The following is a 57,671-nucleotide window of genomic DNA, read 5'->3' as shown; positions in this document are numbered from 1 at the left end:
GTGCACCCGGCGCTGTGATAGGTCTCTCTGTAGCTACATCGCCCGGTTCCGTAAATTACTTTAAGCCACTGACATTGAAATTGCTGGTCAACGGTTGTGGCACGGCGAGCGTGTTCGCGGCCAGCGTCCGGTCTGTTGCCGTTGTGTTCACACTCTGTGCGAAGAAGATCGCATAATGGATCGAATGGAAGCGGCCGTGTGCCGGTGAACAGCAAAATCACCGATTGGCAAAGACGTAGTTATTCCCGGCGCGCGGTTTCCGGCTCGATTCCTTTCAACTGCAAAGCAGATCGGCTGCCACTATCACCGAGTTCGTCGGTTCATCGGACGAAGTAGCGCTTCGCTCTGCAACACCAGTAGCGCTGACGCTCACGTAAGACGGCGGCTGCGACTGCTTCAACGTGCGAACTGGAGTAAGCGTCCGGTGAGGGTCGCCTTGCGAGGTTGATGCGAACATCGGAAGTCCTAGTGCAAACACTAGGAGCAGTCCTATGACCAAGCATCCAATTGAAGTCATCACGTCTGTGGAGCGCCGGCGGCGCTGGTCTCGAGAGGACAAGGAGCGGCTTGTGGCAGCATGCCTTGAGCCAGATGCTGTTCTCTCGGAGATCGCGCGGTCGGCCGGTATTCATGTGAGCCAGCTCTTTCGGTGGCGCAAGGAGCTTTGCAAATTTGAGGAACCGAGGACCGAGGCGGCGAACACATTGGTGCCCGTGATCGTGTCGGAGGCCGTCCCAACAGCCCAGCCCGCTGCTTCGGAAGCGGCGGCATCATCGCATCCTCGCCGGAAGCGCAGTGATGTGATGATTGAGCTGGGCCGTGGTCGTCGCATCCGGGTGGACAGTGATATCGACACGGACGCGCTCGGCCGCATTCTCGATTGTGTCCTGGGACGGCGATGATCCCTGTTCCTGCTGGTGTGAAGGTCTGGCTGGCGACCGGCCATACGGACATGCGCAAAGGCTTTCCCGGCCTGTCTCTGATGGTGCAAGAGACACTGAAGCGCGATCCGATGTGTGGACATCTATTCGTATTCCGCGGGCGTGGTGGCGGTCTGATCAAGGTCATCTGGCATGATGGCCAGGGAGCTTGCCTGTTTACGAAGAAGCTGGAACGAGGACGCTTCATATGGCCGTCAGCGGCCGATGGTACCGTTATTATCACGCCTGCGCAGCTCGGTTATTTGCTGGAAGGTATCGACTGGCGGATGCCGCAAAAGACCTGGCGACCAACCTCGGCCGGATGAGCAAAAACACTGGAATGGCGGGAGCGAATATGATTCCATCTCGCCATGAACAACCCCGCCGAACAGCTACCGGACGACCTTGCGAGTGCGCTGACGCTGCTGGCCGAAGAGCGTGCGCGGCGTGTTGCTGCCGAGGTGGAAGCGGCGACGGCCAAGGCGGAAGCTGCCAGCGCAAAGGCGCTCGTGTCACATTCCGAGGCGCTGATTGCACGGTTGAAGCTGGAGATCGAGAAGGTCCGTCGGGAGCTTTACGGCAGCCGCTCTGAGCGCAAGGCGCGGCTTCTCGAACAGATGGAACTGCAACTCGAAGAACTCGAAGCTGACGCAGGCGAAGACGAGCTTGCGGCGGAGATGATTGCCAAAGGCTCGACCGTCAGGGCCTTTGAGCGCAAGCGTCCATCATGCAAGCCCTTTCCTGAACACCTGGCGCGCGACCGTGTCGTTATTGCGCCCCAGCCAGTTGCCCCTGCTGTGGATCGGCCAAGCTGTCGAAGCTCGGCGAGGATGTCACCGAGACCCTGGAGGCCATCCCGCGTCAGTGGAAGGTCATTCAGACCGTTCGGGAGAAGTTCTCCTGCCGTGAGTGCGAGAAGATCACGCAGCCGCCGGCACCCTTCCATGTGACACCCCGCGGCTTTGCCGGTCCGAACCTTCTGGCGATGATCCTGTTCGAGAAGTTCGCCCAGCATCAGCCGCTCAATCGCCAAAGCGAACGCTATGCCCGAGAGGGTATCGACCTTAGCTTGTCGACGCTGGCCGACCAGGTCGGCTCGTGTGCTGCAGCCCTCAAGCCAATTCATTCGCTGATCGAGGCCTATGTCCTGGCGGCTGAGCGACTGCATGGCGATGACACGACCGTGCCGATCCTGGCGAAGGGAAAGACCGATACCGGCCGCATCTGGACTTACGTTCGGGACGATCGGCCGTTCGGCGGACAGTCACCGCCCGCCGCTCTCTACTATGCCTCGCGAGACCGGCGTCAGGAGCATCCCGAGCGCCATCTGAAGACCTTTGCCGGCATTCTGCAGGCGGATGCCTATGGCGGCTACAATCCGCTGTTCAAAGTTGATCGCGATCCCGCGCCTCTGACGCAGGCACTGTGCTGGGCACATTCGCGCCGCAAGTTCTTCGTGCTGGCCGATATCGCCACGAACGCCAAACGTGGAAGCAAAGCCGCGCCGATCTCACCGATGGCATTGGAGGCCGTCAAACGGATCGATGCCTTGTTCGACATCGAACGTGAAATCAACGGACTTGCGGCCGACCAGCGTTTGGAGCACCGCCGAAGGGACAGCCAGCCACTCGTCGGAGAACTGCGTGATTGGCTCCAAAGCGAGCGGGCGAAGCTGTCGCGCAGTTCTCCCGTCGCCGAGGCAATCGACTACATGCTGAAGCGCTGGGATGGCTTCACGTCGTTCCTCGATGACGGCAGGATTTGCCTGACGAACAATGCTGCCGAGCGCGCACTGAGAGGCTTTGCTCTCGGAAGGAAGTCATGGCTCTTCGCCGGCTCGGATCGCGGTGCTGATCGTGCCGCCTTCATGGCGACGCTCATCATGACCGCCTTATGCCGCGCGCGGCATAAGGCAGTTTATGCCGACCGTCGAACTATGCCGAACGAGCAGGTTTATGCCAACGTTTTTCGTGACAAAGCAGTAGCCGGATCGGCATAGCTTAGGCTCTCTCCGTCGCAGTTGACGCAAAGGAGAGTCCTATGAACGCAAGTGACTATTTGAAGCGCAGCACGCTGTATCGGAAGCTGATCCACGGGCCGCATGGCAAGTTTGCCCAAGTTTACGCCGCCAGGTTGTCGAACGAAGGCTTGGGTCGGCAATGTACCTGGCGATCGCTGAGCCTGTTTCGAGAGCTGATGGACTGGCATGTTGGCAGCGGACATGAGCCCCGGGATTTAAGCGAAGGTCACGTTAGTCGGTTTTTCGAGCACCGTTTCAAACACTGGAGACCTGACGCGGGCGACCGATCAGCTCTCCGCCGCTTACTCTCTACATTGCGGCAAGAAGGTTTGATATCAGCCGCCGTTCCGATTGAGCGCACGGAGCACGAGCAGATTGTCGATATGTTCGCAGCTTATCTCTCGAATGAGAGAGGGCTCGCAGCCTCAACGGTGGAAAGTCACAAGCTGCTGTCGCATCGATTTCTGATGGAGATCTGTCCGGCCGGCGCAGACGAGTTTGCAGCGCTCACCCCGGAGATCGTCATCGGCTATGTCGAACGACATGCGCTTGACGGTTCCGCCGACAGTGGCAAAGCCATGTGCGGAGTTGTGCGTGCGTTCTTGCGCTATTTGCATCTGAAGGGTTTCATCTCGACGCCGCTCGCTGACTGTGTGCCGTCCATCCGCCGCTGGCGACTTGCCGGCCTTCCAACATTCCTGCCGCCCGAGAAGGTCCAGAAGGTTCTCGATGCCTGCGATCGGACGACGGCAATGGGCCATCGGGACTATGCGGTTCTGATGATCCTCGCCAAGCTCGGCTTGCGCGCCAGCGAAGTTGCGACCCTCAATCTTGACGATATCGACTGGCAGTCGGGCACGATTCTCGTACACGGAAAGGGGCGGCAACAAGCAACGATGCCGCTGCGTCACGACGTCGGAACAGCGATCGTGGCTTATATCCGGCATGGGCGCCCCGCTTCGGCGTGTCGGCGAGTTTTCTTGCGAACTCTTGCGCCGCATGTGGGTTTTGCCTCCGGCTGCGCCATCACGATGATCGCAAAGCAGGCACTCGAACGGGCGGGCATTGACGGCTATGCGCATCACGGCGCCCATCTTTTCCGCCACAGCCTTGCAACCGACCTTTTGCGGTCGGGCGCCAGCTTTGCCGAGATCGGTCAACTGCTCCGCCATCGAAGCATCGACAGTACAAGGATCTATGCCAAGCTCGATGTTGAGAAGTTGCGCGAACTGAGCCTCCCCTGGCCGGGAGGTGTCCAATGAGCCGGCTTCGCACCGCGTTTGAGCGCTACATCGGCATGCGCCAAGGGCTGGGATACAAATATGACGGTCCGGCAAAACGATTGTCGGGGTTCGTCGCTTTCATGGAGGCCCGCGGCGCCGAGACCATTACGGCGGACCTGGCAATGGAGTGGGTCACCTCGATGGGCCGGCAGCCGAGTTGGTCAATCCGACTGGCTGATGTGCGCTGCTTTGCCCAGCACCTCAGTCATTTCGATCCTCTGACGGAAGTGCCACCGAGCGACGCAGTGCCGCCGGCACGGCGCACAAAGCCCTACATCTATAGTGAAGTCGAGATTCAGGCGCTTCTGGCGGCAGCACTGTCGTTGCCGCCGGCCAACGCCCTGCGGCGCTGGACATATCACTGCCTGTTCGGGCTGATAGCGGTCGCCGGACTGCGCCATTCCGAAGCGCTCGGCCTACGCCGGGCCGACGTCGATCTCGACCAGGGCGTCCTCACCATTCGCGAGACAAAGTTCGGCAAGACAAGGCTGGTGCCGCTGCATGCCACGACAGTCGCTGTATTGTTGGACTATGCCGCCCGACGCGATGCACACCTTCGTACGCCTCGTAGTCCCTATTTCTTCGTCGCCGAACAGGGCGGCAGATTATTGCATCAATACGTGCACCGCGTGTTCTGGCGACTATCCCGGCAAATCGGATTACGGCAGGAGGGGAAACGAGATGGTCCACGGATTCATGATCTTCGCCACCGTTTCGCCGTCCAGACCCTGATCAACTGGCATCGGGCTGGCGAAGATGTGGAACGCGAGCTGCCGGTTCTCTCAACCTTCCTCGGCCATGCCAATGTTCGCGACACCTACTGGTATCTGTCCGCCGCGCCGGAACTGATGAACCATGCCGTCCGGCGATTGGATAAGCGCTGGGAGGCTCGGTCATGAGACGCACGAACGACCTGGCCGTGCTGATCGAGCGGTGGTTCACAGATCGGCTCATGAAGCATCGAGGTGTCAGTCCCAACACCATCGCCTCCTACCGCGACACCTTCAGGCTCCTGTTTGCGTTCGCACAGACGCGCCTTGGGAGGTCCCCATCTCAGTTGACACTACGGGATATAGACGCTCCTTTCATCGGCGCATTCCTGGAGAACCTTGAGACAAAGAGATCCGCCTCGGTGAGGACCCGGAATCTCCGCCTTACAGCCATCCGATCCTTCTTCCAATATGCAGCGTTCGAGGAGCCGGCACATAGCGCCCATATTCAGCGTGTGCTCGCGATCCCCAGCAAGCGATGTGATAAGCGGCAACTTCAGTTTCTAACCAGGCCCGAGATTGAAGCGATCCTGGACTGCACTGATCGAAGCACGTGGCTGGGACGCCGCGACTACACTCTGCTATTACTGGCCGCCCAAACCGGGCTTCGGGTCTCGGAGATCATCGACCTTGACCGAGATTCGGTAATGCTCGGCCGCGGTGCGCATGTGCAATGCATCGGCAAGGGCCGCAAAGAGCGAAGTACGCCGCTCACAAAGGTTGCCCAGCAAGCCCTCCGGTATTGGCTCAAGGAACCAGGGAAGCGAGGCGCAACGACTCTCTTTCCAAACATGCACGGTGGCCGGCTCAGCGCCGACGGCGTGCAGGCACTGCTGAACAAATATGTCGCCAAAGCGCGCGAGCACTGCCAGTCCCTTCGCTCAAAGCGGGTGTCGCCGCATGTCTTACGGCACTCCGCTGCCATGGAGTTACTGCAGGCGGGCGTCGACTGCTCGGTCATTGCCCTGTGGTTGGGCCACGAAGCGATGGAAACGACGTTGACCTATCTTCATGCACATCTCGAACTGAAGGAATCTGCACTCGCAAAGCTGAAGCCGTACGAACGCGCCAAGGCCGAGCGGTTTCGACCAAGCGACCGGCTTTTGGAATTCCTGAACGCCCTCTGAGCATGAGAACTATGCCGAGTGTCAACCAACGGCGACCCGCCGAACCGGCCGGGAACGCACGGTGTAGCGTCCTCATCAAAAGAGGCGTTCGGCATAGTTCGACGGTCGGCATAAACCGCCTTATGCCGCGCGCGGCATAAGGCAGTCTCGATGAGCGAGGCGATGGTCGCCCATCGAAAGCTGCTCGACAGACCCAGTCAGCAAGCGTGGAACGGTCGAGATCGATACCCTGTCGGCTCATGATCTGGGCCTGCCGATAGAGTGGTAAGTGGTCGGCGTATTTGAACCAGCACATGAGCGATGGTCGTCTCTGTCGGCAACCCGGCCTGGATCAATCGTGCTGGCGCTGGGGCCTGAGCGACGCTGTCGGTGCAAGCACGGCACGCATATTTGGGACGACGAGTGACGATGACGCGGAACTGTGCCGGGATGACATCCAGTCGCTCGGACACGTCCTCGCCGATGCAATGAAGGCATCCACCGCAAGCACAGGTCAGGCTTTCCGGCTCGATGACCTCCTCGATACGAGGAAGGTGCGCGGGAAGACAACCGCGATTGGCGGCGCGTGGCTTGGGGTGCGGTTTACGGGAAGGGCTATCGGCCTCGTCCTCGGCATGGGCGGCCGCGATGGCCGTCTCAAGGTCCTCCAGCGCGAGATCGAATTGCTCGGGATCAGTCTTCTCGGATTTGCGGCCGAAGGCAGCCTGTTTGAAAGCGGCGACCAGCTTCTCCAGCCGTTCGATCCGATCATCCTTGCGGACTTCACGCGCTTGGGCCGCGATCAGCATCGCCTTCAGGGAAGCAATATCGTCGGGAGATCGGCGGCGTCCAGCATGGGAAAAGTCTATCAAAACCAGCATCGCTTCGCCGTTGGAATTTACCGCCCGAGTCATCGTGCCGCATCTATTCGATGGCGTCCGGCGCTCTCGCCTCCACGGAACGGACCCGACGCCAGTCGAGGCCTGCAAAGAGTGCCTCGAACGATGATGTCAGGTGGAAAACAGATGCACCCGGCCCTGCCAGAACCGGGCAACGGTCAGCCTACCGCTGCGAAAGGCGCGCGTATCGAGATTGAGCCGCCTCGGGCGAATGTCGGGCTCGTCGCTGGGCGTGTGGCCGTGGACGACGAGTTTCGGCAAGGGAACCCTGCTTTCAAGAAAGCGGTGGCGGATGAGGACCAGGTCCTCATCCGTCTGTGCGGAGAGCGGCAGCATCGGGTCGATGCCGGCGTGCACGAACACCACGCTCGGTGTGTCCAGCATGATGGGCAGCGCTCGCATGAAATCGAGGTGCGTATGCGGCAGAGACTGCCGCAGAAAGGCGTCGAGCTGCACGCCGGAGGGAAAGACGAGCGGCAGATGCTCCGGATCGAGGCCATAGGATTTCAGCGATTCCGCTGACCCCATCCGCATCCAGTCGTCATAAGGGAGCCAGCCGTCGACATAGTCGAGCATGGCGATCTCGTGATTGCCGGCAAGGCAGATGCGGTCGAAACCATCAGGCGGCGGCTCCATGAGGTGAGCGATGACCTGCGCCGATTCCAGACCCCGGTCGATATAGTCACCCAGTGTCACGATCAGCTTTTGCCCGGGCAATCGCGCGCCATCTTGCAGGATCGCCTCCTCAGCTTTTAAAAGCAGATCGTAGCGGCCGTGAATGTCGCCGATCGCATAAGTTGGAATCTCGGCGATATCCAGCGTCAGACGCGGTCTCGGCTGGCGCCCCATTTTCCAAACCTCGCTATGGCGAGCAAGTGCTTCACCCATCATGTTCCTCAATTGGATAGCCCCGGTTAACCATAAGTAGAGTGGAGGGCGAGGCGATCAAGTTGGTGAGAAAATTCGAAGCGTCCGGTTTTTCTGGAAAAACCGTTCTTATCATTCGAAGGAAAATCCCTCAATCCTGTCATCCTTCGAGGAAAGAGTGAGCGATGGGAACGTTATCGCAGTTTCAAGACCGTCTGAGGCCGCCGGCCCGCCGCATCGAAAACGAAGAGGAGGCCGTATCCACGGCTCGCAACCTCGCCGACACATTCCGTCATCAGGCAAACGAGCGCGATATCAACCGCATCCTGCCTTTTGCCGAGCTCGACGCGCTGTCGATATCGGGACTGACGGCAATCTCTGTTCCGCCCGAACATGAAGGGCTCGACGTGTCGAACGCCCTGCTTGCCGAAATCATCGCGATCATTGCCGAGGCCGACGCCTCGATTGGCGAGACACTGGAAAATCACTTTTCCGTACTGGAAACCCTCCGTACCCAGGCGGCCGAGGATCTGAAAGCATCGCTGTTTGCCCGTGTGCTGCTCGGCGACCGCTTCGCCGGCGCAACCGTCGCCGACGGCAGCGAGCTGTCGATCGACGGACCGGGGTACCGTTTGAGCGGGCGGATGCGGCCGGCGCCCGGTATTCTCTATGCCGATTGGATTGCCGCTGCCCTCACACTTCCGCCCGACCGCCCTGTGACGCTCTACCTCAGCCGCAACAGCGGGGACGTGCAAGTGGTCGATGATTGGGACGGTTTCGGCCAGCGCACCAATGGATCGGCAACGACGCTCGCCGGCGCAGTGCATGTCGATGCCGGCACGATCGCGCCGGCCCCGTCGTCCGGTTCGACGGGCGTTTCGCTCGGCCTGCTGCTCAAGGCTGGAGTGGCCCTCGGCATCGCGCGGGCCGCCTGGGCCGACCTGATGACAGCCATTGGCGATCATACCGTCTCCCGCTCCCGGCTCGGCGAACACGCCGTCGGCATCGAAATCACGGCGGCAGCTCTGGAGCGAGCGGGCCGCAAACTCGATATCGCCCAGGTCAATCCTGTAGAGGCTGCGATGGCGGATGCCTATTTTTCCGCCTCGGCGGCCGCGATCACTGCCGGAGAAACCGCCCTCAACGCCGCAAACGCACTGTTCGAGCTCGCGGGCGAAGCGTCAACCGGCATAGGCCTTAATCTCGACCGCCATTGGCGCAATGCACGCATCCACGCGCTGTCGCTGCCTCGCGATCGATTGCTGGACCGCGCCGGCGACCATATGTCGAGATGAGCCCTGAACGACACAGCATGGCGCTTTAGACCGTATGAAATCGAACGTCTCAGCTGGCGGCGGAGATCGGCAATTCGTCCCCGGTGTCTTCAATGCGGCCGCCGGCTGCGACGAATTGGTCGAGGGTCATATTGTCCAGAATGGCGGCGATCGCATCCCGAACATCGGTCATCGAACGCCGCACCTGACAGGTTTCCGGGTCGGCGCAGTCGTCGCAGGCCTCGTAAGCCGTCCGGCTGGCGCAGCGGATCGGCGCCAGCGGCCCATCGAGCGTGCGGATGACATGGCCGATGCGGATCTCGGAAGCCGGCCGCGAGAGAGAATACCCGCCGCCAGGCCCCTTTTTTGAACGCAGGATACCGACATTGCGCAGCTCGAGCAGGATCGTGTCGAGAAACTTCTTCGGAATATTGTTGCGCGCCGCGACGTCATTGATGAAGGCAGTCTCGCCCGGCGCCAGGCGCGCCAGATCGACCAGTGCCTTCAGGCCGTATTTTCCCTTCTTCGTCAGCATTGTCGTCGCCTTTTGAAAACCGCAATATTTGCCCGTCAATAGCAGGCAAATAACGTCGAAAGCGTGAAGATACAACAAAATAGCTAATTTTTATAGCTTGTATCGGCAACGTCCACGGCCGGCTGGCAGTCATGCGAAGAACAGGCTTGCCGTGCTGCTCATTGCGCCAGCTTCGATCAAATCGTCTTCAGCATGCCGCCATCGACGAAATAGGTCGATCCGATGCAGTAACTCGCCCTCTCCGAACTCAGAAAGACGAAGACGTTCGCCAGTTCCTCCGGCGTGCCGAAGCGTTTGGAGGCAGCATGCTCATTGGCAACGCTTTGCAGGTACCCTTCCCAGTTTCCGCCGCTTTCGGCCGTCAGCTGCTTGGCGGTCTTGATCCAGTCGGGCGTCAGGATCAGGCCGGCATTGATGCAGTTGACGCGGATATTGTCCTGGATGAGCTCGGTCGAGAGCGTCTTTGAAAACATCATCAGCGCCGATTTGCTGACATTGTAGATCGGTTCGTACCAGAGCGGCTGGACGGCGCAGATCGAGGCATTGTGCAGGATCACCCCGCCGCCTCGCTTCTTCATCTGCGGTGCGATGCCGCGCGCAAGCCTCACGGCGGCCATCACGTGCAGGTCCCAATAGGCCTGCCATTTCTCATCAGGCGCCTCCATGACGGTCTCGTTCGATCCGGTGCCGGCATTATTGATGAGGATATCGGCGCCACCCTTTTCGGCAGCCGCGGCAATGATCGCCTCCGTTCCCGCAGCCGTCGCGACGTCGGCGGCGACGGCGGTGGCGCTGACGCCGAATTTCTCGGCAATGCGGGCGCCCTCCGCCTCCAGCCGTTCGCCGCCACGCGCAGCCAGCACGAGGTCCACGCCCTCAGCCGCCAGCCCTTCGGCGATCGCCAGTCCGATGCCGACCGACGCACCCGTTATGACGGCGATCTTACCCTTCAATCCCAGATCCATGTCTTCCTCCGAAGCGCCGGCGATCCCGGCTCGTGGAAGCAAGTGTTCCGCCAATGAATCCGGGCGTCAAGCACCCAAACGCCTCTTGCGGCGGTCTCCGTTCTGTCGCAGCCTGCATCCGCACCGGGAGGAGTTTTCATGCGACGTTATTCAGCCTGTATAGAGTGGCTGTTTGCCGAGGACGGCGACAGCTTTCCCGACCGCATCCGTCGCGCCCATGCTGGCGGCCTGACGGCGGTCGAATTCTGGCGCTGGACCGACAAGGATCTGGACGCGATCGAGGCGGCGTTGAAGGAAACCGGCCTTGCCGTCACCAGCCTCGTCGCCGAGCCGATGATCGCGCTGACCGATGCCGCCAACCGGAAGGCCTGGCTGAAAGGCCTTGCCGATTCCGTCACAGTCGCCAAACGCCTCGGCGCGCCGGTGCTGATCGCCCAGGCAGGCGACGATCTCGCCGGCTTCAGCCGTGAAGAACAGCGCCGGGCCCTCAGCGAAACCTTGAAACCAGGTGCCGATATCCTGAAAGGCAGCGGCGTGCGGCTCGGCGTAGAACCTCTCAACATCCGTATCGATCATATCGGCTACTTCCTCGATTCAACCCGCGAAGGCCTCGACGTCGTCGATGACGTCGCCCGCCCCGAGATCGGCATCGTCTACGACATCTACCATTCCGCCGTGATGGGCGAACGCACCGAAGACGTGCTGGACGGCCGCCTGGACCGTGTTTTCCACGTCCATGTCGCCGATCATCCCGGCCGCAACGAACCGGGTTCCGGCGGGATAGACCTCGCTCATCGCCTCGACTGGATCTTCGCCAACGGCTATGCCGGCGCCGTCGGTCTGGAATACCGGCCGACCAAGCCCGGCGCGGACGCAGTCAAGGCTGCCATTGCTGCGCTCGGTGGTTAAACCCCGGGGACATCGACGCTCGCCGCCGCCTTGCAAGGTCCGGCCGAGCGGCGCTCGATAATGCGCGAGGCGATCATGATGCGCCTCGCCGGCATGCCCGGCAGGCGTGGATTCTCGATCCTTTCAAGCAATAGCCGCAGCCCCACGGCCCCGCATTCCTGCCCCTCCATCCTCACCGTCGTCAGCGCCGGCGAGATCAGTGACGCCGGCGAGTAGTCGCCGAAACCGACAACCGAAATATCGTCCGGAATGCGGTACCCCTGCCCAAGCAGTTCGGAGACCACGGTCAGCGCTAACCCGTCATGGGCGCAGAAAAAAGCCGTCGGGCGAATGCCTTTGTCCACGAGCGCCCGGAACGCCGTGCCGAAGCCATTCTCTTCGTCGAATTGCATAACATGGAGCGCAACATCAGGATAACGTTCGGCGATTTCGCGAGCGCCGTAATGGCGCTCCTGACGTCCCCGCAGGCCCGGCATGCCATAGACGTACACGATGGATCGGTGGCCGAGTCCGACTAGATACTCCACCACCGCCTGCCCTGCCTCATGGTCGGTGCCGCCGACATGGTCGACCTGCTCGAGCGCATCGACCCAGCCGAAACGCACGATCGGAACGCCGGTGGCGCTCGCCGCTGCCACGGCCTCACGGGCATGCGGACCAACGAGCATCAGGCCATCACAGCTGCGCGCCAACTCTTCCAACTGGCCGACATCATGGGTCCAGCGCACGCGCAGCGTCATGCCAAGCCGATGAGCCTCTCGCTGCACACCGTTCTGCACCTGCATATAGAGCTCGCTGTTGACGGCATCGAGATCGTGAAAGACCACCGCAACCTCGCCGGCAGCACCATGCCCGGCGGGCTTGGTGTAGCCTAGGCGCTGCGCCGTGTCGCGGATCAGCGCGCGCGTTTCCTCGCTGACACCGCTCTTGCCGGCGAGCGACCGCGAGACCGCAAATTTCGACAGCCCGACCTCTCGCGCGATCGTCTGCAAAGTAACCCGGCCCCTGCTTCCCACGTGGCACCTCGCCCTTCGATTGATAGGCGTTGGTTATACCAACTGCGCCTGTATGCCAAATTTTCTCACTAACGTGAACATAACGCTTTACCTAACAATATCCAAATGTAATCTTTCCCTCATCCCGGCCCCACAGCAAAAATAATGATAATGGCACGGGTTTTTGGAGGAGATCCCTATGATCAAGCTGAAACGACGTGCGTTTCTGGCCGGGACGTCGGCCGCCCTGATAATGCCGGCCCTGCCGGTTTTCGCCGCTGACTTCAAGGAAGCGGATGTCCTGAAAGCGAAAGTGTCGAGCGGCGCCCTGCCGGGTCTCCAGGAGAGGCTTCCCGAAAATCCGCTCGTCGTCAAACCGGTTGAAAGCATCGGCAAATACGGCGGCGACTGGAACATGGCGCTAGTCGGCGGCGGGTCGCTGTCGATGCTGTTCCGCTACCAGGCCTATGAGCCGCTGCTACGCTATACGCGCGATTGGTCTGGCGTGACGCTGAATGTCGCCGAGTCCTTTGAGGGCGATGCCGACTCCAAGGTCTATACGATCCGCCTGCGCAAGGGCATGAAATGGTCGGATGGCCATCCCTACACCACCGCCGACATCAAGTTCTGGTACGATACTGTTTTCACCGACAAGCGCGTCGCCTTTGTCGGTCAGGATCATTGGAAATCCGGCGGTAAGCCGGCCAAGCTGGAGATCGTGGACGAGCAGACCTTCAAGGTCATCTTCGACAAGCCGAACGGCCTGTTCCCGCTGCAGGTCGCCTGGGCAAACAACGATCAGACGACGCGCACGCCGAAGCATTATCTCGAGCAATTCCACATCGATTACAATCCGAAGGCCGATGAACTCGCCAAGCAACGCGGCTTCGAAAGTTGGATCGCGTCGTTCCAGGCGGCCGCCGGCTTCCAGGACGACAACGCCTTCTTCCTCAACTCCTCGAAGAAGCCCTGCGTGCATGCCTGGGTGTTCACGATCGCGCCAGGCGAAAACACCGAACGGGCTGTTGCCGAGCGCAATCCATACTATTGGAAGGTTGATAGCGAGGGCAACCAGCTGCCCTATATGGACCGCATCGTTTACCAGATGGTCGCCGACCCGCAGGTTCTGCTGCTGAAGGCCATGCAGGGCGAGGTCGACCTGATGGACCAGTACATTGCCACGCCGAACAACAAATCGGTTCTCTACGATGCGCGTGAGCAGGGCGGCTATGATTTCTACACGCTGACTTCGACCGAAGCCAATGTCATGAATTTCATCTTCAACCTGAACCACAATGACGAGACCAAGCGGAAGCTCTTCCGGAACAAGGATTTCCGTGCCGCACTCTCGACCGCACTCGACCGGCAGTCGCTGATCGATGCGGTGCTCGTCGGCCAGGGGGCGCCTGCCCAGCCGTCGATCAAGAAGGAAGATCCGCTTTACAACGAGCAACTCGCCACGCAGTTCACGGCCTATGACGTCGACAAGGCGAATGCCATGCTCGATCAGATCGTGCCGAAGCGCGACGACCAGAACTTCCGCCTCGACGAAAAGGGCCGCCGCCTGACGATCATCTTCGAGATCGACCAGGCGCGCGCCGTCTTCCTCGATCTCTTCCAGCTGGTGATCCCGATGTTCCAGGCGGTCGGCATCGATGCGCAGATGCGCACGATGGACCGTTCGCTCTGGGAGACGCGCGTCCGCCAGGGCCGTGATTTCGATGCGACCGCCCATCAGTTCGGCGCAAATGGCGGCGTCGCCGCCATGCTCGACCCGCGCTACTACGTGCCGACCGATGCCAACGCCATGTACGCCCCGGCCTGGCAACTCTGGTATCGCGACCGCACCAATGCCAATGCCGAGGAACCGCCGGAAAGCACGAAGAACCAGCTTGCGCTCTACGACAAGCTGAAGACGACTTCCGACCCATCGGGCCAGCGCGAGGTCATGAAGCAGATCCTTCAAGGCGCCGCCGACAATTTCTATGTCTTCGGCATCTCGCTGCCGCCCGACGGCTACGGCATCGTCAAAAACAACATGAAGAACATCACGAAAACCATGCCGAACTCCTTCGGCTGGCCGACGCCCGCTCCGACCATGCCGGAGCAGTTCTACAAGGTCTAGAGCAGTTCCAGGAAAATGCGAAGCGGTTTTCCTGGAACTGCGTTAAGACAAAAACTCAGAGCGATTGCACGACTGGTAAGATTGAACCGCTCTGATGACCTTTTTCCATGATGCCTTCTCAGGCGCCGGCCCCTCCGGTTGGCGCTGAGGCGCTCTCTTTTGCCAATGATTGGATGAAGACGATGCTCGACGCCAGGAGACAGAACACCCACACGCTGAGGACGCCGGACTGGTTTAAGACCGCGACCCGCTGGACCCAGCTGACCTTCGTGGAAGACGACCCGGAGAAATACGACCCGGCCTTCTGGATCGATGTCTTCAAACGCACGAAATCGAACGCGGTCTGCCTCAGTGCCGGCGGCTATATCGCCTATTATCCGAGCGAAGTGCCTTACCACTATGTCAGCAAATATCTCGGCGACAAGGATATCTTCGGCGCGCTCGTCGATGCCGCCCGCAAGCTCGACATGCACGTCATGGCCCGCGTCGACCCGCATGCGGTCCATGACGATGCCGCCAAAGCCAATCCGGAATGGGTGATGATCAATGCCGACGGCACGCCGCGCCGCCACTGGGCCTATCCCGATGTCTGGGTCACCAATGCTTATGGCGACTACAACACCGTCTTCATGCCTGAGGTGGTCAAGGAGATCGTCCGCAAATACGATATCGACGCGGTCTTCGCCAATCGCTGGCAGGGCCACGGCGTCGATTACAGCGAAGACAGCGCCCGCCGCTTCAAGGACATGTTCGGCTATGCCCTTCCTGCAAGACCCGATGCCGAGGATCCCGCCTGGCAGGCCTGGGTGCAGTGGCGCCGCCGCGTGCTCACCGACATGATCGCGCAGTGGGACGATGCCGTCAAAGCGATCCGCCCGCATGCGAGCTTCATTCCGAACATGGGTGGCGCTTCGCTGATGGAATTCGATCTCTCGGTCATCGCCAAACACTGCCCCTTCCTCGTCGTCGACCATCAGGGCCGCAAGGGCCTTGAGCTCGGCTGGTCGGCAGGCCGCAATGGCAAGCGCATCCGAGCCACCTTCCCCGACCGCCCGGTCGTGCTGATCACCTCGATCGGCCCCGAGGAGGAATATCGCTGGAAGGATGCCGTCACCTCGGGCGAGGAGATGCAGCTCTGGATCAATGACGGCACCGCCCACGGCCTCTACGCCTGGTTCACCAAGTTCAACGGCGTCGTGCCTGACAAACGCTGGGTCGAGCCGGTGGCCGACGCATTCGCCCTGCAGGCAGCCATCGAGCCGGTGCTGGAAAGCATGAAGCCGACCGCCGAAATCGCCGTCATCGATCCCTCGACGACGCTGCGCCACTGGGCGCCGGAAGAACGGCATTCCGCCGAGAAGCACGACCTCGGTTTCTACCATGCCCTCGTCGAGGCCCGCCTGCCCTTCGAGCTGCTTTCGGACCAGGTGCTGACCGACGAGAGCCTCGATCGGTTCAAGCTCATCATCCTTGCCAACGCTTCCTGCCTTTCGGATGCGCAGAACGCGGCGATCCGCGCCTATGTCGATCGCGGTGGCAGCATGATTGCCTCTTACGAGACGTCGCTGCGCGACGAATTCGGCAAGAAGCGCCCCGACTTCGGCCTCGCCGACGTGCTGGGTGCCAGCTACGTCTCCGGCCCGCGCGGCATCGTCAAGAACACCTATGTCGCACTTTCCGGCGATCACCCGATCAACCGGGGCTTCGACGGCGCCGAGCGCATCATGGGCGGCACTCGCCTGATCCACGCCGTACCGTCGGCCGATGCGAAGGCGCCCTTCCTCTACGTTCCCGACTTTCCCGATCTGCCGATGGAAGAGGTCTATCCGCGAGAAGAACCAAAAGGTGCTGCCGTCATCGCCCGCGAGACTGGCAAGGGTGGCCGCACAGTCTATATTCCCTGGAATATCGGTGAGATCTTCTGGGAGGTCTATGCCGTCGATCATGCGCGGCTCCTCGCCAACGCCGTCCATTGGGCACTCGGCAAGACACCACGCGTCACCATCGAGGGCAAGGGCGTCATCGATCTGGCGCTACGCGAAAACGGTGAGGGCATGGCAGTCAGCCTCTTCAACCTCACCAACCCGATGATGATGAAAGGCCCGATCCGCGACAATTACCCTCTGGCAGCGCAGACCATTTCGGTGGAGATTCCGGAGGGCCGATCGGTGGCGAAGGCATGGCTCGTCGTTGCCGACCGCGCCGCAAGCTTCAGCCTTGCGAACGGCCGTGCGCAGGTGGAGGTGCCCGGTATCGACCGGCTGGAAGTCCTGCATCTCACCTGGAAATGAAGTGACAGGCGACGGAGGAGCGCTTTCGGCCTGAAGGGCCGACGGCGCGTGAAGATCCGGGGGAGGCGCGTCACAGCGTTCCCGACGGGAGGAGAAACGTTTCGATGCTTGGCTATATCTTCAAGCGCGTACTCTACATGATCCCGACCTTGTTCGGCATGTCGCTGATCTCGTTCCTGATCATCCAGCTGCCGCCAGGTGATTACCTGACCTCGATGATCGCCACCATGAGCGACAGCGGCCAAACCGTCGATCCCGCTCAGATCGAGCGGCTGAAGGAAATCTACGGCTTCGATGACCCCTTCTATGTCCAATACCTCAAATGGATCTGGGGCATCGTCAGCCGCGGCGACTTCGGCTACTCCTTCGAGTGGGGTCAGCCAGTCTCCGGGCTGATCTGGGCGCGTATGGGCTCGACGCTGGTTATCTCGCTCTTGAGCCTGCTCTTCGTCTGGATCGTGGCTTTGCCGATCGGCGTCTATTCCGCCGTCCGCCGCCACTCCGTCGGCGACCATGTCTTCACCTTTCTCGGCTTCATCGGCCTTGCGGTGCCGAACTTCATCCTGGCGCTGACGTTGATGTACATCGCCTATAAATTTCTTGGCCAGAGCGTCGGCGGGCTGGTCTCGCCGGCATATGCCGAAGCGCCCTGGAGCTTTGCCAAGGTCGGCGATTTCCTCGCCCATCTCTGGATCCCGATCATCATCATTGGCGCGTCTGGAACGGCAGCGATGATCCGGATCCTGCGCGCCAACCTGACCGACGAACTGCACAAGCCCTATGTCGTTACGGCCCGCGCCAAGGGACTGCCGGAATACAAGGTGATCCTCAAGTATCCGGTCAGAATCGCGCTCAATCCCTTCGTCTCGGCGATCGGCTGGGTGCTGCCGCATCTCGTTTCGGGCGTGACGATCACTGCCATCGTGCTGAACCTGCCGACCGCTGGTCCCCTGCTTTTCCGCGCGCTGATCTCGCAGGACATGTACCTCGCCGGCAGCTTCATTCTGCTTTTGAGCGCGCTGACCCTTGTCGGCATGCTGCTGTCGGATCTGCTGCTGGCCCTGCTCGATCCACGCATCCGGTTCAATTGAGGGCGAACGCGATGAGCACGCACGAGACCTTCGGAAATCATGCTGGTCCGCTTCACACTGTTGCCGATGGCCCCTCGATCAGCCCATTGAAACAGGGCAAGACCGTCTCGACCGCGGCGATCGGTCCCTGGCGGCTGGTCGCTGGCAAGCTGATCCGCCAGAAGGTGGCGATGGTGGCCGGCGTCATTATCCTCTGCCTCTATCTGGTCGGTCTGTTCGCCGAATTCCTGGCGCCCGCTTTGCCGATGACCTCGCGGCCGCAATACACCTATGCCCCGCCGCAGGGCTTCAGCTTCTTCGTCGAAAAGCCGGACGGCAGCTCTGAGTTCAATATCCATGTGAAGGGCTACAAGGTCGAGATCGACAAGGTGGCGCTACGCCGCACCTTCGTCGTCGACGACACCAAGGTCGTCCCGATCGGCTTCTTCGTCAAAGGCGCGGCCTACGATCTCTGGGGCGTGATCCCGATGAACCGGCACCTGATCGGCCCGCTCAACCAAAACGACCCGATGTACCTGCTCGGCGCCGACCGGCTCGGCCGCGATGTCTTCTCTCGGCTCGTCTACGGCACCCGCGTATCCATGTCGATCGGCCTCGTCGGCGTCGCCATGTCGCTGATCCTCGGCGTCGTGCTCGGCTCGATCTCCGGTTTCTACGGCGGCTGGGTCGATACGCTGATCCAGCGCGTCATCGAGGTCGTCAGTGCAATGCCGACCATCCCGCTGTGGCTCGGCCTGGCGGCGGCGATCCCGCTGACATGGTCGCCGGTCAATGTCTATTTCGTCATAACGATCATCGTCTCGCTGCTCGGCTGGACCAGCCTGGCGCGTGAAGTGCGCGGCCGGTTCCTGGCGCTGCGCAGTGAGGATTTCGTCGTTGCCGCCAGGCTCGACGGATCCAGCGAGACCAGGCTGATCTTTCGGCATATCCTGCCGTCACTGACAAGCCATATCCTTGCGGTCGTCACACTGGCCGTACCGACCATGATCGTCGCCGAGACCTCTCTTTCCTTCCTCGGCATCGGCCTTAAGCCGCCGGTCGTCAGTTGGGGCGTGCTGCTGCAGGACGCCCAGAACATCCGCACCGTCGCCACCGCGCCGTGGCTCTTGATCTGGCCGTCGCTCGCAGTCGTCATCGCCGTCCTGTCCTTCAATTTCTTCGGCGACGGCCTGCGCGATGCCGCCGACCCCTACGACAATTGAGGAGGAAACCATGGCCGACCTTTCAAAAGACGTCGTTCTCTCCGTCGAAAACCTCTCGATCGATTTCAGGCTGCGCACCCACATCCTGCACGCCGTCGAAAATGTCAGTTTCGAGCTGAAACGCGGGCAAACGCTGTGCCTCGTCGGTGAAAGCGGCTCCGGCAAGAGCGTCACCGCCCGTTCGCTGCTGCAGATCGTCGACAGCCCCGGCAGTATTGTTTCCGGCCGCATCCTGCTCAGGGACGGCGACGGGGCCACCGGAAGTAACGGCATCACCGATATTGCCGTCTTGAAGCCGTCCGATCGGGCGATGCGGGCCATCCGCGGTCGCCGCATCGGCCTGATCTTCCAGGAGCCGATGAGTTCGCTGTCGCCGGTTCACACCATCGGTTCGCAGATCATTGAGGCGGTGCGCCTGCACAGTGATCTCGATCATCGCGCCGCCCGCGAAAGGACCGTCGAACTGCTGCGACAGGTCGAGATCCCGAACCCGGACAAGATGGCTGACCGCTACACCTTCGAATTCTCCGGCGGCATGCGCCAACGCGCCATGATCGCCATGGCGCTTGCCGGCAATCCCGACATTCTCATCGCCGACGAGCCGACGACAGCCCTCGACGTCACCACCCAGGCCGAAATCCTCGATCTGATCAAGCGCCTGCAGGTCGAACGCGGCATGGCCATGCTGCTCATCACCCATGACATGGGGATCGTCGCCGAAGTGGCCGACGATGTCGCCGTCATGCGCTTCGGCCGCATCGTCGAGCGCGGACCCGTCGATGCAATCTACCATGCCGCCGAACATCCCTATACCCGCCAACTGCTTGCCTCGACAGTCAAGCTCACGCATCATGTCGATGGCAAGCTGCCCGCCATAGCACTGTCGCCGGCGGCACCGCAGCCGATCCTGTCCGTCCGCCACCTCAGCAAGATCTATGGTTGGCACGGCAAGGCCAACACGTTGCGCGCCGTCGACGACGCCAGCTTCGATCTCTATCCCGGCGAAAACCTCGGTATTGTCGGCGAAAGCGGCTCCGGCAAGACGACACTCGGCCGGCTCATCCTGCGCACCGTCGAGCCGACCTCGGGCAGCATCAGCTATTGCGGCAAGGACGGCGGCGAGATCGACGTCACCAAACTCACCAAGCGCGAACTCCGCACATTCCATCGCGAAGTCCGCTTGGTTTTTCAGGATCCCTTCGCCTCGCTCAATCCGCGCATGACTGTCAAGGAGGTGATCGGCGATCCGCTTGTTGTCAACGGGCTGGCAAGGGGCAAGGCGCTGGCGGACCGTGTCGCCGAACTGATGCGCCTTGTCGGCCTCGACCCGATGGGGATGGAGCGTTATCCACATGCCTTCTCCGGCGGCCAGCGCCAGCGCATCGGCATCGCTCGCGCGCTTGCGCTCGACCCACGCATCATCATCGCCGATGAGGCGACGTCCGCTCTCGATGTCTCGATCCGCAGCCAGATTCTCGACCTGCTGCTCGATATCCGTCAACGGCTGAACCTAAGCTTCATCTTCATTTCGCACGACATTTCGGTGGTGCGTTATTTCTGCGATCGTGTCGCCGTCATGCATCGCGGCAAGATCGTCGAACTCGGCGAGGCCGAACAGATCTGCACCGCTCCTGAGGGGGCCTATACGAAGAGCCTCATCTCCGCCGTTCCCAATCCCGACCCTCGCGACAAGCGCATGCTGCACCGGCATCGTTTCGTCGCGTCTGCCGATATCTAAGGACGATCCCGTGCCGAAATTTTCCGCCAACCTTTCCTTCCTCTACCAAGACCTGCCCTTTCTCGACCGCTTCGCCGCTGCTGCAAAGGACGGCTTCGGTGCCCTCGAATATCTGGGCCCCTATGCCGAACCCAGGGAGAAGGTTGCCGAGGCGCTGAAGGCAAGCGGCCTGAAACAGGCGCTCTTCAACGTGCCGTCCGGCGACTGGGCCGGCGGCGAGCGCGGCATCGCCTGCCTGCCGGAGCGTGCAGAGGAGTTCCGCGATGGACTCGAGCAGGCGCTCGACTATGCCGCAGCGCTCGATTGCCGGCAGGTGAATGTCATCTCCGGCCTGGTGCCAAAAGGTGCGGACCTTCAAACGCTGGAAACGGTGCTGGTCGGCAATCTGAAATATGCTGCGAAACGTTGTGCCGACGCCGGCGTCACCCTGCTGATCGAGCCGATCAACCTGCGGGATATTCCGGGTTTCTTTCTGTCGACCACCACCCATGCGGAGCGCATCCTCGACAGGGTCGGTTCCGACAACCTCTATATCCAGTATGATTTCTACCACATGCAGGTCATGCAGGGCGATCTGATCCCCACCTTCACCCGACTTAAGGAGAAAATCGCCCATGTGCAGATCGCCGACCATCCTGGGCGCAACGAGCCCGGCACCGGCGAGATCAACTACAATTTCATCCTCTCCGAACTCGACCGCCTCGGCTACGACGGCTGGGTCGGCTGCGAGTACAAGCCGAAATCCGGCACCAAGGATGGCCTCGGCTGGATGAGATCCTATCTGAAGTCAGCGAGGGCAGCATGAGCATCGGATTTATCGGACTGGGCGTCATGGGCCGCCCGATGGCGGAGCATCTGATCGATGCCGGCCACACGCTGCATCTGAACCGGGTGAAAGAGACCTCGCAGCATCTTGTCGACAAGGGCGCCATAGCCGCCGCGAGCGCCAGGGTGGTGGCGCATGCTTCGGACATCGTCATCCTGATGCTGCCGGATACATCAGATGTCGAGGCGGTCCTCTTCGGCGAACACGGCGTTGCCTCCGGCCTTTCTCAGAGCAAGCTCGTCATCGACATGAGCTCGATCTCCCCGGTCGCCACCAAAACTTTCGCCAAACGCATCGAGGCCCTCGGCTGCGATTATCTCGATGCTCCCGTTTCCGGCGGAGAGGTGGGTGCCAAGGCTGCCTCTTTGACGATTATGGTCGGTGGCAAGGAGCAAGCATTCGAACGTGCCCGGTCGATTTTCGAAAAGTTGGGCAAGAACATCACCCATGTCGGAGGTAACGGCGACGGGCAGACGGCCAAGGTCGCCAACCAGATCATCGTCGGCCTGACGATAGAGGCAGTTGCCGAAGCGCTGCTCTTTGCCAGGAAGGCCGGCGCCGACCCGGCCAAGGTGCGCTCGGCGCTGATGGGTGGCTTTGCCGCTTCCCGCATCCTCGAAATGCATGGGGAGCGCATGATCAATCAGACCTTCGAGCCCGGCTTCCGCATCCGCTTGCACCGCAAGGACATGACGCTTGCCGTCGATGCCGCCCGCGCACTCGATCTGTCGCTGCCGAACACTGCCGCCACGCAACAACTGATGAACGCCGCGGTCGCCAATGGCGACGGCGAACGCGATCATTCCGCCCTCATCCGCACCCTGGAACTCCTCGCCGGAGGACCGCGCTAGATCAACGCTTTTTAGTATAGCCGGCCATCTTCGACTGCCTACTGCCGGAGCCTTCTTTCCGGACGGCGAAGCCATGTCCGGACATCGATAGAGAAGGACAGGACAATGCTGAACAAAGATATCCAACTGCCCTACGGCGCCGTCTACTTCCGCAAATCCAATCCGCCCCGTGAAGATTGGGAGCGCGACTACGCCACGGCCGGGCAAGACGGCCTCAACATCTTCCGCCACTGGTTCATGTGGAGCGCAATCGAAACCGCCCCCGGCGTCTACGACTGGGAAGAATATGACCGTCAGATGGACCTTGCGGCGGCACACGGCATCAAGACCGTTATCGCCGAGTTGATTCATGCCGTGCCCGACTGGGCGGTGCGCAAATACGCTCATGCATTGCAGGTCAATGCCGACGGCACCAAACTCGGTTCCTATATGGGTGTGTCGTCGGCGACCGGCGGCTTCTCCAACAATGGTGGCGGCGCCGGCGCCCTGACGCTGAACTGCCCGGAAGTGAGGGAAGCAGCGGGCAGATTCCTGACCGCGCTCGCCACCCGCTACAAGGATCATCCGGCGATCTATGGTTACGACGTCTGGAACGAGTGCAACTATTCCGCGGACGTCGATTACAGCCCCTATGCAAAGGCTGTTTTTCGCAAATGGCTCGAAAAGAAATACGGCAGCCTGAAGGTCCTGGCCAAGGCCTGGTACCGCTACAGCTATGCCGAATGGGATGACATCGAGCCGCCGGCGCACATGGCACCCTATCCTGAATGTATCGACTGGCTGCAGTTCAAACGCGACAACTTCTACGATCAGATGCAATGGCGCATCGACACGATCCGCGCCGTCGACCAGAAGAACACCGTGCTTGCCCACGGCATATCCGGCGCAATTCCCAACATGGCTGCCAACGGCTGCGACGACTGGCTTGCAGCCTCCAAGGTCGAGGTCTACGGCTTTACCTGGATCCAGGCGCGCAAGGGGTCGGAAGCCTGGAAGAACTGGTACGGCGTCGACATCAACCGCGCCGCCGCGCGCGGCAAACCCTTTTGGCACGCCGAGCGCCAGGGCGGCCCGCTCTGGCTGCAGCCGCAGGTGATCGGCCGTGACAAGGAGGATGGCCGCGTCGCCGAGCCCGAGGATATTCGCCTCTGGAGCATGACCTCACTTGCCGGCGGCGCCCGCGGCGTGATCAATCTGCGCTGGCGCCCGCTGCTCGACGGTCCGCTCTTCGGCGCTTTCGGCTCCTACGGCATGGACGGCTCGCGCACGCCGCGCTCCGACATGGCAAGCGCCATGGCGAGATGGGCCAATGACAAGGCGCAGGCTCCCCTCTGGGAGGCAAAGCCCGTGCGCGGAGAGGTCGGCATCCTCGTCGTGCGCGAAACGCAGGAGTTCGATTACCTCCTGAACCACGACCGCACGGAAAAGCCCTATCCCGAAGCGATGTGGGGCGCTTATCGCGCCTTCCTCGAAACCGGTACGCAACCGGATTGGGTGCATATCGACGACCTCGCGGACTATGATTTCCTCTATTTCCCTTATCCGATCATGTTCACTTCAGAGCAGGCGAAACGCCTGAAAGCTTGGGTCGAAAACGGCGGCACGCTGATTGCCGAGGCATGCCCCGGCTATTTCGGCGATCGCGGCCATGTCGGCACCGTGCAACCGAACATGGGCCTCGACGAGGTCTTCGGCGCACGCGAGGAGGAGGTCGAATTCATGCCCGATATCGGAGACCGCACCCATTTCGATCTCGACGGCGCGGCGGTCCACGGTGGCGGCTTCCTACAGTCTTATCGGCTGACCGGCGGAACGGGACGTGGCCACTTCACCGACGGTCGTCTTGCCGTCGTGGAAAATGCTTATGGCAAGGGTCGCACGCTGCTGATCGGCACCAATCCTTCCGTTGCCTATTACCGCACACAGGGGAAGGCGAACGGCGCTTTCTTCGCTGAGCTATTGAGATGGAGTGGGAAGAAGCGCCACGTGACGCTGTCGAATGCCGCACTCTTCGCCCGTATCCACGAGGGTGAAAAAGGCAGCTTCCTCTGGCTCGTCAATCCGACGAGAACCACGCAGAAGACGGAGTTGACGCTCGCCCGAGGGACCCTTGCGCAAGGCCGGGCCGTCTGGCCCGTCGGCCATATCGGCCACGGTGGCATCGATGTGCCGGCACGCGATGTGCTGATCCTTCCGCTCGATGGTTAGAACCGGACCATTTTAGGCACGCTCGGCCTACAAACCTCAATCCTGTTCTAAATTAATAGTCAGAGCGTGATGTCGTCGGAAACCGCTTACCCTTTTCGGCATCATTCTCTGAGATTTCAGGATGCGGATGAACTGGCTCCCTCGGCAAAGGCTTCAAGCTCGGGGTCCAAGTCGACCTCGACGATATTGTTGAAGACGGCGGTGGCCAGCATGATGCCGGCAAAGGCGACGAGATCGACGAGCACCTTGGTCTCGTAGCGCAATTTCAGCTTCGCCCAAAGTTCGGTCGGAACGGCATTGGAATCGGTGACAATCGCCTTGCCGAAATCGTCGAGGAGTGCCTCTTCGTCGGAAAACTCCAGCGCGTCGGGGTTGAAGCCCTTGTTGATCAGTGCCCTGCGGAAGAAGGTGACGGCAATCTTCGATCTGGCTGCCTTCGAGATCGCATGCGAGAAAATCCAGATCGCCCGGTCGCTGATCGCAGGATCGAGTTCGGCGCGCAGCGTGAACCACTCGGCATAGATGCGATGAGCCGCTGGCGAATGCAGCAGCGTCCGCTTCATGTTGGTCATGCGCCCGCGCAGCCTGACTTCCTCGTCATGCGCCGCACGAACCTCTGGTGAAGCGGTGTCGTAGTCGATCTGCGGGAGGTGGCTCATCGGGTCCGTTCTTTCCTTGTGCACAGAAGCTACAGAGTGCAGAAGATATCTGCGGCGGTACCGCGGCGATCCACTTGGCCGCCGCCGGGCTCCCGCCTAGACTGGCGAAATCGAAAGTGGAGGCAAGGCGTGAGCGACGACCACGAGCATCATCATGTCAACTGGCGCGAACACGGCGTCAAGGTCATTCCCGGCAATTCGCTCGACCCGAACACCGCGCAGACGCCGGGCATGAACCGTGCGACCGCAATCAACCATGCGCGCGCCGGCGCCGAGAAGATCTGGGCGGGCACGGTGACAATCCATGCCAATGCCAAGACCGGCGCCCACCATCACGGCGATCTCGAAAGCATCATTTACGTCGTCAAGGGCAAGGCCCGCATGCGCTGGGGCGAGCATCTCGAATACACCGCCGAGGCCGGCCCGGGCGACTTTATCTATGTCCCGCCCTATGTGCCGCACCAGGAGATCAACGCCAGCCGCGACGAGACGCTGGAATGCGTGCTCGTCCGCTCAGGCCAGGAACCGGTCGTCGTCAATCTGGATATCGAACCGGTCGAGAGACCGGAAGACGTTCGCTGGATTGATCCCATTCACCGCTGACGCCGGTCAGGCGTGAACGGCGCCGGCGCTGTTCATGGCAGGGTTCTCGATAATCCGGCCGGTATCGGCGGCATAGAGATGGATCGCATTGTGGTCGATCGCGATGCCGATCGGATCACCCGATTTCACCGTCACGGCCTCGGTCAGCGCCACGGCAAAGGGCAGCCCGTCGAAATCGGCATGAACGACGCGGCTTGCGCCGAGCTCTTCGATGAAATCGGCCGTTGCCACCAATGCGCCGGGCGCATCCGGGGCTACCAACCGGGCCGCCTCGGCGCGCATGCCGAGCACGACGCGCTTGCCTTTCAGCAGCGCGGCCCGTTCGCGTGGCAGCGCGATTCTGCGGCTCTGGTCGTAGACGAAGACGCTATCATCGTTGATCGTGCCTTCGAGCAGGTTCATCGCCGGCGTGCCGACAAAACCGGCGACGAAGCGCGACACCGGATGATGATAGACCTCTTCCGGCGTGCCGACCTGCTCCACCCTGCCGCCGTTCATCACCACCAGCCGGTCAGCCAGCGTCATCGCCTCGGTCTGGTCGTGCGTGACGAAGATCGAGGTGGCACCGAGGCGCCGGTGCAGGCGGCGGATTTCGGCACGCATGGCGATGCGCAGCTTGGCGTCGAGGTTCGACAAGGGTTCGTCGAAGAGGAACACCTTCGGCTCGCGGATCATCGCACGGCCCATGGCGACGCGCTGGCGCTGGCCGCCGGAAAGGGCGGCAGGGCGGCGGTCGAGGAAGGGTTCGAGGCTGAGCGCCTTGGCGACCTCGGCAATGCGACGGCTGCGCTCCGCCTTCGCAACACCGGCCACCTTCAAGGCGTAGCCGATGTTCTCGGCGACCGTCATGTGCGGATAGAGCGCATAGTTCTGGAACACCATGGCGCAGCCGCGCTCGCGCGGCTCCAGCTGGTTGACGACGCGGCCGTCGATGGCGATTTCGCCGCCGCTGATTTCCTCAAGCCCGGCGATCATGCGCAAGAGCGTGGACTTGCCGCAGCCGGAGGGGCCGAGAATGACGATGAATTCGCCGGACTGGATCTCCAGATCGACGCCATGAACGACGGGATGCTTGCCGTAGCTCTTCTTCACATCACGGATTGAGATCGGTGCCACAGGACTGTTCCTTCACTTCTCGGTGGAGATGAGGCCACGCACGAACCAGCGCTGCATCAGGATGACGAGCACCAGCGGCGGCGACATGATGATAAGTGTGCCTGCCATGGCGACGTTCCAGTCGGGCAGGCCGAATTCGGACGGGATGAGGGTCTTGAGCTGCGTCACCGCAATGCCGAAATTCGGATCGGTGGTGACAAGCAGCGGCCAGAGATACTGGTTCCAGGCCCAGACGAACATGATGGTGAACAGCGCTATCATGTTCGACCGCGACAGCGGCAGCAGTATGTCGACGAAAAAGCGGACGGCACCGGCGCCGTCCATCTTCGTGGCCTCGGCGAGCTCGTCGGGGACGGTCAGATAGAACTGGCGATAGAGGAAGGTGCCGGTCGCGGTGGCCACCAGCGGCGCCACCAGTCCCGTATAGGAATTCAGCAGGCCCCATTCGAGCTTGATCTGGATGCCAGACACCCAGGCGACGAGCCCGGTAATTCCCGTGATGTCGAGGATCGCCTGGAACGGCGCCAATGCATTCGCCGCAATCGAATAGGTCGGCACGATGCGGACTTCGAGCGGCAGCATCAGCGTGATGAAGATGATCCAGAAAATCAGATACCGGCCACGGAAACGGAAATAGACGATCGAAAAGGCAGCCATCGCGGAAAGGATGACCTTGCCGGCGGCGACCGACGTGGCGAAGATGATGCTGTGAAGCAGCTTGTTGCCGAGATCGGCGCGCACCCAGGCTTCGTGCGCGTTTTCCCAGAAATGCGAGCTCGGCATCAGCGGCAACGGCACATGATTGACCGTCTCCAGATCGAGTGTCGATGCGATGATGACGATGGCGAAAGGCAGAAGCGCGATCACCATGCCGAGCGCCAGAACCGTGTAGCAGACGAAGTTGAATATCGGCGTGCGTTCGATCATGTCAGCGACCTCACTTGTAGTGCACGCGCCGCTCGATGAAGCGGAACTGGAAAATGGTGAGAAGGACGACGAGCGCCATGAGGATGATCGACTGGGCGGCGGCCCCCGAATAATCGAGCCCCCTGAAGCCGTCGAAATAGATCTTGTAGACCATCAGTTCCGTCGCCCGCGCCGGACCGCCCTGAGTCATGACGTCGACGATACCGAAGGAATCCTGGAAGCTTTCGGTGATGTTGATGACGAGCAGGAAAAACAGGGTCGGCGTGAGCAGCGGCAGCTGGAGATCCCACATGCGGCGCAGCGGCCCGGAGCCATCCATGGCCGCGGCCTCGATCAGCGAACGCGGAATGCCCTGAAGCGCCGAAAGGAAGAAGATGAAATTATAGCCGATATATTTCCACGAAAAGGCGACGATGACGGCGATCATCGCGTCTTTGCCGTCGAGCGCCGGGTTCCAAAGACCGGGCCACACTTGGTTGATAACAGACAGGAGGCCTGCCTCCGGCGCCAGAATGAAGCGGAAGGCGAGCCCGAGAGCGGGAGCAGCGATCGCATAAGGCCAGATGAAGACCGACCGATAGATTTTGTGGCCGCGCAGTTCACGATCCGTCAAAAGCGCCAGGATGAGCGCAAACCCCATGGCAATGATCGTCGAGCTAAAGGCGAAAACCATGCTGCGGCTGATCGATTCCCAGTAGATCGGGTCGCTGAGCAATTGCTTGAAATTGTCGAAACCGACCCAGGCATTGCCGCCGCCCCATGGCTGCTCGAGCGTGAACGCCCAATAAAGCGCCTGCGCGCTCGGCCAATAGAAGAAGACGAAGATCAGCAGCAGCATCGGAAACGCGAAGAGCAGTCCGATCGTCGTCGAGGAGAAGGTGACGCGCTTTTCCATGGGGTGGTCGTTTTCGGCCTGGTTTGGTTTAGGCGCGGGCGGCGACTTCGCCTCCGCAGCCGGTATGAATGTATGAGGACGCCCCCAGTCCGCAAGTGGACCGGGGGCGGCTCATATCGGTTGATCAGGGAAGCTGAACGTTCTTGTAGGTCTGCTGGAAGCGGCGCAGCAGTTGATTCCCGCGATCGGCAGCGCCGTCGAGCGAAGCCTGGATATCGGCGTTGTTGACGAAGATTGCCTGCAGACCGTTGGCGATCTCGGTGCGGACCTGCAGCAGGCCGCCGAGGCGGATGCCATGCGGAACCGTATCGTCAGCAGGCGATGCGGTCAGGCTCTGAATGGCGAGCTCGCGGCCGGCATAAGGAGCCTTGTCGTAGAAACCCTGCTTCTTCAGATATTCAAAGCCGGAGTTACGAACCGGAATATAACCGGTGACGGTCGACCAGGTCAGCGCTTCTTCCGGCTTGGCGATGAAGTTGAAGAAGGCAGCGGCAGCCTTGTATTCGGCATCGGTATGCCCCTTCAAGACCCAGAGCGAAGCGCCGCCGACGAAGGAACTGTGACGGGTTGCATTGCCGTAGGTCGGGAGCATTGCCACGCCCCAGTTCATGCCCTGCTTGGCGGTACGGCCGATATTGCCATGGTCACCGACGGAGGTCAGGATGACTTGGCAGTCGCCGGCAGCAAAGGCTTCGACGAAGGTCTGGCCGACGGCCTTGTTCTTGATGACAGCGAGCTTGTTGTCGTACCAGGACTTGAGGTCCTTGACGTAGCTGACGAGAAGCGGGTTCTTGTTGAACACCAGCTCGGCGTCGAGACCTTCGAAGCCGTTCTTCTTCGTCGCGATCGCTTCGCCGTTGACGGCTTCAAATTGCTCGATGTACTGCCAGACTTCGTTGTTGGAGATGTCAAAACCGAGAGGGCAGGCATAACCTGCGTCCTTCAGAGCTTTGAAGTCTTCACCGGCTTCCTGCCAGGTGGTCGGAGCATGGTCCTTGCCGATCTTGGCGAAGGCGTCCTTGTTCCAGTAGAGCAGAGCAGTCGATGAGTTGAAGGGGAAGGAATACATCTCGCCCTTCGACGTCGCATAATAGTTGGCGATCCCGGAGAAGTAGTCTTTCCAGTCGACCGTGTAGCCCATGTCGGTCATCAGCTGGTTTGCCGGGTAGAAGGCGCCGGAAAGCATGATGTCGAGCGTGCCGGCGTCGGAAACCTGGGCGATTGTCGGCTGCTTGCCGGCGCGGAAAGCGGCAATCGTGTTCTGCAGGGAAGCGTCGTAGCTGCCCTGGCTGGTGCAGACGACTTCATAATCGGTCTGCGACTGGTTGAAGCGATCGCACTGTTCCTGGACACGCTTTGCGATATCACCGGAATTGCCGAACCAGAAATCAATCTTGGTCTTTTCGGCGGCGGCAGCGGGCCCAGCAAGAACCGCTGTGGCGAGAAGGGCGCGAACGGCGCCGAGAAGCTTGGCTTGCATGAGAACCTCCAACGTAGAAAGGGGCGCGCTTTAAGCGCACGCCCATTTAGCTGGTTCAAATTGCCGCCGCCAATGAATATTACATGACATGAAATGTTAAAAATCTAGTCGTCACAAAAGTGACATGCAATCGTTATTCACAGCTCCAAGAGAAATATTTCGAGAATATTTGGAAAGACATTAAATATATTTCAAGCTTTTCGCATCTGCTTTCGAAGAGTTGTAATTTTTCAACGCCTTCAATATCTATCTGTATTGCGAAAGAGCACCCCTATTCCAGCAGCCTTTGATAACGAAACTTGCGAAAACATGGGCATTTTTGCCGTTGCACTGCTGTGCAACGCCCGGTTTTGGCCCAAAATCACAGGGAATCCTTCAAGATTGCAGCAAACTGCGGATCGAATGCACGGCTGATGGGTCCGGCTGCCGCCCCGAGCGCCACCGACCAGGGATCTGCCATGCCGGGCTGCAGCCGTGGCAGCATCCGGCCGCGCCTCTCGGCGATCGAAGGCAGCAGCGGGCCGATCGCCGCGATCAGCCTGTTCACCAGCGCTTCCGGTGCGCTGCCGCAGAGGATCACCGTCTGCGGATCGAAGACCGTTTCGATGAGATGGATGCTCCAGCGCAGGTCCGCCGCCGCCGCCTCGATCCAGCCTTCGATGCTTGGATCCCCGCTGGAGGCGAGTTCATTGATGCGCCCATGGAGATCGGGATCGGCGGGATCGGCCGAGAGATGCTGGTAGAGCGAGGCGAGCGAGGCACGGTGTTCGAGCGGTGTCGTTTTACCGTCGGCAAAGAGCAGCGCCATGCCGATCTCGCCGGCATTGCCGTTGGCGCCGCGATAGAGCTCGCCGTTTAGGATCAAACCGGCGCCGATGCCGTAGCCGACGAACAGGCAGACGGCATGGTCGATGCCGTGGGCGGCTCCCACCATGCGCTCGGCGGTCGCAGCCGCTGCCGCATCGTTCTGAAGACCGACATCGAGGCCAGTGCCGTCGCTCAGCGTTTCCAGGAGCGGAAACTTCTGCCAAGCCTCCATCATCCAGGGATCGTCGCCGCTGCCTTCCATGCCGAACGGGCCAGGCATTGCGGCGCCGAGCCCGACCAGGCGTTTTTCCGACTGCTGGACGATACCGGCAAGCCTGGAACGCACGCCGGCGACGAGATCGAGAATGACCTTCGTTCCCGTCGACGGACCTCCGGGCGGCAGCCCGGCTTCTGCGCGTACGAGAACGCTGCCGACGAGGTCGACGGCGACCGCCCGCGTCACGTGCCGGTCGATCTGGAGGCCGATCGCGAAAGCACCTTCGGGCACCAGGCCATAAGGCGTCGAGGGCTGGCCCCTGCCCTTGCGCACAGCCTCCTGCGAACTGACGAGGCCATCGCGCGCGAGTTCCTCGATGATATTCGACACCGTCTGCTTGGTCAGCCGCGTCGCCCGCGCCAGATCGGCGCGCGAGAGCGCACCGTTGATCCTCAAGGCATCGATCATCACGCGCCGGTTATGAGCGCTGGTGCCTTCGTGATTGGTGCCGCTCTTGGCTCGGATCGGCCTGATGTCGTTCATGTGTCAATTGCCTCTTGACTCCAGTAGAATGTTGGCGAAGTAATAAGTCAAGACATTTGACTTAATAAGGGACCGGAGAGTTCCAGGGAACGCAGGAGGCCGCGAAGGGCCTCCACCGACGCTCCGAGATGATGACCAGGCGCGCTTTTTTTCACGCGTGCCCTCTCGAAAACCGATGGCGGCGAAACCGCCCTCGGCCATGCGTGAATTTCAAAAACTGGAGGCTGCAATGCTGAAATCTCTCAACAAGACGCTTCTGGGTGCGGCCTTGATCGGCGCATCCTTTGCTCCGCATGCTTTCGCCGAAACGACGCTGAACGCGCTCTTCATGGCGCAGGCCGCTTACAGTGAGGCCGACGTGCGCGCCATGACCGATGCCTTCGGCAAGGCGAACCCCGATATCAAGGTCAATCTCGAATTCGTCCCCTATGAGGGCCTGCACGATAAGACGGTGCTGGCCCAAGGTTCCGGCGGCGGATACGACGTCGTCCTCTTCGACGTCATCTGGCCTGCCGAATACGCCACCAACAAGGTGCTGGTCGACGTCTCATCCCGTATCACCGACGAGATGAAGAAAGGCGTGCTGCCGGGCGCCTGGACCACCGTGCAGTATGACGGCAAATATTACGGTATGCCGTGGATTCTCGACACCAAATACCTCTTCTACAACAAGGAAATCCTGGAGAAGGCGGGCATCAAGGCGCCACCGAAGACTTGGGACGAACTGGCCGAGCAGGCAAAGACCATCAAGGGCAAGGGTCTGCTCGCCACGCCGATCGCCTGGAGCTGGTCGCAGGCCGAGGCCGCCATCTGCGACTACACCACGCTCGTCAGCGCCTATGGCGGCGATTTTCTGAAGGACGGCAAGCCAGCCTTCCAGAGCGGCGGCGGTCTCGATGCGCTGAAATACATGGTCGCGAGCTATACATCGGGCCTGACCAACCCGAACTCCAAGGAATTTCTGGAAGAAGACGTCCGTAAGGTCTTCCAGAACGGCGACGCCGCCTTCGCGCTGAACTGGACCTACATGTACAACATGGCCAACGATCCGAAGGACAGCAAGGTCGCGGGCAAGGTCGGCGTCGTGCCGGCCCCGGGCGTGGCCGGCAAGAGCGAGGCTTCGGCCGTCAACGGCTCGATGGGCCTCGGCATCACCTCCGCCAGCAAACACCCCGACGAAGCCTGGAAATACATTACCTTCATGACCTCGCAGGCGACGCAAAACGCCTATGCCAAGCTCAGCCTGCCGATCTGGGCCTCTTCCTATGAGGACCCTGCAGTCACCAAGGGCCAGGAAGAGCTGATTTCCGCCGCCAAGGTCGGCCTCGCAGCCATGTATCCGCGCCCGACGACGCCGAAATATCAGGAGCTGTCGACCGCGCTGCAGCGGGCGATCCAGGAATCCCTGCTCGGCCAATCCTCTCCCGAGGATGCGCTGAAATCGGCGGCCGAAAACAGCGGCCTCTGAGCCCGGCATGACCCGGGCGGCGCCCGCCGTCGCCCGGTCTCCAGAACCTGTGAATGAAAAGGGTTGCCTCGATGTCGGGCACTTGGCTGACAACCCGCGCGTGGCTTTTGATGCTGCCGCTTCTCGTGGTAATGATCTCGGTGATCGGCTGGCCTCTGGTCGATACCGTCAGCCTCTCCTTCACCGATGCCAAACTGGTCGGCACCGAGGGCAGCTTCGTCGGCATCGACAATTACGCCAAGATGCTCTCCGGCTCGAATTTCCAGCGCACACTCATCACCACAGCCTGGTTCGCGATTGTCTCGGTCGCAGCCGAAATGGTGATTGGCGTCCTTGCGGCCCTGCTGCTGAACCAGCAGTTTCGCGGCCGCACCGCGCTGCGCGCCCTGATGATCCTGCCCTGGGCGCTGCCGACCGTCGTCAACGCCACGCTCTGGCGGCTGATTTACAATCCTGAATATGGCGCGCTGAACGCCGCGCTGACCCAGCTCGGCCTGCTCGACGCCTACCGCTCCTGGCTCGGCGAACCCGGCACGGCGCTCGCTGCCCTCATCGTCGCCGACTGCTGGAAGAACTTCCCCCTGGTGGCGCTGATCGCGCTCGCCGCACTCCAGGCCGTGCCGCGCGACATCACCGCCGCCTCGCTCGTCGACGGCGCCGGCCCCTTCGCCCGCTTCCGCTTCGTCATCCTGCCCTATCTCGCCGGCCCGCTGATGGTGGCGCTGGTGCTGCGCACGATCGAAGCCTTCAAGGTGTTCGATATCATCTGGGTCATGACCCGCGGCGGACCGGCCAACAGCACCCGCACGCTGTCGATCCTGGTCTATCAGGAAGCTTTCTCCTTCCAGCGCGCGGGCTCGGGCGCTTCGCTCGCCCTGATCGTCACGCTGCTGGTGACGCTGCTCGCTGCCGGCTACGCGGCCCTGGTGCGCAAGACCGCCGGGAGTGCCAGCTGATGGAACGCCAAAGCCCGCTCTTCTCAGTCTTCATTCATCTCTCAGCGCTGCTGCTTGCCGCCGTCATCCTGGCGCCGATCCTATGGCTGTTCATCATGAGCATCTCGCCGGCCGCCGACCTTGCGGCAAAGCCGCTGCGCTGGTGGCCGCAAGCCGTCGATTTCTCGCGATACCAAGTGCTGCTGTCGACGCTCGAAAACAGCGCCGGCGCCGCCTTCACCTCGTCGCTGCGCAACAGCGTCGAGGTGGCCGGCATGGCGACGATCGCCGCCATTGCGGTCGCCATTCCGGCCGGCTGGGCCGTGTCGCGTACGCCTTCCGTCGGCTGGTCGCTGTCGATGGTAATCGCCACCTACATGCTGCCGCCGGTAGCGCTCGCAGTTCCCCTCTATATGGGCCTCTCCCATCTCGGCATGCTGAACAACGTCTTCGGCCTCGCCCTCGTCTATCTCACCATTCTCGCGCCCTTCACCACCTGGCTGATGAAGTCGGGCTTCGATTCCATTCCGCGCGAGATCGAATCCGCCGCGATGATCGACGGTGCCGGCCTGTTCCAGACGCTCCGGATCATCACCTTGCCGCTCGCCGCCCCCGTGGTCGCGACCTCGAGCCTTTTTGCATTCCTGCTTGCCTGGGATGAATTCTTCTATGCGCTGCTCTTCACCTCGGACCAGCGCGCCAAGACGCTGACCGTCGCCATTGCCGATCTCGCGGGCGGCCGCGTTTCCGATTACGGGCTGATCGCGACGGCAGGCGTGCTCGCCGCCCTGCCCCCGGTGCTGATCGGTCTCGTCATGCAACGCGCCCTGATTTCGGGGCTCACCAGCGGCGGCGTCAAGGGATGAAGATGACAACAAAAAGAAACCGGCCCGCCGGGCTTGCGGCGATCGACCGCGAAATGGCCCACCAGCACGCCGATGCGATCGCCTCCTATGAAACGGCCGGGCCGATGGCAGCAAAGGCCGCCGCCTCGCTTGAGAAAACCGGCCGGCTGCTCCTGATCGGCATGGGCGGCTCACATGCCGTCAATCGCGCCGTCGAGCCGCTCTATCGTGGTCTTGGCATCGATGCCGTTGCCCTGCCACTGTCCGAGCAGCTCGGCCAACCGCTTCCGATCGCCGGCAGAACGATCTTCGTCACCTCGCAATCGGGCGAAAGCGCTGAGATTGTGCGTTGGTTCAGCGAGACCGGCGGCACGCCGGAAACTTTCGGCCTGACGCTGGAAGCCGGCTCGTTCCTGGCAAGAACCGCCCCGTCGCTCCTTGGCAGCGGCGGCACCGAGCTTGCCTTCGCAGCCACCCGCAGTCTGACGGTGACTTTTGCTCTGCATCTGGCAATCCTTTCCGCGCTCGGCGAAGATCCCGCAGCCGCGCTTGCTGTCCTTGAATCGCCTGAAGACCACGAGATCGCCGCCGCCCTCGCCGCACTCGAAAACGTCGCGACCATCGTCACCTCGGGCCGCCGCCTGCAAGGTGTTGCCGAAGCATTGGCGCTCGGATTGACCGAGCTGTCGCGCCGTCCGTGCTTTTCTTTGGAGGGCGGTCAGCTCCGCCACGGTCCGATGGAGATGCTCGGGCCGGAGATCGGCGTTGTGCTGTTCCGCGGTCAGGATGAAACCGCCGGCCTGGTTACAGCAATGGCACAGTCCGCCGTCGAGACCGGCGCCCCCGTCATCCTGTTCGATGCCTCCACAGAAGCTGCGGTCACCGGAGCAGTGACGATCCGCTTTGCTCCAGCAACAGGTCTTGCCGCGATCTTGGCCATGCTGCCGACGGCCCAGCGACTGATGATCGGCTTTGCCGAAACCCGCGTTGAGAATGCCGGAACACCGATCCGTTCAACCAAGATTACCCGGAGCGAATGAATGCGGCCGCTTGCAGTCATCGGCAACGTCAATGTCGACCTGATCCTCGGGCCGGCTGCCCCTTGGCCGAAAGCCGGGACGGAGATCATCGTCGACCATGACGAGCTCAGGGTCGGCGGCTCCGCCGGCAACAGTGCGCTCGCCTGGCAGGCGCTCGGCATCGAATTCGAGATCGCCGCCAATATCGGCAGTGATCAGTTCGGCCGCTGGCTGGCCGAAGCCTTCGGCCACCGTTCCGAGAAGTGGCCGGTGCGCCCTGAACAAACGACCCTCTCCGTCGGCATCACCCATCCTGGCGGCGAGCGCACTTTCTTCACGACGCGGGGCCACCTGCCGCGCTTCACCCTGGCCGATGTCTTCGCCGTCATCGACGGCGCAAGGCTTCGCGGCGGCTACGCACTTCTCTGCGGCGGCTTCCTGACCGACGATCTGACGCGCCAATATGACGCCTTCTTCGACTGGGCCGAGAGCCATGACATCGCCGTCGCCCTCGACACCGGCTGGCCGCTCGACGGCTGGACCGAGCAGAATTGCGCTGCGACACGCGCTTGGCTGTCCCGCAGCCGCATCGCGCTGCTCAATGAGGTCGAGACGACGACGCTTGCCGGCGTCGCCGATCCGATCGAAGCCGCACGGCACATTAGCTCGCATATGCCGCAAGGTGCGATCGTCGTCGTCAAACGCGGCCCCGATGGCGCAATCGCGATCGGGTCTGACGGCCAACTGGTTTCGGTGACTGCGCCTATTGTGACGGTGGTCGATACCATCGGCGCCGGCGATGTCTTCAACGCCGCCTTTCTCGCAGCACTGGCAAAGGACGAGCCTTTGATATCTTGCCTGAGGGCGGGAACCGAGGTCGCCTCGCGCGCCGTCTCCACCCTTCCCCGCAGCTATGGCGACACGAACTCTCGTCAGGAGCCACAGTCATGAGCGCCCTCGATATCGAAAATATCTGCAAGACCTATGGCGACGTCGAGACGCTGAAAGGCATCGATATTTCCCTGGAAAGCGGCGAATTCCTCGTGCTGCTCGGTTCCTCCGGCTGCGGCAAGTCAACGCTCTTGAACATCATCGCCGGCCTGGCCGAGGCGACGAGCGGTGATGTCAGGATCGGCGGCCGCTCGGTGCTCCGCGTGCATCCGAAGGACCGCGACATCGCCATGGTCTTTCAGTCCTATGCGCTCTATCCCAATCTGACGGTGCATAGGAACATCGGCTTCGGCCTGGAAATGCGTAAAGTTCCGGCGCCGGAGCGCGACAGGGCCGTGCGCGATGCGGCATCGCTCCTGCAGATCGAAAATCTGCTCGATCGCAAGCCGAGCCAGCTCTCCGGCGGCCAGCGGCAACGCGTCGCGATCGGCCGTGCCCTGGTGCGCAAGCCGGAGGTGTTCCTCTTCGACGAGCCGCTCTCCAATCTCGACGCCAAGCTGCGCATGGAAATGCGCACCGAGATCAAGCGCCTTCACCAGATGCTGAAGACGACAGTGGTCTATGTCACCCATGACCAGATCGAGGCGATGACGCTAGCGAGCCGCATTGCCGTCATGCGCGACGGCCGCATCGAACAACTCGGCACGCCTGAAGAGATCTACAACAGTCCGGCGACGCTCTATGTCGCCACCTTCGTCGGCGCGCCGCCGATGAACCTGCTCAAGACAACCGTCCGGGATGGTCGACTGGTGCTCTCTGGTTCCGGTACCAGCCTGCCTTTGCCCGTCCGCTTCGGTAAGGCGGCGGCCGATGGCCGCGACCTGATCCTCGGCATCCGCCCCGAGTCCCTTCGCACGGCTGGATCCGGGGCTTCGCTCGAGGCAACTGTGGAGGTTGCGGAGTTAACCGGCCCGGAGCTCGTCGTCACCGCCCTGGCGGAGAACCAACGGCTGATGGCCTGCCTGCCGCCGCGCACGCTGGTCCCCGGCGACGAAAAACTCACCCTCTTCGTCGACGAGGAGGCGATGCATCTCTTCGATGCACAAACCGGTCTCAGTTGCCTCCGCGAGCAATAGAGGGGTCAAACGGTCGTTCGCTCAATTCGCCGCGTCGGCCGGCTTGCGCTTGTAGACGTGGATATAGTCGACGAGCAGGATGGAAGGGTTCGGCGTTTCATCGATCGGCCAACCCGAGCCGAGCGCCAGGTTCACCAGCGGGTAGAACGGCATGTGGAACTCCTTCGGCGTATCGAAGCTCCAGAGGTATTGGCGATCGAGATAAAAGGTCGTCTTGTCGGCCTGGATATCGACGCCGTAGGTATGATACTCGCTGTTCAAAATTCCGTCCTGGACGGTCTTCCAATAGCCGCCATTGGAATTCTCACCGCCATGGGCCTGGCGCCAGATATGAAAACCCATGCTGAACTCGTAGGGCGCGCGTCCATAATATTCCAGCACGTCGATCTCGGCGGTGTATTTTGACCGGTCGAGCCCGATGAGCCAGAAGGCCGGCCACACACCCTTGCCCGGCGGCAGCTTCATCCGCGCTTCGAAATAGCCGAATTGCTGCGAGAAGCCTTCGCCTTTCGGGTTGACCGCCGAGAGCAGGCCCGACCGCCAAGTTCCATCCTCCCCCTTGCGCGCTTCGATCTTCAGGATTCCCTGATCGTTCGCAAACGGGAAATCGGGCGCCGGATCCGTGAAGCGGGCGTCGCCGAAGTCGCCGTTCCAGGGCGTGTGAGCGATCCAGCGGGAGCTTCTCTCTCCCCACGCCGAGACATCGAGGCTGTCGAAATTCTCCTCGAAGGTCAGCTGATAGGCGTCCATGTTGATCGGCTCCTGGGCGACACTAGGCCGGCTCGGCAACGCCCCCAGTCCGAGAACAACGAGCAACCCAAAACTCTTAGAAGATATGCCGTAACGCATTGCGCTCCTCCGAAACCACTAAAACAATCGTTGGGCTGCACGGGTCTTTTTCATGAAATGACAACTCTGCTCCGTCGCGGCACGAGCCTGTGAACGACGATGGTCTCGATGCCGTCGGGCCTTCCCAGAACCTGCCAGAGCAATAGCGCGAAGACCCAGAAGATTGTCGCCGCCGCCGCGCCGCAAAGCGCCAGGCTGACGATCAGGCTGAAGCCGGTTGGCATGGCGGCGAGATTCGGCTCCATCCAGAGCAGGAAAGCGATCATCGGCAGGCTCGCGGCCAGAGGCCTGCAAAAGGAATTCAGCTGCGCAGCAAAACTCGCCCCGATCAACCGCCGAGTGATGATGAGCGTCACGGCATAAGCGACGAGAACCGCCACAACACGCGCGCCAAGCGCACCCGCCACCTGAAAATAAACGATACCCAGGATGGTGACCGGGACTCTGACTGCGAACTCTGCAAACATCCGCAAGGCGAGGGAACGGGTCTTGTCCATGACCATCGCCAATGCCGGCACTATGTTCGTCGGAAGACCGAGCAGGCTCAGCAGGCACAGCCATTGCAGAATTGGTGCGGCGGATGCCCATTTCTCGCCGACGAGGATACGCACCGTCGGCTCGGCCAGAAAGGCAAGTGCAATGAGAATGGGCGCCGCGACGAAGGTGATTGCACCCGTTGCCTTCAAATAGGCGGCAACCAGGTTGCGACGGTCCTCGACAGTGGAGAACGCCGCCATCAGCGGACGCAGCAACGGGCCGACAAAGGTCTGATAGGGAATGCCGGCGATGTTGTCGGCGACGCTGAAGGCGCCAAATGTCGACAGCCCGGCAAAACGCGGCAAAAGCAGTCGGTCGAGCTGCCAATTAATCGCGCTCAGCACCTGCGACACGGTATTCCAGCTGATCATGTCCTGGAAACGCTTCCACTCCGACAGGCTGAACTTCGGCCGCATCGGCGCAAAGACATAGGAGGTGATCATCGCCGCCGTCGGGCCGGCGACCGCCCCGGCCGCGAGCCCCCAATAGCTGCCCGTCGCCACCGCCACCCCTGCCCCGAACAGCAGCGTCGATCCCTTGGTGATGAGGTCGAGCGCGAATTCGCGTTTGAAATCGAAACGCTGCATGAAAAGGACCATGCGCGGACTGATCATGCTGCGCATGGCCGGCGCGATCGAAAGCACCGCGACAAGCGCAAAAAGTCGGGAATCGTCGTAGATCACGGCCATCGGCCAGGAAATGATCATCATCAGCAGGGTGATGGCCAACCCTCTCAGCAGGCTCAACGTGAAAGCCGTCGCAAACATCTCGTCGGAAGGGGACGGCTGACGCATCAGGGCCTGCGTCAACGGCAGATCCAGGATCGCCTCGATGATGACCAGAACCGATGTCGCAATGGCGACCAATCCGAAATCCGCGGGACTCAACAACCTTGCAAGGACGAGAAGACTGACGAAATCCAGCAGTCGCGCGAGGAATTTTCCGCTGATCGTCCAGATGCTCGCCGTCGCCGTCCTCTGAGATAGGCTTGACATGATCTGTCTATTCCTCGTCGGCAGATTGAGACGGTTTCGATCGCGGCAGCAAGATAGGCAGCTCCAGTCTTGTCCTCAGACCGGTCGTCTATTGAAGACGTCGACCGATCGGTCGGCATGGGTGGAGAGCTGTTGCTCGATGAGCCCGGCCATCCGATCGCGGAAAACCGCCGAGGAAAACTTCAGCGAATGCGCGCGGATGGCTTGCGGATCGATATCGTCCTCCACCTCTTCGAACGCCGCGATGGTTTCCAGCAGGGCTTCAGTGGTTTGCTGAGCGAAGCGAAAACCGACCTGCGGCGAAGATACCGTTTCCCTTGCGCCGCCGGCGTCGAAAGCAAGCACCGGCCGGCCCGATGCCATGGCTTCTACCGGCAGGATGCCGAAATCCTCCGTGCCTGGAAACAACAGGGCACGGCATCGCGAGAGGTGATCACGCAGAACATTGAACGGCTGGTGGCCGAGGAATTGGACAGTCGGGCCGGCGATCGATTTCAGATGAGGCAACTGTTCTCCCTCTCCGATCACGATGAGCTTACGCCCGGTCTCGGTACAGGCGCGAACGGCGATATCCGGCCGCTTATAGGCCGTCAGCTGGCCGGCATAGAGATAGAATTCGCCCTTCCCCTTCCCGACCGAAAAATCATCGGTGGCAACCGGGGGGTGGATGACGATGGAATCCCGATCGTAGAAGCGGCGAATGCGGTTTGCGACATAGTCGGAATTGGCGACGAACACGTCGACGCGAGAAGACGTCGTCACGTCCCAGGCACGCAGCATCGGCGCGGTGACCGACATCAAGGCCCGTCCCATCCACGGCAGGCCATGGCGGTAGACGTGGAACTGATCCCAGATGTAGCGCATCGGCGAATGGCAGTAACAGACATGGAGAGCGTCGGCGCGTGTAATGATGCCCTTGGCGGGCCCGGATTCGCTCGACAGTACGAGATCGTAGTCTTGCAGATCGAATTGCTCGAGCGCGAAGGGCATCAGCGGCAGCATTTTGGTGTAGTGCCGCTGCGCCCCGGGTATCTTCTGCAGAAAGGACGTGTGGATGTTCCGCGTCTTGAGAAAATCGCTGATGCGATCCCGGTTGCAGACGAGGGTGAAAATATCAGCCTGCGGAAACATGCGGCACAATTCTTCGACAACCTTTTCGCCGCCGCGCATTGAGACGAGCCAGTAATGCACGATGGCGACGCGCAGTTGCCTGGTTTCCTTGACGCTTCCCGCCTCGGCCACGCGTCTTTTCGCCATCACGGGCGCGTCGCCGAGAAATGCCCTTGCGTCGGAAAGAGAGGTTGTTGCTTTAAAGGTCAACGGAATACTCCTTGTGTCGCCACACCATCTGTCAGTTCGCGAACCGCATTCGTCGAAAGCAGGCTGCAATATTCGGCAAGGAGAGCGTCGCGCCATTCCTCATGCGTCGAGGCGAGATCTGGCGACATCAGGAAGGCCCGCTCGCTCATAGCGCGGATTTCGTGCCTCGGCATTTGGCTAAATCGCGTCAATGTGTCGGCAAAGACAGCTTCATCAGCCGTGTCGCAGGCAAACGCCATACCGGCTCGTTCCATTTCCTCGGCGAGAAAGGCGCTGCGCGACATGATGACCGGCAGACCGCTCCTGGCCGCTTCGATCGCCACGAGGCCGAAAGGCTCGGGATAACGCGATGGCATCAACAGGGCGCGCGCCTTGCGGATGGTGGTGCCGATCTCCGCATGCGATTGCCAGCCGACGGCCCTGACGTGATCGCCGGAAGCGGCGACCAACGGCATCAGCGGGCCGTCCCCGATCACGCAGAGCCTGGCGCCGGCTCTGCGTGTGGCGGCCACGGCATCCTCCACGCCCTTTTCCGCGTCGAGCCGCCCGATGAAGACAAATTCGTCGTTCGCCTCCGCCTCGACACGCTCTATCGACAAGGGGGCGACGGGATTGCGGATCGTCGTCAACCGCTCGGGCCGATAGCCGGCGCCGACGAGAAACCCAGCCATCTTCTCATGCAGCAAGATGATCCGGCCGAAATCGGCCTCAGCCCTCAGCAGCCGGAGGATATTCGAGCCGCGGGCGAGCCGCCACAATTTGTGCGAATAACTTCTCTTGTCGCAAGCCGTCGCAATGCAGCCGGCACCGAGCGGACGCCGAAGGCAGATCTCTTGCGCCTGGTAATCGAAAAAGGCGCCATTGGGACAGGCAGTGAAGAAGTCATGCGCGTGAATCACGCATCGTCCTGCGACCGGAGCCAGTGCCCTGAAAAGCGCGGGGGACAGGATCTGATGCCAGCCATGGACGTGATAGACGGTATTCGCCGTATCCTTCGCGGCAATCCAGTTCGCGACCATGCGGGCAGCCGCACCATTGTGAATGCCGGTCACGAAAGCCTTCGCACGCTCGGCGCTAAGCAGGTCGCGGCTGTTCAATCCGACCATGGCGACCCCGAGAGCAGCAAGTTCCGCATTGGCGGCGTCATCCCCACAAATATAAGTCACGGGAATATCCAGGCCGCGAAAAAGCTTGGCCGAGAGCACCGCCAGCCCCGTCGCGCCGCCCCTGGCCACCGAGTAGTCGTCGATGACGACCACGCGATCAATCCTCGTCGTGCCGCGGCCGGCAAAGCGGCTGACATTTGCGGCGGATCGGAGGGCCCCAGGAAACGACGGGCTCATCACTTCGCCGAAAACGCGCCATTCGCACAGGCCTCGAGCGCCTTGCGGTTAAGTATTCGGATCTTGCCCTGCCCTCCGTCGACAATCTTGCATTCCCGCAGGCGCCGCAGGCATTGATTGACCTTCTCGCGGGACGCCGGCAGCGTTGCGGCCAGATCGTTTTGCGAGATGATCACTTCGTTGCCACTGTTTGCGGCATCTTTTCCGTAAACAGCCGAGAGCCGCAGCAACGTGCTCGCCAGTCTTGCCTGAAGGGTCGACGCCGCGTTGGCGATGATCCTATCTTCAAGCTCCGAGACACGCGCCAAGGCCCTTGAGAAGACTTTTTCGCGGAAGCACGAATCGCTAGCATACATGTCGCGCAGCAGCCGGCCTTCGAAGAAATGCAGCTCGCAATTGGAACTGGCTCGGTATTCGAGGTTCAGTGTCTGCCGGCGCAAGACTTCAAGCTCGCCGATCAGACCTGTTTTCGGAATGATTTCGACGATGAATTCCCTGCCGTCGGGCAGCATCGTACTTGCACTGACCAACCCCGAATGCACGCGCGCGAACATATCGACAAGGACCCCGGCCCCGGCAATGATCTCGCCACGACGGAAACGCCGTACGCTCGAGCGGCAGGAGAGGAATTCGTCATCGATGACGATGCGACTGTTGAGGTGAATTCCGCCGCTGGCCGAGATCGCGCCTTTGCTGATGCCGATCCTGCGATCTGATGCATGTGTGATCCCGTCCATGCAATTCACTCCTGATACTAGAATGGTCTCTCACTAATGCTGCACTGCATCAATTATATTGGATTATTACGTTAGTCAAATAACATCCGCGCAAATCTAACGTAAAATTTAAGTCTACTTCAGAAAAAATCATAATAGCCACCGGTATAAAATCAAACTTTCTAAAATACACGAGTACCATTGGCCACATCGAACAAAACTGCATATAAAAAGGACTTATTGAATTAAAAACAAGCAGATATTGAAATTCCGATATAAAAATAATGATTGAATTCACACAGAACGACCGACAAAAGCAGATTATAGAACAAATTAAAAGAATTGATGACACGGATCTGTACTCTGAAATCTGTCTGAGATTTCCTAGCATGAAGAATTAATTAAGGATTATGACCTTGGTAACAGACAATCTGGGTGCGGCGCAGCAAGCTCTCAACGGTTGTTGACGGGCAATGTTTTGGAGACCGCGATGGCATGGGAAGCACATAGTTTTGAGGCTTGGTCACGCGTCGAACGGGCCGCGAAGGGTGACGATCCCCCCGATTCCCGGCCTCGTGCAGCGAGCAGGTCGTCGAAGCGTGCGATAGATATTCTTGTCGCGATCACCGCTCTGATCCTGCTCTCTCCGCTTCTGCTGATCGTCGCGATGATCGTGAAACTCTCCGACCGCGGCCCTGTCTTCTATTCCCATACGCGCATTGGCTTCGGCGGAGCGCCGTTCGGATGCCTCAAATTTCGCACGATGAAGCCCGATGCGAGCGCTCAGCTCGCGGAATTGCTGCAAAACAACCCGGCCGCCCGCAGCGAATGGGAAGCGACGCGCAAGTTGAAGAACGATCCGAGGATCACCGCCGTCGGCGATATTCTCAGGCGCTCGAGCATCGACGAGCTTCCCCAGCTGATCAATATCGTGCGTGGCGAAATGAGCCTCGTCGGACCCCGCCCGGTCACAGCCGAGGAACTGCCGCGCTACGGCGAACACATGTGGGCCTATATGGCAGTCCGCCCGGGACTGACCGGTCAATGGCAAACCAGCGGGCGCAACGACGTCAGTTACGAGTACAGGGTTTCTCTCGATGTCCACTATCTCAACAACTGGTCGCTCGCTCGAGACTTCTTGATCATCGCCAAGACCATTCCTGCGCTGTTTTCGCAGCGCGGATCGTACTGAGCCTTCAAAGGGGAGACAGCCAACCGTGCCGGGATCGGAAAATGCGCCGCTCCCACGTCCCCTCCAAGCTACCATCACCTGGTTATTCCTTGATTTCCCATTCCGGATTAGGACGACATGACCTCCAGCACGATCTTCAGCGGTGTCTCTCCCATATCCCTGGCAGCAGCAGCCACAGGCGGCGGGAATTCACCGCTGACCATACGGGATATGCTCTTCTTTTTGAGAATGCGCTGGCACTGGATCGTCGTGACCACCATCGCTTTCCTGGCGATCGCCGGAAGCTACATGCTGACCGCCGAACCGACTTTCGTTGCCAGCACGCAGCTTGTGATCTTCCCCCAGGTGAGCGGCTCTGAAGCACAGAGGGCTTTCGCCGAAGATGCCTTCATCGAAGGACAGCTGGAGATCGCCAGATCGAGCGATGTCGTCGGCGGAACCGTGGCGGCGCTTGATCTCGTTCATGATCCGGAGTTTGTCGATCAGACGCCTTCGCTGCAGGACAGAGCGAAGAATTGGCTGATGGGGTTTTCTTCACAACCGGACACGCCATCGCAGGATACGGCGGGCAAGGGAGCGAGCGAAGCGCGGCCGCAGGCGGAGGAGGAGCGGCTCCACGACTGGGCAACCGCCAAACTGCTGAACATGATGGACATCCGCCGGATCGGAAGCTCGACGATCATCGAGATATCGGCTGCGGCATCGACCCCTCAGAAGGCCGTCGATATCGCCGACACGCTCGCCGGACAATATATCCAGAAGAATATCGCGATGAAGGCCAACGCCGCCCGCCAATACAGCGACTGGCTGGCGAAATTCATAGCCGAGCAACAGCGAGGGCTGGCGGAAGCCGCCAGCGCCTTGGCCAGTTTCACGAGCAATCCGCGCGACCAGTTCAAGCTTGCGGAGTTGCAGAGCGCAACGGACGCGCGCCGCTCTCTCTATGAAAACACCTTGAACCAGCTAACCGAAGCAAAGCAGCGCATTACCTATCCGATGTCCGATGCCACGATCGTCTCGCGAGCCACACTGCCTCTTTCGAAGGCGAGACCGCGCAGCACGCTCATCGCCGCCTTTGCGGCGGCCATCGGCCTTGGCGCCGGTTTCGCACTCGCGATGATAAGACATGCCAGCGACCGCCGGCTCGTCCGCCCGCATCAGATCGCCGAAACCTGTGGCCTGCCCTTCGTCACTGTGCTGGCGACATCAAAGAGGACACGCAACGGCCAGCCGGCATCTTTTCTCGCCACCGGCACGGGCAGCAGTTCACCCGCCTATTCGGTTATTCCAGGCATGACGGAATTGAGCGCAACAGTCGTCGGGCTTCGGCGCAAGCGCCGGATCGTCATCGGAGTGGTCGCCGTCGATCCCGGCAACGGCGCATCGACCATCGCAAGCGAACTTGCCGTGCTGTCGTCGGTATCTGGAGCGAAGACGCTTCTGATTGATGCGGCCGCGCAGAAATCATCGCTCAGCAGGGCGATCGCGCCTCATAGTGCCAGCGGCCTCGTCGACGTCCTCGACAACGGCGACCTCATCCAGACGGCGGCCCTGCCGCTCACCCCGACGCTGAAGTTCCTGCCGCTCGGCAAGGTGGATGCGGTAACACCGGCCATTCGCCTGAGTTCCCGCCGCACGCAATTGAGCTTTGCCGAGCTGAAAAAAGAGTTCGACACCATATTCGTCGACATTTCCGCATTCTCCGCGTCACCGGATGCCAACGCCATCGCGCCGGAGCTGGACGGCGTTCTCGTGGTCGCCTCGCACGGACGCACATCGATCGACGACGCCATGCGCGTCATCGAGACGATGCGGAACGTCGGCGCGGAGATCCTCGGCGCGATTATCAATCACGCTCCGAGGAGCATGCAGCCATGATCGCGCATTCGGCAAAAACGACCAGGCAGGACAGCTTGAGTTCGGCGCCTGTTTCTTGCGACACCGAAGCGACGGCGCGGCGCGCGAGCCGGCCATTGCGGATCGCCGTCGGAATTGCTTCGGCGGGCCGCCCTTCGATCCTGCTGGAAACGGTCGATTATCTCGCCGGCCTGCCCGACCAGCCGCCGCGATTGATCGTCTGCGTACCAGGGATCGACGATGCCGCCGGGCTCGCCGACCGTCTCGACGTGGAAGTCATTATCGGCAGCCGTGGCCTCACCTCCCAGCGCAACAGCATTATCCGGGCGGCCGCGGCCGATACCGATGTTCTGATCTTCCTGGACGACGATTTCATTCCGGCCCCAACCTTCCTGGCACGGATGACAGCCGTCTTTGCAGCCAATCCTGCCATCGCGATTGCCACCGGTGAGGTCCTGGCCGACGGCGTCCTCATTGGGGGGCTCGACATGTCGAAGGCGCTGCAGGTTCTTCACACTGCCGGCGAAGTGTCCGAGCGGGTGACGGATGTCTATAATGCATATGGGTGCAATATGGCAGTTCGCCTCGCCCCCGTCCTCAAACACGCACTGACGTTTGACGAGCAACTGCCGCTCTATGGCTGGCTTGAGGATGTCGATTTCAGCAGGTCCATCGCCCGCTACGGCAGATCCGTGCGCGTTGAAGGCGCCCGTGGAGTACATCTCGGCGTCAGATCCGGGCGACAGCCTGGCCGCAGACTCGGATATTCGCAGGTTGCCAATCCTGTCTACCTGATCCGCAAGGGCACGATCTCGAAAGGCCGGGCGATAGCGCAGATCGGCCGCAACATTCTGGCCAACGCGTCGGGCATAGTGTTCAACGACCGCTTGATCGACCGATGGGGACGTTTGAGCGGCAATTTGCTGGCGCTCACCGATCTCCTTGCCGGCCGCGCCGCACCGTCCCGCATTCTCGAATTCGGCAATCCGCCGTCCCGCGCAATGCCCTCGCCGTCGATCGAAACGAAACGGAGATAGATCAATGCAGCGCACATTCTTGCCCGATCGCGTCATCTCCGCGGCCCTCGCCCTGCTGGTTTTCTGCTGCCTCGCCGGCTGGAGCGTCGCCCACGCGCAAACATTCACCCTCGTGCCGGAAGACAAGGTAAGACTGCGCGTCGTTGAATGGCGTTCAGCGGACTCCCGCTATGCCAGCTGGGAAGCTCTCGATGGTGTCTACACCATCGACGATACCGGCGACTTGTCGATCCCGATCGCTGGCCATGTACAGGCGGCCGGAAGAACAACCGAAGAACTCGCCGCTGCCATCGCCAGCGCGCTCGCGGAAAAGGCGGCACTTCCTGGCAAGCCATACATCGCCCTGGAGGTTGCCGAGCATGCGCCGATTTTTGTGACCGGCACCGTTCAAACCCCGGGACGCTATCCTTTTGAACCGCGGATGACGGTCATGAAGGCCATCAGCATCGCTGGCGGCTTTCTGCGGGAACGCGAAGACAATACTTTCGAGCGCGACCGGATTCAGGCAGCCGGGGCCTATCGAACCGCCGTCCTCAACCGGCGCGACCTCCTGATGCGGCAGGCGCGGCTGCGGGCGGAAATCGCCGGTGAGCAGAGTTTCGAGGTTCCCGCCGAACTCGTCGGAACGCCCGATATGGACAAGCTGAAGGCACAGGAATTGAACCTGATGCGGCTGCGCCGCGTCGATATCGATAGCCAGATCGAAGCGGCGAATGACCTCACCCGCCTCTATGGCCAGCAGGTCGAGTCACTCGAGGCCAAGATCAGCTCGCAAGAGCGGCAGATTGACCTTGCCCAGAAGGAACTGGACAACGTCAACAGCCTGGTAAGCAAGGGATTGGTCAGCAATTCCCGCCAGGTGTCTGTCGACCGCTGGGTTGCGGATGCACAGGGTACCCTGATCGATCTCGAAGTTGCCCTGACCACGGCTCGCCAGGGCCTCAGTGAGGCCGACCGTTCCAAGATCAATATCGTCAACAGGCAGAATAGCGAAAACCAGGAGCTGCTCAACCAGGTCAATCTGGCGATCGGCAGGGCGGCAATCGATATCCAGGTAGCCCAGCTTCTGGGCGAACAGGCCGGCTACGACGCTCAGCTTGCTCAGATGAACGCGGACGCGCCGGGACTTGGCAGAACGCAGAAGAACTACAGGATTGTGCGCCGCAATAACGACGGAACCTCCAGCAACATCGTGGCCGACGAGCAAACCGCATTGCTGCCGCATGATCTCATCGAGGTCGGTTTGGACACCAACCTTCAGGCGTCAACGTCGCCGCTGCAGCCCTCACCCCGGACGCAGAGCTCGACACTCTCGTCATCTGATGTGGCCAGGGATAATCCAACGGGCCGCAGCTGGATATCCCAGACGGGATCGAATTAGGAGGCGATGATGATCAGCGACGACAGCTGGCGGCCTTCGCCTCGTCCATCATATCGGCTTGTCGATGCCGCATTCGGCCAAAGCGCTATTTCAGCTGTTTGCCCGGTTCAGGATTAGAAGCATGTCAATAGAGCCGCTCGGTTTCATCGTTCTCCTGCTTGGCCTGATCACCACAGTCAAAGGAGCGCGCTTTGCCGTGACAACCCTCTGCCTGTTGACGCTGCTGGGAGCCGCGGCGGCTCTGCAATTGCCTGCGCTCGGCGGCAGCAGTATTCAGCCAAGCCATCTTCTGCTCCTGTTTATCGTCGCCGCCACCTTGTTGCGTCCGGTCCAGACGCAAGCGGCGCTGGTTAGCATCGCCTATCCGGGTCCCGGCTTCTGGTTTGCCGCCTACGTCCTGTTTTCCGTCGTGTCGTCGTTTTTCCTGCCGCGCATTTTTGCAGGCGCGACCCTCGTCTACTCCTCTGCGAGAGATGCGACGGGCATGATGTCGACTGTCGCCGCGCCCCTGTCGCCAGGCTCATCCAATCTTAGTCAATCTGTCTATCTGCTTGGCGACCTCGCCTGCTTTGCCGTGGTCGCGGGACTTGCGAGGCTCGGATATGCGAGTTTCATCGCACAGCAGTTGATCCTCGCGTCCATCGCATGTTTTGCTCTGGCTTTGCTTGATATCGGAACGTTCCTGACCGGCCAGTCCTATCTGCTCGATGTCATCAGAAACGCGAATTATACCATGCATACGGCCGAGACGATCAGCGGCTTCAAACGCATCGTCGGCGCCTTTCCCGAAGCAAGCATTTATGGGACGGTCGCACTGGCCTATTTTTCGTTCACGCTTCTGCTCTGGCTGGAGCGTGTTCGAAGCCGTATGGCCGGTATGGCAACGCTTCTCATCGGCCCGACGATCCTGCTCTGCACATCGACAACCGCTTATATCGCCGGGCTTTTCGTTGTCTGCATGCTCGTGCTGTTCTGCTGCAAACGTATGATCGCAGGATCGGCCAAGACCTCGCACGTGACTTTCCTGGCGATAACTCTCTTCCTGATCCCTTGCGCCATCATCGCTCTCAGCCTTGTCCCCGATGCGTGGAATTCCATCACCAGCCTCGTCAACACCACCGTGTCGGACAAACTCCAATCGCAATCCGGCGAAGAGCGCACCGCCTGGAACACGCTGGCATTGATCGCATTCGTCGATACGGCCACTTTCGGCGCCGGCCTCGGAACGGTTCGGGCTTCAAGTTTCCTCGCCGCATTGCTGTCCAACGTCGGATTGACCGGCACGCTTCTCTTCGTCGCCTTCCTGCACAGCCTTGTCAGAGCCTCCGGCCGGCACGTCTCCGGCAATCGGGAGACGCATGCCATCGGAAATGCCGCCATTGTGGCATCGATCTCACAGATCGCCTCTGCTGCGATTTCAGGAAGCGGCACCGATCTCGGTCTGCTGTTCAGCACCACGGCGGGTTTGGCTGCCGGTTGTCTGGCCGCCCCCTGTGTCTCGCAGCATCGGGTGGCCCGATCTGGCGCAAATCAACTTGCCCCGGAGGCATCGGCATCTCTCAGGAGAGCGCCGGTGTTTGCAACATGATGACCTCAGTCGTGAGTTTCGTTCGAGGCCAAGGGCGGGACGCCGTTGCGGCCATGCGCCTGCCCGGGTGGCTTCGCAGCCAATCGCCCGCGCCGCATCCGTGGAAAGGACAGGCGACCGATCCTGTTTCGCCGTCAGCCCTGCTGGCGCTCGCTGGTGGCTGCGACGTTATCGGCGGCGGAATTGTTCTGTCGCGATCTGGCGCTACGGCGCGCAAAACCGGACAGGAACACGCCCGCCAGATACCCGATCTCCATGAGCATCAGGAAAGCGATACCGGAAACGATCGCCCCGATCAGCGAAGACCCGTCGGCGAAAGCCACACTGCCGAAGCCGATTGCCACAAGTATTCCGAAAATCGCGAAGGCCCAGGCGCGGATCGAAGCGCCGGCAGCTATCGAAATCACGGCCGCCACCAAGGTGGTGATCAGCATGACGATCCTCCCTCCCTCTGCATTTCGATAAGGCTTCCGGAATCCATCGTCCTGCCGCGGATCAAAATGTCGAAAGGGGGCCCTGTGACAGGCACGGCATTCTTCATGATGAGCGTCTCAACAATGGAACACACAAAAACCGCCAGCGGCCGGATGCTGTTTCAACAAACGAGCGGTCCAGCGATCCGAAATATATACCGGACCAGCCTGTCATACGACAGGTCTGCCGGATCGATCAACAACTGTTCCCGCTATCCTGAAGGGAGCAGTCACTCACTCGCATTGAAGAGTACCGGAAGGGTGAAGACATGAACAATCAATGCGTCGTCTACGTCACGGATGTCGAATATTCATTTCCAACTATCCTTTCCGCGCTTCAGGCTCGCAAATTCGCAAGCCCCGCAAGCGACGTTTGCGTGCTCATGTCTGAACGTCTCGACAATTTCAATGAGTTGAGAGCCCTCCTCACCGCGAGCGGAGTCGAATTGGTCGATGCGACCGACGCGCTGCAAGATTCGCTCGGCAAGCTCGACCCTTCGCATTTTAGGGGGCGCATCAGCGTCAGCACGATGGCCAAACTTGTCCTTTGCGAGATCCTGCCTGCCCATTACAGCCAGATCATCTATCTCGATGGCGATACCCAGATCGTCAGCGATCTCGGCAAACTCGAAAACGCCACCGTGCCCGAGGGCCGGTTTTTCGCCGCCCGCGATTACACGGCAATCCAGGACTTCCTCAACACTGGAAAGGACAACCACTACTTCAATGCAGGGGTCCTGAAGTTCCATCGCAACGGCTGGATCGGGCAGGAAGCGCTTGAGCTTTTCGCCAGCAACCCCGAGGCTTGCGAGGGCAAACATGATCAGGGCGCATTGAACTACGTTCGCGGTTCATCGCTCATCCTCGTGTCCAACCGCTGGAACTTTCCCAAGCAGTTTCTGCATCTGGTGAACATGTCGTCGCTGGCGATCGTCCACTACATGGCGCATCCGAAGCCATGGCATGGAACCTTCTTTCCATGGACTGATCGGGAAAGCCAAGTCTATGTCGATCTGCGCAAAGCCCATCCGATCTACAACGCGCTCTATCGCGGAATAAGCTTCGATCGGAAGATGCTCTATAAATACCGGTCGATGCGGGCACGCATCGAACACGCGATCGAGAGGAACGGCCCCCACCCACGGGTCCAGAGCCTGCTGGTTGGCGATTACGCCGTATGATGACCGCATATTGTTCCCACCAGCCGAAATTGCTCTGCGCTCCGTCTGTCGGGCTTCTCGAAGCAAGCCTAATGAATCCGGGAACGGATAATGTTCAGGATGGAATATGAGTTATCGGGTTTCCGTGGCCAGTATCTCGCATTACGCAAAAGCTCGCCTGCGCCGGTCGCTCAAGGCTCGGCAGCTTCGTTACGACCGGTTGCGCAGCGGCCTCAGGCAGGCGCGTCACGTGGTCATCTGCGTCATCCGTGACGAAGGCCATCGGCTGGAATTTTTCCTGCAATATTATCGTGATCTCGGCTTCGAGCATTTCATCTGCATCGACAACGGCTCGACGGACGGAACGGCCGAATTGCTGTCCGGCTTCGACGATGTCTCGCTCCTTTCGGCGCATGGCTCCTACAAGGCGGCAAGGTTCGGAAACGACTGGATCAACGAGGTCATCAACCGGCACTGCCGGGAGAAATGGGTCCTTTATGTCGATGCAGACGAGTTCCTGGTCTATCCGCATTGCGACACCCGCCCGATCGATCAGCTGACCGCCTACATGGAAGCCACTGGCGGCCATTCCCTCCGCTCGGTCATGATCGACATGTACAGCCCGCGTCCGGTTCTCGAAAACATATGTGAACCCGGCCGCAACCCGCTCGAAGTCTGCAACCTTTTCGACCGATCCGGCTATGTCGCACATTTCGACGAACGCAACTGGACAATATGGATCAAAGGCGGCGTTCGCGGACGCATCTATTTTCACGATCGGCTGTGGGACGGGCCGGCGCTCAACAAGATCCCTCTCGTCTATGTGACAGGTGAACGGCTGTTTCTCAAATCATCGCACCAGGTCTGGCCGCTTTCCCTGAATCTGGGCGAGATGCGCGGCGCACTTTGCGTATCCGGCGCCCTTCTCCACTTCAAGTTCCTATCGACCTTCGTGCATAAGGTTTCCGATGCCGCGCATCGTTCTCAGCATACTGATGAATACACCGTTTACTCCTCCGGCAAGGACATGACTGACTTCGTCCATGACGATACGGGCACTTACACGAACTGGAAGGACTTGTCCGATCACGGGCTCATTCAGGGTGAAGGCTGGAAAGATTGGAAGAATATCTCCAGTAGCGAAATCTGAACGGTTCCAGCGCTGACATGCAGCGCACTCGGTGCAGCAACATCCGAAAAGTCATGTTGCGGTCGGCATAAGCCTTTCATCTGGAATAGTCGCCGCGCATCAACAAGGCTCGCGGCGACCGCAAACCCCGATGATCTCTCTGCTGGTCACGCACACTCCCGGATGGGCGGTCGAGAAGCCTATTTCAAAACCGCGCCGGCCAATTCCCGTCTTGTGCCGCGCTGCAGGTAGAGGTTCTCGAGCCAAGTCACCTGTTTCCTCAATTCCAACGCCGGCCTTTCGATGAATCGCCATGAGAAGGCGGCAAAACAAGTGACAATGATGCTGCAGACGATCCCATTCAGCCACCAGTTATGCGCCCAGGGTCCGAGTGCGACGAAGGCCTGCTGGATGGGATAGCCATAGAGGAATACGCCGTAGGAGTAGTCGGCCCCCTGAAGCACTCCGAGCTTGCGGGGCGAGGTCAGGCCGAGAAAGACCGTTACATATCCAATAGCCGGAATGGCAACGAAGTCCCCAAAGGAGCTGAACCAATAAGCCCACAATATGACGGCCACAGCAGCGATGAAGATGCGGACATCCCACAGAATCTTGTCCCTATAGAGATAGATGGTCACGCCCACGAGGAAGGCGCCGATCAGCAGATTCCCCGACGCGGTCGTAGGCATGGATGCCCAGTTGCTTTCATGCTTCCAATATCTCGCAAGCCCAAAACCCACGATCAACGCCGTCGTTGCGATGAGCGCGAGCACGCGCCGCCTGACCACGCCGAGCAGGAAAAGCGCGGCAATCGCGACGTAGCATTCAAGTTCGAAGGGCACGGTCCAGAGCTGCCCGTTCACCATCGCGGCGTCAGGATTGCTCGGGAACACCCCCGGAAGATTGAAGTGAATGTGCCCGGTGACATTCAGCAGATATGCAAAAAACTGGGGGTCGGTAAAGTAGTTACTGAGGTCATACTCGGTATAGATCGCTCCAAGTATAAAAGCAGCCAGAAACACTTCCACTGCGAGGGCGGGGTAAATCCGGATAAATCGATTGCCAAGAAAGGAGATCAACGTCTTCGACCGCCCGAGACTGCCGGCGACCAGGAACCCGCTCAAGGCAAAGAACATGGGCAGCACCGACTTGATAAAAGGACGCAGGGGCGTTTCCCACAAAAACAGATCATCGCCATAGGTGACGCGAGCCGTATGTATCCAAAGCACCGAAAAGGCCAACAGCAATCGCATGTAGTCAAATCCTGTCGGCCGCCCCTTCGCCAGATCAAGCTTTTCGCCGAGAACCATCAGTGACCCTTTCAGAAGTTTTGACGCAATCGCAAGCATCATTGCCGGCTCGGGGACACGTGTCAGTGACCAGAGCTACATCAGGAAAAATTTGAGGGACTGCCCGCTTCGGGACGAATAGCTGACCATCGGTCCAATGGCGCTGTGCTGCCCGAGGCGCCGTTTCATGGTCGGAGACGAATACGGGCGATCGCGCAGCGAATTGGATGAGGAACGAATGAAATTTCTGGCCGCTCTGTTCTGTATCGTTCTCGCCTTTATCGGACTGGGCTTGATGGGAGGCGGCGCCTTGCTGCTCAGCCTCGGCGGCTCGCCCTATTACGCAATCACAGGGCTTGCCTACCTCATTGCGGCCGTTCTGCTATGGCGCCGCAAGCGACTGGGCGCACTCATCATCCTGCTTATCGCCGTTTTCACCCTTCCCTGGGCATTATGGGAGTCCGGCACCAATTTCTGGGGGCTCTTCGCACGCTTGATGTCCCCGATCGCGCTGGCGGGATTTGCGCTTCTTTTTGCACCAGCGCGTTTGCCGACCGCCAGCCGGAAGCTCTTCCACGGCGGCGCCCTGCTTGCCGCCATTCTGTTTGCCGCGGGCTTTGCCCTTGCTTTCACGCCGCATCAGGTGATCCGCCCCTCCGGCGATATTCCTGCCTACAAGACGGTCAGAGGCGACAATTCCCCCTCCGATTGGACATCCTACGGCCGCAGCACGGCCGGAGATCGCTATTCCCCATTCGACCAGATCAATCGCGGCAACATTGCCAAGCTTGACCTTGCCTGGACATATCGCACCGGAAGAGGCGACGGCGTCGACCAAAACACGCCTTTGCAGATCGGCGATACGGTCTACACCTGCACGCCGACGGATGTGATCGCCGCCCTTGATGCCGATACCGGAAAACCCCGCTGGACCTTCGATCCGAAGGCGTCGGCGCCTTATTGGCAGCGTTGCCGCGGCCTCGGCTATTACAAGATGCCGGAGGAGAGCCGATCGCCCGATGGCCTCTGCAACGAGCGCCTGATACAGACGACCATCGATGCCCGCCTCCTCGAGATCGACAGCAAGACCGGCGCGCCATGCACGGGCTTCGGCGACAACGGCACCGTGCAGCTCTCTCAGGGCATGGGTGAAATCAAGACCGGCTACTATTTCCAGACATCGGCTCCGCTGATTGCCCGCAACCTGATTGTCATCGGAGGCTGGGTCACCGACAATCAGGAGGTCGGCGAGCCGTCAGGCGTGATCCGCGCATTCAACGTGGTGACCGGTGAGCTCGAATGGGCCTGGGATCTCGGCAATCCTGCGATCACCAAGCTTCCGCCAGCAGGCGAGACCTACACCCGCGCCACGCCCAATATGTGGACGACAGCCGCCTTCGACGACAAACTCGGCCTCATCTATGCCCCGCTCGGCAATACCACGCCGGATTATTACGGCGCCAGTCGTCCGGCTTTCGCCGATCAGTACAACGCGACATTGGTGGCGCTCGATGTGACGACCGGCAGGGAGAGATGGAAATTCCAGACCGTGCATCACGATATCTGGGACTATGATCTGCCGGCCCAACCGCTGTTGATCGACCTGCCCGATGGCAATGGCGCCACCGTGCCGGCCATCTTGCAGACCACCAAACGTGGGCAGCTTTTCCTGCTCAATCGCCAGACCGGCCTTCCCCTCGCCGAAGTTCAGGAAAAGCCGGTGCCGCAAACGGGCGGCGCGCCGGAGGAGAGACTGTCACCGACACAGCCTTATTCCGTCGGCATGCCGACGATCGGTGCGGAACGTGTCACGGAGCAGCGGGCCTGGGGCCTGACGATGTTCGATCAACTGGCCTGCCGCATCGCCTTTCGCAAGATGCGCTACGACGGCGATTTCACCCCGATCGGCACGCATCCCGCACTTCAGCAGCCGGGAAATCTGGGCGGTCTCAACTGGGGAAGCGTCTCGGTCGACCTGGCCAACAACCGCGTCTTCATGAACGACATTCGCGTTCCCAGCATCTTCGCCCTCGTTCCGCGGGCCGATTACGTCGATTTCGCCCTCGTCACGACCGCGCACGGCCCCTCCGCCCCACAGCGCGGCAAACCTTATGGTATGACGACCGAGAAATGGACGTCGAGACTGCGCATTCCCTGTACGCAACCACCATGGGGCACGCTGACGGCCGTGGATCTGAACACACGCCAAATCGCATGGCAGGTGCCGGCCGGGACTGCTGAACAGCTCGGACCGTTCAAGATCAAGATGAATTTACCCATGTCGATGGGCCTGCCGACCTATGCTGGCACATCTACGACCGCCGGCGGCGTCGTCTTCTTTGCCGGCTTCCAGGACTACTACATCCGCGCCTATGACGCCGAGAACGGC

General features: G+C 60.7%; 47 protein-coding genes and 2 pseudogenes (1 of these 49 only partly in view). 31 read left to right on the top strand and 18 right to left on the bottom strand.

Annotation, left to right across the window (positions count from 1 at the left end; translation table 11 throughout):
* The first annotated feature begins 491 nt into the window (after window positions 1-491).
* The 6 genes and pseudogenes from tnpA (at window position 492) to HJC04_RS00455 (ending at window position 6,120) form a co-directional block, all read left to right on the top strand.
* The gene (gene tnpA / locus HJC04_RS00480) at window positions 492-902 is read left to right on the top strand and encodes an IS66-like element accessory protein TnpA (RefSeq protein WP_221123263.1); all 411 of its coding nucleotides are present in this window, start codon (window positions 492-494) and stop codon (window positions 900-902) included.
* Window positions 899-1,246, top strand: a complete 348-nt coding sequence (gene tnpB / locus HJC04_RS00475; protein WP_221123262.1) for an IS66 family insertion sequence element accessory protein TnpB — start codon at window positions 899-901, stop codon at window positions 1,244-1,246. Before tnpA ends, tnpB begins: the two co-directional genes overlap by 4 nt.
* A 45-nt stretch (window positions 1,247-1,291) precedes the next feature.
* A pseudogene (tnpC, locus tag HJC04_RS00470) lies at window positions 1,292-2,811 on the top strand (IS66 family transposase); the annotation flags it as partial.
* 149 nt (window positions 2,812-2,960) lie between these two features.
* Window positions 2,961-4,202, top strand: a complete 1,242-nt coding sequence (locus HJC04_RS00465; protein WP_138397172.1) for a site-specific integrase — start codon at window positions 2,961-2,963, stop codon at window positions 4,200-4,202.
* Window positions 4,199-5,122 carry a tyrosine-type recombinase/integrase gene (locus HJC04_RS00460; RefSeq protein WP_092577041.1) on the top strand — a complete coding sequence of 308 codons (924 nt, stop codon included), beginning with the start codon at window positions 4,199-4,201 and terminating at the stop codon, window positions 5,120-5,122. The genes HJC04_RS00465 and HJC04_RS00460 overlap by 4 nt, the downstream gene beginning before the upstream one ends.
* Window positions 5,119-6,120, top strand: a complete 1,002-nt coding sequence (locus HJC04_RS00455) for a tyrosine-type recombinase/integrase (protein WP_138397173.1) — start codon at window positions 5,119-5,121, stop codon at window positions 6,118-6,120. The genes HJC04_RS00460 and HJC04_RS00455 overlap by 4 nt, the downstream gene beginning before the upstream one ends.
* A gap of 163 nt (window positions 6,121-6,283) precedes the next feature.
* On the opposite strand, the pseudogene HJC04_RS00450 reads toward HJC04_RS00455, so the two are convergent.
* Both HJC04_RS00450 and HJC04_RS00445 read right to left on the bottom strand, forming a co-directional pair.
* Window positions 6,284-6,955 (bottom strand): annotated as a pseudogene (locus tag HJC04_RS00450) (IS66 family transposase zinc-finger binding domain-containing protein); the annotation flags it as partial.
* 154 nt (window positions 6,956-7,109) lie between these two features.
* Window positions 7,110-7,847: a metallophosphoesterase gene (locus tag HJC04_RS00445; RefSeq protein ID WP_405047682.1), complete on the bottom strand. Its 738-nt coding sequence runs from the start codon at window positions 7,845-7,847 to the stop codon at window positions 7,110-7,112.
* Window positions 7,848-8,050: 203 nt separating this feature from the next.
* Here HJC04_RS00445 and HJC04_RS00440 point away from each other — a divergent pair, with 203 nt between their 5' ends.
* The gene (locus HJC04_RS00440; RefSeq protein ID WP_221144598.1) at window positions 8,051-9,160 is read left to right on the top strand and encodes an acyl-CoA dehydrogenase family protein; all 1,110 of its coding nucleotides are present in this window, start codon (window positions 8,051-8,053) and stop codon (window positions 9,158-9,160) included.
* Between the two features lie 49 nt (window positions 9,161-9,209).
* On the opposite strand, the gene HJC04_RS00435 is transcribed toward HJC04_RS00440, so the two are convergent.
* On the bottom strand, window positions 9,210-9,674 hold the full coding sequence (locus tag HJC04_RS00435; protein ID WP_085780172.1) for an Rrf2 family transcriptional regulator: 465 nt from the start codon (window positions 9,672-9,674) through the stop codon (window positions 9,210-9,212).
* Between the two features lie 176 nt (window positions 9,675-9,850).
* The gene (locus tag HJC04_RS00430; protein ID WP_210630041.1) at window positions 9,851-10,639 is read right to left on the bottom strand and encodes an SDR family NAD(P)-dependent oxidoreductase; all 789 of its coding nucleotides are present in this window, start codon (window positions 10,637-10,639) and stop codon (window positions 9,851-9,853) included.
* A 138-nt stretch (window positions 10,640-10,777) separates the two neighbouring features.
* Here HJC04_RS00430 and HJC04_RS00425 point away from each other — a divergent pair, with 138 nt between their 5' ends.
* Window positions 10,778-11,548 (top strand): TIM barrel protein, encoded by a 771-nt coding sequence (locus tag HJC04_RS00425; RefSeq protein WP_210630040.1) that lies wholly within the window; start codon window positions 10,778-10,780, stop codon window positions 11,546-11,548.
* Here HJC04_RS00425 and HJC04_RS00420 read toward each other — a convergent pair.
* Window positions 11,545-12,564 carry a LacI family DNA-binding transcriptional regulator gene (locus tag HJC04_RS00420; RefSeq protein WP_168297274.1) on the bottom strand — a complete coding sequence of 340 codons (1,020 nt, stop codon included), beginning with the start codon at window positions 12,562-12,564 and terminating at the stop codon, window positions 11,545-11,547. The two genes, HJC04_RS00425 and HJC04_RS00420, sit on opposite strands and share 4 nt — an antisense overlap.
* A 178-nt stretch (window positions 12,565-12,742) precedes the next feature.
* On the opposite strand from HJC04_RS00420, the gene HJC04_RS00415 reads away from it, so the two are divergent.
* The 8 genes from HJC04_RS00415 (at window position 12,743) to HJC04_RS00380 (ending at window position 24,875) form a co-directional block, all read left to right on the top strand.
* Window positions 12,743-14,668 carry an ABC transporter substrate-binding protein gene (locus HJC04_RS00415; protein ID WP_168297273.1) on the top strand — a complete coding sequence of 642 codons (1,926 nt, stop codon included), beginning with the start codon at window positions 12,743-12,745 and terminating at the stop codon, window positions 14,666-14,668.
* Window positions 14,669-14,850: 182 nt separating this feature from the next.
* Window positions 14,851-16,959, top strand: a complete 2,109-nt coding sequence (locus HJC04_RS00410) for a family 10 glycosylhydrolase (protein ID WP_168297360.1) — start codon at window positions 14,851-14,853, stop codon at window positions 16,957-16,959.
* Window positions 16,960-17,063: 104 nt separating this feature from the next.
* On the top strand, window positions 17,064-18,050 hold the full coding sequence (locus HJC04_RS00405; RefSeq protein WP_210630037.1) for an ABC transporter permease: 987 nt from the start codon (window positions 17,064-17,066) through the stop codon (window positions 18,048-18,050).
* An 11-nt stretch (window positions 18,051-18,061) separates the two neighbouring features.
* Window positions 18,062-19,252 (top strand): ABC transporter permease, encoded by a 1,191-nt coding sequence (locus HJC04_RS00400; RefSeq protein ID WP_210630035.1) that lies wholly within the window; start codon window positions 18,062-18,064, stop codon window positions 19,250-19,252.
* A gap of 10 nt (window positions 19,253-19,262) precedes the next feature.
* The gene (locus HJC04_RS00395; protein ID WP_210630034.1) at window positions 19,263-20,990 is read left to right on the top strand and encodes an ABC transporter ATP-binding protein; all 1,728 of its coding nucleotides are present in this window, start codon (window positions 19,263-19,265) and stop codon (window positions 20,988-20,990) included.
* A 10-nt stretch (window positions 20,991-21,000) separates the two neighbouring features.
* Complete coding sequence (gene otnI / locus HJC04_RS00390) at window positions 21,001-21,795, top strand: 2-oxo-tetronate isomerase (RefSeq protein ID WP_210630033.1); 795 nt, start codon at window positions 21,001-21,003, stop codon at window positions 21,793-21,795.
* Window positions 21,792-22,667 (top strand): 2-hydroxy-3-oxopropionate reductase, encoded by an 876-nt coding sequence (locus HJC04_RS00385; protein WP_168297268.1) that lies wholly within the window; start codon window positions 21,792-21,794, stop codon window positions 22,665-22,667. The genes otnI and HJC04_RS00385 overlap by 4 nt, the downstream gene beginning before the upstream one ends.
* Window positions 22,668-22,772: 105 nt before the next feature.
* On the top strand, window positions 22,773-24,875 hold the full coding sequence (locus tag HJC04_RS00380) for a beta-galactosidase (RefSeq protein WP_210630032.1): 2,103 nt from the start codon (window positions 22,773-22,775) through the stop codon (window positions 24,873-24,875).
* 116 nt (window positions 24,876-24,991) lie between these two features.
* Here HJC04_RS00380 and HJC04_RS00375 read toward each other — a convergent pair whose 3' ends face one another.
* Window positions 24,992-25,534: a hypothetical protein gene (locus HJC04_RS00375; RefSeq protein WP_210630031.1), complete on the bottom strand. Its 543-nt coding sequence runs from the start codon at window positions 25,532-25,534 to the stop codon at window positions 24,992-24,994.
* Between the two features lie 129 nt (window positions 25,535-25,663).
* Between HJC04_RS00375 and HJC04_RS00370 the strand changes: the two genes are divergently transcribed.
* Window positions 25,664-26,137: a cupin domain-containing protein gene (locus HJC04_RS00370; RefSeq protein WP_210630030.1), complete on the top strand. Its 474-nt coding sequence runs from the start codon at window positions 25,664-25,666 to the stop codon at window positions 26,135-26,137.
* A 6-nt stretch (window positions 26,138-26,143) separates the two neighbouring features.
* Here HJC04_RS00370 and HJC04_RS00365 read toward each other — a convergent pair whose 3' ends face one another.
* From HJC04_RS00365 to HJC04_RS00345, 5 genes are all read right to left on the bottom strand, one after another.
* Window positions 26,144-27,253, bottom strand: coding sequence for a sn-glycerol-3-phosphate import ATP-binding protein UgpC (locus HJC04_RS00365; RefSeq protein WP_210630029.1), 1,110 nt, complete (start codon window positions 27,251-27,253; stop codon window positions 26,144-26,146).
* 12 nt (window positions 27,254-27,265) lie between these two features.
* Entirely contained in the window at window positions 27,266-28,180 is a 915-nt protein-coding gene (locus tag HJC04_RS00360) for an ABC transporter permease subunit (protein ID WP_221144596.1), read from the bottom strand.
* 10 nt (window positions 28,181-28,190) lie between these two features.
* Window positions 28,191-29,075 (bottom strand): carbohydrate ABC transporter permease, encoded by an 885-nt coding sequence (locus HJC04_RS00355; protein WP_210630027.1) that lies wholly within the window; start codon window positions 29,073-29,075, stop codon window positions 28,191-28,193.
* A gap of 124 nt (window positions 29,076-29,199) precedes the next feature.
* Window positions 29,200-30,555 carry an extracellular solute-binding protein gene (locus tag HJC04_RS00350; protein WP_210630026.1) on the bottom strand — a complete coding sequence of 452 codons (1,356 nt, stop codon included), beginning with the start codon at window positions 30,553-30,555 and terminating at the stop codon, window positions 29,200-29,202.
* A gap of 361 nt (window positions 30,556-30,916) precedes the next feature.
* Complete coding sequence (locus tag HJC04_RS00345) at window positions 30,917-32,122, bottom strand: ROK family transcriptional regulator (protein WP_210630025.1); 1,206 nt, start codon at window positions 32,120-32,122, stop codon at window positions 30,917-30,919.
* A 229-nt stretch (window positions 32,123-32,351) separates the two neighbouring features.
* Here HJC04_RS00345 and HJC04_RS00340 point away from each other — a divergent pair, with 229 nt between their 5' ends.
* From HJC04_RS00340 to HJC04_RS00315, 6 genes are all read left to right on the top strand, one after another.
* On the top strand, window positions 32,352-33,590 hold the full coding sequence (locus HJC04_RS00340; RefSeq protein ID WP_221144594.1) for an extracellular solute-binding protein: 1,239 nt from the start codon (window positions 32,352-32,354) through the stop codon (window positions 33,588-33,590).
* A gap of 71 nt (window positions 33,591-33,661) precedes the next feature.
* On the top strand, window positions 33,662-34,546 hold the full coding sequence (locus HJC04_RS00335) for a carbohydrate ABC transporter permease (RefSeq protein ID WP_221144592.1): 885 nt from the start codon (window positions 33,662-33,664) through the stop codon (window positions 34,544-34,546).
* Entirely contained in the window at window positions 34,546-35,391 is an 846-nt protein-coding gene (locus HJC04_RS00330) for a carbohydrate ABC transporter permease (protein ID WP_221144590.1), read from the top strand. The genes HJC04_RS00335 and HJC04_RS00330 overlap by 1 nt, the downstream gene beginning before the upstream one ends.
* Window positions 35,388-36,410: an SIS domain-containing protein gene (locus HJC04_RS00325; protein WP_221144588.1), complete on the top strand. Its 1,023-nt coding sequence runs from the start codon at window positions 35,388-35,390 to the stop codon at window positions 36,408-36,410. The genes HJC04_RS00330 and HJC04_RS00325 overlap by 4 nt, the downstream gene beginning before the upstream one ends.
* Entirely contained in the window at window positions 36,411-37,340 is a 930-nt protein-coding gene (locus tag HJC04_RS00320) for a PfkB family carbohydrate kinase (protein ID WP_210630021.1), read from the top strand. It abuts the gene before it with no gap.
* The gene (locus HJC04_RS00315) at window positions 37,337-38,416 is read left to right on the top strand and encodes an ABC transporter ATP-binding protein (RefSeq protein WP_210630020.1); all 1,080 of its coding nucleotides are present in this window, start codon (window positions 37,337-37,339) and stop codon (window positions 38,414-38,416) included. The genes HJC04_RS00320 and HJC04_RS00315 overlap by 4 nt, the downstream gene beginning before the upstream one ends.
* Window positions 38,417-38,437: 21 nt before the next feature.
* On the opposite strand, the gene HJC04_RS00310 is transcribed toward HJC04_RS00315, so the two are convergent.
* The 5 genes from HJC04_RS00310 to HJC04_RS00290 form a co-directional block, all read right to left on the bottom strand.
* Complete coding sequence (locus HJC04_RS00310) at window positions 38,438-39,265, bottom strand: glycoside hydrolase family 16 protein (protein ID WP_210630019.1); 828 nt, start codon at window positions 39,263-39,265, stop codon at window positions 38,438-38,440.
* Window positions 39,266-39,315: 50 nt separating this feature from the next.
* Window positions 39,316-40,797, bottom strand: a complete 1,482-nt coding sequence (locus HJC04_RS00305) for an oligosaccharide flippase family protein (protein ID WP_221123490.1) — start codon at window positions 40,795-40,797, stop codon at window positions 39,316-39,318.
* A 75-nt stretch (window positions 40,798-40,872) separates the two neighbouring features.
* Window positions 40,873-42,117 carry a glycosyltransferase family 4 protein gene (locus HJC04_RS00300; protein ID WP_210630017.1) on the bottom strand — a complete coding sequence of 415 codons (1,245 nt, stop codon included), beginning with the start codon at window positions 42,115-42,117 and terminating at the stop codon, window positions 40,873-40,875.
* Window positions 42,114-43,463, bottom strand: coding sequence for a glycosyltransferase family 4 protein (locus HJC04_RS00295; protein ID WP_221144585.1), 1,350 nt, complete (start codon window positions 43,461-43,463; stop codon window positions 42,114-42,116). Before HJC04_RS00295 ends, HJC04_RS00300 begins: the two co-directional genes overlap by 4 nt.
* Window positions 43,460-44,197, bottom strand: coding sequence for a Crp/Fnr family transcriptional regulator (locus HJC04_RS00290; RefSeq protein WP_210630015.1), 738 nt, complete (start codon window positions 44,195-44,197; stop codon window positions 43,460-43,462). Before HJC04_RS00290 ends, HJC04_RS00295 begins: the two co-directional genes overlap by 4 nt.
* Window positions 44,198-44,666: 469 nt before the next feature.
* On the opposite strand from HJC04_RS00290, the gene HJC04_RS00285 reads away from it, so the two are divergent.
* The 5 genes from HJC04_RS00285 (at window position 44,667) to HJC04_RS00265 (ending at window position 51,231) form a co-directional block, all read left to right on the top strand.
* A complete protein-coding gene (locus tag HJC04_RS00285; protein WP_221144584.1) occupies window positions 44,667-45,368 on the top strand; it encodes a sugar transferase in 702 nt (233 codons plus the stop codon).
* Between the two features lie 117 nt (window positions 45,369-45,485).
* Window positions 45,486-47,246: a polysaccharide biosynthesis tyrosine autokinase gene (locus tag HJC04_RS00280; RefSeq protein ID WP_221144582.1), complete on the top strand. Its 1,761-nt coding sequence runs from the start codon at window positions 45,486-45,488 to the stop codon at window positions 47,244-47,246.
* On the top strand, window positions 47,243-48,262 hold the full coding sequence (locus HJC04_RS00275) for a glycosyltransferase family 2 protein (protein WP_221144579.1): 1,020 nt from the start codon (window positions 47,243-47,245) through the stop codon (window positions 48,260-48,262). Before HJC04_RS00280 ends, HJC04_RS00275 begins: the two co-directional genes overlap by 4 nt.
* Before the next feature lie 4 nt (window positions 48,263-48,266).
* Window positions 48,267-49,643, top strand: coding sequence for a polysaccharide biosynthesis/export family protein (locus tag HJC04_RS00270; protein ID WP_221144577.1), 1,377 nt, complete (start codon window positions 48,267-48,269; stop codon window positions 49,641-49,643).
* 121 nt (window positions 49,644-49,764) lie between these two features.
* Complete coding sequence (locus HJC04_RS00265) at window positions 49,765-51,231, top strand: hypothetical protein (protein WP_210630010.1); 1,467 nt, start codon at window positions 49,765-49,767, stop codon at window positions 51,229-51,231.
* Window positions 51,232-51,365: 134 nt separating this feature from the next.
* Here the strand turns inward: HJC04_RS00265 and HJC04_RS00260 are convergent, their stop codons facing one another.
* Window positions 51,366-51,665 carry a hypothetical protein gene (locus HJC04_RS00260; protein ID WP_210630009.1) on the bottom strand — a complete coding sequence of 100 codons (300 nt, stop codon included), beginning with the start codon at window positions 51,663-51,665 and terminating at the stop codon, window positions 51,366-51,368.
* Window positions 51,666-51,973: 308 nt separating this feature from the next.
* On the opposite strand from HJC04_RS00260, the gene HJC04_RS00255 reads away from it, so the two are divergent.
* Together HJC04_RS00255 and HJC04_RS00250 are read left to right on the top strand one after the other, a co-directional pair.
* Window positions 51,974-52,885 carry a glycosyltransferase gene (locus HJC04_RS00255; protein WP_221144575.1) on the top strand — a complete coding sequence of 304 codons (912 nt, stop codon included), beginning with the start codon at window positions 51,974-51,976 and terminating at the stop codon, window positions 52,883-52,885.
* Between the two features lie 106 nt (window positions 52,886-52,991).
* Window positions 52,992-54,014 carry a glycosyltransferase family 2 protein gene (locus HJC04_RS00250; protein ID WP_221144573.1) on the top strand — a complete coding sequence of 341 codons (1,023 nt, stop codon included), beginning with the start codon at window positions 52,992-52,994 and terminating at the stop codon, window positions 54,012-54,014.
* Between the two features lie 179 nt (window positions 54,015-54,193).
* On the opposite strand, the gene HJC04_RS00245 is transcribed toward HJC04_RS00250, so the two are convergent.
* Window positions 54,194-55,303 carry an acyltransferase gene (locus HJC04_RS00245; RefSeq protein WP_210631571.1) on the bottom strand — a complete coding sequence of 370 codons (1,110 nt, stop codon included), beginning with the start codon at window positions 55,301-55,303 and terminating at the stop codon, window positions 54,194-54,196.
* Window positions 55,304-55,520: 217 nt separating this feature from the next.
* On the opposite strand from HJC04_RS00245, the gene HJC04_RS00240 reads away from it, so the two are divergent.
* Window positions 55,521-57,671, top strand: the 5' portion of a protein-coding gene (locus tag HJC04_RS00240) for a membrane-bound PQQ-dependent dehydrogenase, glucose/quinate/shikimate family (protein ID WP_221144571.1). 168 nt of this gene lie beyond the right edge of the window; 2,151 of the gene's 2,319 nt are visible here — the first part of the coding sequence; it begins with the start codon at window positions 55,521-55,523; the stop codon falls past the right edge of the window.

It is taken from the genome of Rhizobium sp. NLR8a, from assembly GCF_019685235.1.
In the GTDB taxonomy this organism is placed as follows: Bacteria; Pseudomonadota; Alphaproteobacteria; order Rhizobiales; family Rhizobiaceae; genus Rhizobium.
This window is presented reverse-complemented; position numbering and strand designations above follow the sequence as displayed.

Excerpts from the sequence above, each read along its gene's own strand:
- tnpA (WP_221123263.1), top strand. The coding sequence starts at position 492 with ATGACCAAGCATCCAATTGAAGTCATCACGTCTGTGGAGCGCCGGCGG.
- tnpB (WP_221123262.1), top strand. The coding sequence starts at position 899 with ATGATCCCTGTTCCTGCTGGTGTGAAGGTCTGGCTGGCGACCGGCCAT.
- HJC04_RS00465 (WP_138397172.1), top strand. The coding sequence starts at position 2,961 with ATGAACGCAAGTGACTATTTGAAGCGCAGCACGCTGTATCGGAAGCTG.
- HJC04_RS00460 (WP_092577041.1), top strand. The coding sequence starts at position 4,199 with ATGAGCCGGCTTCGCACCGCGTTTGAGCGCTACATCGGCATGCGCCAA.
- HJC04_RS00455 (WP_138397173.1), top strand. The coding sequence starts at position 5,119 with ATGAGACGCACGAACGACCTGGCCGTGCTGATCGAGCGGTGGTTCACA.
- HJC04_RS00445 (WP_405047682.1), bottom strand. The coding sequence starts at position 7,847 with ATGGGGCGCCAGCCGAGACCGCGTCTGACGCTGGATATCGCCGAGATT.
- HJC04_RS00440 (WP_221144598.1), top strand. The coding sequence starts at position 8,051 with ATGGGAACGTTATCGCAGTTTCAAGACCGTCTGAGGCCGCCGGCCCGC.
- HJC04_RS00435 (WP_085780172.1), bottom strand. The coding sequence starts at position 9,674 with ATGCTGACGAAGAAGGGAAAATACGGCCTGAAGGCACTGGTCGATCTG.
- HJC04_RS00430 (WP_210630041.1), bottom strand. The coding sequence starts at position 10,639 with ATGGATCTGGGATTGAAGGGTAAGATCGCCGTCATAACGGGTGCGTCG.
- HJC04_RS00425 (WP_210630040.1), top strand. The coding sequence starts at position 10,778 with ATGCGACGTTATTCAGCCTGTATAGAGTGGCTGTTTGCCGAGGACGGC.
- HJC04_RS00415 (WP_168297273.1), top strand. The coding sequence starts at position 12,743 with ATGATCAAGCTGAAACGACGTGCGTTTCTGGCCGGGACGTCGGCCGCC.
- HJC04_RS00410 (WP_168297360.1), top strand. The coding sequence starts at position 14,851 with ATGCTCGACGCCAGGAGACAGAACACCCACACGCTGAGGACGCCGGAC.
- HJC04_RS00405 (WP_210630037.1), top strand. The coding sequence starts at position 17,064 with ATGCTTGGCTATATCTTCAAGCGCGTACTCTACATGATCCCGACCTTG.
- HJC04_RS00400 (WP_210630035.1), top strand. The coding sequence starts at position 18,062 with ATGAGCACGCACGAGACCTTCGGAAATCATGCTGGTCCGCTTCACACT.
- HJC04_RS00395 (WP_210630034.1), top strand. The coding sequence starts at position 19,263 with ATGGCCGACCTTTCAAAAGACGTCGTTCTCTCCGTCGAAAACCTCTCG.
- HJC04_RS00385 (WP_168297268.1), top strand. The coding sequence starts at position 21,792 with ATGAGCATCGGATTTATCGGACTGGGCGTCATGGGCCGCCCGATGGCG.
- HJC04_RS00380 (WP_210630032.1), top strand. The coding sequence starts at position 22,773 with ATGCTGAACAAAGATATCCAACTGCCCTACGGCGCCGTCTACTTCCGC.
- HJC04_RS00375 (WP_210630031.1), bottom strand. The coding sequence starts at position 25,534 with ATGAGCCACCTCCCGCAGATCGACTACGACACCGCTTCACCAGAGGTT.
- HJC04_RS00360 (WP_221144596.1), bottom strand. The coding sequence starts at position 28,180 with ATGATCGAACGCACGCCGATATTCAACTTCGTCTGCTACACGGTTCTG.
- HJC04_RS00355 (WP_210630027.1), bottom strand. The coding sequence starts at position 29,075 with ATGGAAAAGCGCGTCACCTTCTCCTCGACGACGATCGGACTGCTCTTC.
- HJC04_RS00350 (WP_210630026.1), bottom strand. The coding sequence starts at position 30,555 with ATGCAAGCCAAGCTTCTCGGCGCCGTTCGCGCCCTTCTCGCCACAGCG.
- HJC04_RS00345 (WP_210630025.1), bottom strand. The coding sequence starts at position 32,122 with ATGAACGACATCAGGCCGATCCGAGCCAAGAGCGGCACCAATCACGAA.
- HJC04_RS00340 (WP_221144594.1), top strand. The coding sequence starts at position 32,352 with ATGCTGAAATCTCTCAACAAGACGCTTCTGGGTGCGGCCTTGATCGGC.
- HJC04_RS00335 (WP_221144592.1), top strand. The coding sequence starts at position 33,662 with ATGTCGGGCACTTGGCTGACAACCCGCGCGTGGCTTTTGATGCTGCCG.
- HJC04_RS00330 (WP_221144590.1), top strand. The coding sequence starts at position 34,546 with ATGGAACGCCAAAGCCCGCTCTTCTCAGTCTTCATTCATCTCTCAGCG.
- HJC04_RS00325 (WP_221144588.1), top strand. The coding sequence starts at position 35,388 with ATGAAGATGACAACAAAAAGAAACCGGCCCGCCGGGCTTGCGGCGATC.
- HJC04_RS00320 (WP_210630021.1), top strand. The coding sequence starts at position 36,411 with ATGCGGCCGCTTGCAGTCATCGGCAACGTCAATGTCGACCTGATCCTC.
- HJC04_RS00315 (WP_210630020.1), top strand. The coding sequence starts at position 37,337 with ATGAGCGCCCTCGATATCGAAAATATCTGCAAGACCTATGGCGACGTC.
- HJC04_RS00310 (WP_210630019.1), bottom strand. The coding sequence starts at position 39,265 with ATGCGTTACGGCATATCTTCTAAGAGTTTTGGGTTGCTCGTTGTTCTC.
- HJC04_RS00305 (WP_221123490.1), bottom strand. The coding sequence starts at position 40,797 with ATGTCAAGCCTATCTCAGAGGACGGCGACGGCGAGCATCTGGACGATC.
- HJC04_RS00290 (WP_210630015.1), bottom strand. The coding sequence starts at position 44,197 with ATGGACGGGATCACACATGCATCAGATCGCAGGATCGGCATCAGCAAA.
- HJC04_RS00285 (WP_221144584.1), top strand. The coding sequence starts at position 44,667 with ATGGCATGGGAAGCACATAGTTTTGAGGCTTGGTCACGCGTCGAACGG.
- HJC04_RS00280 (WP_221144582.1), top strand. The coding sequence starts at position 45,486 with ATGACCTCCAGCACGATCTTCAGCGGTGTCTCTCCCATATCCCTGGCA.
- HJC04_RS00275 (WP_221144579.1), top strand. The coding sequence starts at position 47,243 with ATGATCGCGCATTCGGCAAAAACGACCAGGCAGGACAGCTTGAGTTCG.
- HJC04_RS00270 (WP_221144577.1), top strand. The coding sequence starts at position 48,267 with ATGCAGCGCACATTCTTGCCCGATCGCGTCATCTCCGCGGCCCTCGCC.
- HJC04_RS00265 (WP_210630010.1), top strand. The coding sequence starts at position 49,765 with ATGTCAATAGAGCCGCTCGGTTTCATCGTTCTCCTGCTTGGCCTGATC.
- HJC04_RS00260 (WP_210630009.1), bottom strand. The coding sequence starts at position 51,665 with ATGCTGATCACCACCTTGGTGGCGGCCGTGATTTCGATAGCTGCCGGC.
- HJC04_RS00255 (WP_221144575.1), top strand. The coding sequence starts at position 51,974 with ATGAACAATCAATGCGTCGTCTACGTCACGGATGTCGAATATTCATTT.
- HJC04_RS00250 (WP_221144573.1), top strand. The coding sequence starts at position 52,992 with ATGAGTTATCGGGTTTCCGTGGCCAGTATCTCGCATTACGCAAAAGCT.
- HJC04_RS00245 (WP_210631571.1), bottom strand. The coding sequence starts at position 55,303 with ATGGTTCTCGGCGAAAAGCTTGATCTGGCGAAGGGGCGGCCGACAGGA.